The 54,449-nt window shown below is 50.3% G+C and carries 55 protein-coding genes (1 of these 55 cut by a window edge); 28 read left to right on the forward strand and 27 right to left on the reverse strand.

The features are described from left to right. The 11 genes from Q397_RS0105700 to mazG form a co-directional block, all read left to right on the forward strand. Positions 1–55 carry the end of a type 1 glutamine amidotransferase gene (locus tag Q397_RS0105700; protein ID WP_028878583.1) on the forward strand. 650 nt of this gene lie to the left of the window's left edge, so only the last 55 of its 705 coding nucleotides appear in the window; the start codon falls outside the window, past its left edge; it ends in the stop codon at positions 53–55. 4 nt (positions 56–59) lie between these two features. Next, positions 60–851: a YdcF family protein gene (locus Q397_RS0105705; RefSeq protein WP_028878584.1), complete on the forward strand. Its 792-nt coding sequence runs from the start codon at positions 60–62 to the stop codon at positions 849–851. Positions 852–865: 14 nt separating this feature from the next. Then, positions 866–2,059: a lytic murein transglycosylase gene (locus Q397_RS0105710; protein WP_028878585.1), complete on the forward strand. Its 1,194-nt coding sequence runs from the start codon at positions 866–868 to the stop codon at positions 2,057–2,059. An 81-nt stretch (positions 2,060–2,140) separates the two neighbouring features. Beyond that, entirely contained in the window at positions 2,141–3,127 is a 987-nt protein-coding gene (locus Q397_RS0105715; protein WP_028878586.1) for a septal ring lytic transglycosylase RlpA family protein, read from the forward strand. 1 nt (position 3,128) lies between these two features. After that, positions 3,129–4,277 carry a D-alanyl-D-alanine carboxypeptidase family protein gene (locus Q397_RS0105720; protein ID WP_051609750.1) on the forward strand — a complete coding sequence of 383 codons (1,149 nt, stop codon included), beginning with the start codon at positions 3,129–3,131 and terminating at the stop codon, positions 4,275–4,277. Next, positions 4,277–4,918: a dTMP kinase gene (gene tmk / locus Q397_RS0105725; RefSeq protein ID WP_028878588.1), complete on the forward strand. Its 642-nt coding sequence runs from the start codon at positions 4,277–4,279 to the stop codon at positions 4,916–4,918. The genes Q397_RS0105720 and tmk overlap by 1 nt, the downstream gene beginning before the upstream one ends. Further along, the gene (locus Q397_RS0105730; protein WP_028878589.1) at positions 4,911–6,023 is read left to right on the forward strand and encodes a DNA polymerase III subunit delta'; all 1,113 of its coding nucleotides are present in this window, start codon (positions 4,911–4,913) and stop codon (positions 6,021–6,023) included. Before tmk ends, Q397_RS0105730 begins: the two co-directional genes overlap by 8 nt. A gap of 39 nt (positions 6,024–6,062) precedes the next feature. Next, the gene (gene metG, locus Q397_RS21280; RefSeq protein WP_084148952.1) at positions 6,063–7,790 is read left to right on the forward strand and encodes a methionine--tRNA ligase; all 1,728 of its coding nucleotides are present in this window, start codon (positions 6,063–6,065) and stop codon (positions 7,788–7,790) included. Between the two features lie 11 nt (positions 7,791–7,801). Next, positions 7,802–8,581, forward strand: coding sequence for a TatD family hydrolase (locus tag Q397_RS0105740; RefSeq protein ID WP_028878590.1), 780 nt, complete (start codon positions 7,802–7,804; stop codon positions 8,579–8,581). A 2-nt stretch (positions 8,582–8,583) separates the two neighbouring features. Next, positions 8,584–9,357 (forward strand): MBL fold metallo-hydrolase, encoded by a 774-nt coding sequence (locus tag Q397_RS0105745; protein ID WP_028878591.1) that lies wholly within the window; start codon positions 8,584–8,586, stop codon positions 9,355–9,357. Between the two features lie 632 nt (positions 9,358–9,989). Beyond that, the gene (gene mazG, locus Q397_RS0105750; RefSeq protein WP_276202108.1) at positions 9,990–10,826 is read left to right on the forward strand and encodes a nucleoside triphosphate pyrophosphohydrolase; all 837 of its coding nucleotides are present in this window, start codon (positions 9,990–9,992) and stop codon (positions 10,824–10,826) included. A gap of 57 nt (positions 10,827–10,883) precedes the next feature. Here the strand turns inward: mazG and Q397_RS0105755 are convergent, their stop codons facing one another. The 6 genes from Q397_RS0105755 to tmpT form a co-directional block, all read right to left on the reverse strand. Beyond that, the gene (locus tag Q397_RS0105755; protein ID WP_420864619.1) at positions 10,884–11,810 is read right to left on the reverse strand and encodes an NAD(P)-dependent oxidoreductase; all 927 of its coding nucleotides are present in this window, start codon (positions 11,808–11,810) and stop codon (positions 10,884–10,886) included. 34 nt (positions 11,811–11,844) lie between these two features. Beyond that, positions 11,845–13,656, reverse strand: a complete 1,812-nt coding sequence (recQ, locus tag Q397_RS0105760) for a DNA helicase RecQ (protein WP_028878594.1) — start codon at positions 13,654–13,656, stop codon at positions 11,845–11,847. Next, on the reverse strand, positions 13,649–14,473 hold the full coding sequence (locus Q397_RS21285) for an inositol monophosphatase family protein (protein ID WP_051609751.1): 825 nt from the start codon (positions 14,471–14,473) through the stop codon (positions 13,649–13,651). Before Q397_RS21285 ends, recQ begins: the two co-directional genes overlap by 8 nt. 52 nt (positions 14,474–14,525) lie before the next feature. After that, positions 14,526–15,236 carry a hypothetical protein gene (locus Q397_RS0105770; RefSeq protein ID WP_028878595.1) on the reverse strand — a complete coding sequence of 237 codons (711 nt, stop codon included), beginning with the start codon at positions 15,234–15,236 and terminating at the stop codon, positions 14,526–14,528. A 64-nt stretch (positions 15,237–15,300) separates the two neighbouring features. After that, entirely contained in the window at positions 15,301–15,570 is a 270-nt protein-coding gene (locus tag Q397_RS0105775; RefSeq protein ID WP_028878596.1) for a hypothetical protein, read from the reverse strand. Positions 15,571–15,651: 81 nt separating this feature from the next. Then, the gene (tmpT, locus tag Q397_RS0105780; protein WP_028878597.1) at positions 15,652–16,299 is read right to left on the reverse strand and encodes a thiopurine S-methyltransferase; all 648 of its coding nucleotides are present in this window, start codon (positions 16,297–16,299) and stop codon (positions 15,652–15,654) included. Between the two features lie 80 nt (positions 16,300–16,379). Between tmpT and Q397_RS0105785 the strand changes: the two genes are divergently transcribed. Continuing rightward, on the forward strand, positions 16,380–16,817 hold the full coding sequence (locus tag Q397_RS0105785) for a helix-turn-helix domain-containing protein (RefSeq protein ID WP_028878598.1): 438 nt from the start codon (positions 16,380–16,382) through the stop codon (positions 16,815–16,817). On the opposite strand, the gene hflX is transcribed toward Q397_RS0105785, so the two are convergent. The 10 genes from hflX to ccsA form a co-directional block, all read right to left on the reverse strand. After that, the gene (hflX, locus tag Q397_RS21290; protein ID WP_417782335.1) at positions 16,806–18,233 is read right to left on the reverse strand and encodes a GTPase HflX; all 1,428 of its coding nucleotides are present in this window, start codon (positions 18,231–18,233) and stop codon (positions 16,806–16,808) included. The genes Q397_RS0105785 and hflX overlap by 12 nt on opposite strands. Continuing rightward, entirely contained in the window at positions 18,234–18,479 is a 246-nt protein-coding gene (gene hfq, locus Q397_RS0105795) for an RNA chaperone Hfq (protein ID WP_028878599.1), read from the reverse strand. 14 nt (positions 18,480–18,493) lie between these two features. Continuing rightward, entirely contained in the window at positions 18,494–19,225 is a 732-nt protein-coding gene (locus tag Q397_RS21295) for an HAD family hydrolase (protein WP_084148953.1), read from the reverse strand. A gap of 24 nt (positions 19,226–19,249) precedes the next feature. Beyond that, positions 19,250–20,626, reverse strand: a complete 1,377-nt coding sequence (trkA, locus tag Q397_RS0105805; protein ID WP_028878600.1) for a Trk system potassium transporter TrkA — start codon at positions 20,624–20,626, stop codon at positions 19,250–19,252. A 12-nt stretch (positions 20,627–20,638) separates the two neighbouring features. Next, the gene (gene ntrX, locus Q397_RS0105810; protein WP_028878601.1) at positions 20,639–22,018 is read right to left on the reverse strand and encodes a nitrogen assimilation response regulator NtrX; all 1,380 of its coding nucleotides are present in this window, start codon (positions 22,016–22,018) and stop codon (positions 20,639–20,641) included. After that, on the reverse strand, positions 22,008–24,317 hold the full coding sequence (locus Q397_RS21300) for a sensor histidine kinase NtrY-like (protein WP_156950640.1): 2,310 nt from the start codon (positions 24,315–24,317) through the stop codon (positions 22,008–22,010). Before Q397_RS21300 ends, ntrX begins: the two co-directional genes overlap by 11 nt. A gap of 95 nt (positions 24,318–24,412) precedes the next feature. After that, entirely contained in the window at positions 24,413–25,861 is a 1,449-nt protein-coding gene (ntrC, locus tag Q397_RS0105820; protein WP_028878602.1) for a nitrogen regulation protein NR(I), read from the reverse strand. Between the two features lie 14 nt (positions 25,862–25,875). Beyond that, positions 25,876–26,979, reverse strand: coding sequence for a two-component system sensor histidine kinase NtrB (locus tag Q397_RS0105825; RefSeq protein ID WP_051609753.1), 1,104 nt, complete (start codon positions 26,977–26,979; stop codon positions 25,876–25,878). A gap of 1 nt (position 26,980) precedes the next feature. Next, entirely contained in the window at positions 26,981–27,979 is a 999-nt protein-coding gene (gene dusB / locus Q397_RS0105830) for a tRNA dihydrouridine synthase DusB (protein WP_028878604.1), read from the reverse strand. A gap of 131 nt (positions 27,980–28,110) precedes the next feature. Then, complete coding sequence (gene ccsA / locus Q397_RS0105835) at positions 28,111–28,920, reverse strand: cytochrome c biogenesis protein CcsA (RefSeq protein WP_051609754.1); 810 nt, start codon at positions 28,918–28,920, stop codon at positions 28,111–28,113. Between the two features lie 78 nt (positions 28,921–28,998). On the opposite strand from ccsA, the gene Q397_RS0105840 reads away from it, so the two are divergent. After that, positions 28,999–30,144, forward strand: a complete 1,146-nt coding sequence (locus Q397_RS0105840) for a bifunctional 2-C-methyl-D-erythritol 4-phosphate cytidylyltransferase/2-C-methyl-D-erythritol 2,4-cyclodiphosphate synthase (RefSeq protein WP_028878606.1) — start codon at positions 28,999–29,001, stop codon at positions 30,142–30,144. A gap of 48 nt (positions 30,145–30,192) precedes the next feature. Here Q397_RS0105840 and cutA read toward each other — a convergent pair whose 3' ends face one another. Then, on the reverse strand, positions 30,193–30,516 hold the full coding sequence (gene cutA, locus Q397_RS0105845) for a divalent-cation tolerance protein CutA (protein ID WP_028878607.1): 324 nt from the start codon (positions 30,514–30,516) through the stop codon (positions 30,193–30,195). A 123-nt stretch (positions 30,517–30,639) separates the two neighbouring features. On the opposite strand from cutA, the gene Q397_RS0105850 reads away from it, so the two are divergent. After that, on the forward strand, positions 30,640–30,903 hold the full coding sequence (locus Q397_RS0105850) for a hypothetical protein (protein ID WP_051609755.1): 264 nt from the start codon (positions 30,640–30,642) through the stop codon (positions 30,901–30,903). Positions 30,904–31,108: 205 nt separating this feature from the next. Then, a complete protein-coding gene (locus Q397_RS0105855; protein ID WP_156950641.1) occupies positions 31,109–31,345 on the forward strand; it encodes a (2Fe-2S) ferredoxin domain-containing protein in 237 nt (78 codons plus the stop codon). A 3-nt stretch (positions 31,346–31,348) separates the two neighbouring features. On the opposite strand, the gene Q397_RS0105860 is transcribed toward Q397_RS0105855, so the two are convergent. The 9 genes from Q397_RS0105860 to Q397_RS0105900 all read right to left on the reverse strand — a co-directional run bounded on the left by Q397_RS0105860 (position 31,349) and on the right by Q397_RS0105900 (position 40,851). Then, positions 31,349–33,871 (reverse strand): EAL domain-containing protein, encoded by a 2,523-nt coding sequence (locus Q397_RS0105860; RefSeq protein WP_028878610.1) that lies wholly within the window; start codon positions 33,869–33,871, stop codon positions 31,349–31,351. Between the two features lie 91 nt (positions 33,872–33,962). Beyond that, positions 33,963–34,556, reverse strand: a complete 594-nt coding sequence (locus tag Q397_RS0105865; RefSeq protein ID WP_028878611.1) for a malonic semialdehyde reductase — start codon at positions 34,554–34,556, stop codon at positions 33,963–33,965. A 28-nt stretch (positions 34,557–34,584) separates the two neighbouring features. Continuing rightward, positions 34,585–35,364: an SDR family oxidoreductase gene (locus Q397_RS0105870; RefSeq protein ID WP_028878612.1), complete on the reverse strand. Its 780-nt coding sequence runs from the start codon at positions 35,362–35,364 to the stop codon at positions 34,585–34,587. Between the two features lie 7 nt (positions 35,365–35,371). Beyond that, positions 35,372–36,247, reverse strand: a complete 876-nt coding sequence (locus Q397_RS21305) for an alpha/beta hydrolase (RefSeq protein WP_084148954.1) — start codon at positions 36,245–36,247, stop codon at positions 35,372–35,374. Between the two features lie 3 nt (positions 36,248–36,250). Beyond that, positions 36,251–36,961, reverse strand: a complete 711-nt coding sequence (locus Q397_RS0105880) for an ABC transporter ATP-binding protein (protein WP_028878613.1) — start codon at positions 36,959–36,961, stop codon at positions 36,251–36,253. Continuing rightward, positions 36,961–37,704, reverse strand: a complete 744-nt coding sequence (locus Q397_RS0105885; protein WP_028878614.1) for an ABC transporter ATP-binding protein — start codon at positions 37,702–37,704, stop codon at positions 36,961–36,963. The genes Q397_RS0105880 and Q397_RS0105885 overlap by 1 nt, the downstream gene beginning before the upstream one ends. After that, entirely contained in the window at positions 37,697–38,677 is a 981-nt protein-coding gene (locus tag Q397_RS0105890) for a branched-chain amino acid ABC transporter permease (RefSeq protein WP_038012913.1), read from the reverse strand. The genes Q397_RS0105885 and Q397_RS0105890 overlap by 8 nt, the downstream gene beginning before the upstream one ends. A gap of 2 nt (positions 38,678–38,679) precedes the next feature. Further along, complete coding sequence (locus Q397_RS0105895; RefSeq protein ID WP_028878616.1) at positions 38,680–39,606, reverse strand: branched-chain amino acid ABC transporter permease; 927 nt, start codon at positions 39,604–39,606, stop codon at positions 38,680–38,682. Positions 39,607–39,678: 72 nt separating this feature from the next. After that, positions 39,679–40,851 carry an ABC transporter substrate-binding protein gene (locus Q397_RS0105900; protein WP_028878617.1) on the reverse strand — a complete coding sequence of 391 codons (1,173 nt, stop codon included), beginning with the start codon at positions 40,849–40,851 and terminating at the stop codon, positions 39,679–39,681. A gap of 297 nt (positions 40,852–41,148) precedes the next feature. Between Q397_RS0105900 and Q397_RS0105905 the strand changes: the two genes are divergently transcribed. The 3 genes from Q397_RS0105905 to Q397_RS23900 all read left to right on the forward strand — a co-directional run bounded on the left by Q397_RS0105905 (position 41,149) and on the right by Q397_RS23900 (position 45,220). Next, positions 41,149–41,664 carry a hypothetical protein gene (locus tag Q397_RS0105905; protein WP_156950642.1) on the forward strand — a complete coding sequence of 172 codons (516 nt, stop codon included), beginning with the start codon at positions 41,149–41,151 and terminating at the stop codon, positions 41,662–41,664. Position 41,665: 1 nt separating this feature from the next. Next, complete coding sequence (locus tag Q397_RS21310; RefSeq protein ID WP_038012914.1) at positions 41,666–42,352, forward strand: class I SAM-dependent methyltransferase; 687 nt, start codon at positions 41,666–41,668, stop codon at positions 42,350–42,352. A 138-nt stretch (positions 42,353–42,490) separates the two neighbouring features. Beyond that, a complete protein-coding gene (locus tag Q397_RS23900; RefSeq protein ID WP_051609757.1) occupies positions 42,491–45,220 on the forward strand; it encodes a bifunctional diguanylate cyclase/phosphodiesterase in 2,730 nt (909 codons plus the stop codon). On the opposite strand, the gene Q397_RS0105920 is transcribed toward Q397_RS23900, so the two are convergent. Then, positions 45,210–46,214, reverse strand: coding sequence for a helix-turn-helix domain-containing protein (locus Q397_RS0105920; protein ID WP_028878619.1), 1,005 nt, complete (start codon positions 46,212–46,214; stop codon positions 45,210–45,212). The two genes, Q397_RS23900 and Q397_RS0105920, sit on opposite strands and share 11 nt — an antisense overlap. Positions 46,215–46,365: 151 nt before the next feature. Between Q397_RS0105920 and Q397_RS21320 the strand changes: the two genes are divergently transcribed. The 10 genes from Q397_RS21320 to Q397_RS0105970 form a co-directional block, all read left to right on the forward strand. After that, positions 46,366–48,360 (forward strand): TonB-dependent receptor domain-containing protein, encoded by a 1,995-nt coding sequence (locus Q397_RS21320; protein ID WP_051609758.1) that lies wholly within the window; start codon positions 46,366–46,368, stop codon positions 48,358–48,360. A gap of 77 nt (positions 48,361–48,437) precedes the next feature. After that, complete coding sequence (locus Q397_RS0105930) at positions 48,438–49,580, forward strand: TroA family protein (protein WP_028878620.1); 1,143 nt, start codon at positions 48,438–48,440, stop codon at positions 49,578–49,580. Then, a complete protein-coding gene (locus tag Q397_RS0105935) occupies positions 49,580–50,629 on the forward strand; it encodes a FecCD family ABC transporter permease (protein ID WP_028878621.1) in 1,050 nt (349 codons plus the stop codon). The genes Q397_RS0105930 and Q397_RS0105935 overlap by 1 nt, the downstream gene beginning before the upstream one ends. Beyond that, positions 50,626–51,411: an ABC transporter ATP-binding protein gene (locus Q397_RS0105940; protein WP_028878622.1), complete on the forward strand. Its 786-nt coding sequence runs from the start codon at positions 50,626–50,628 to the stop codon at positions 51,409–51,411. Before Q397_RS0105935 ends, Q397_RS0105940 begins: the two co-directional genes overlap by 4 nt. A 13-nt stretch (positions 51,412–51,424) precedes the next feature. Continuing rightward, a complete protein-coding gene (locus tag Q397_RS0105945) occupies positions 51,425–51,736 on the forward strand; it encodes a DUF2218 domain-containing protein (protein ID WP_028878623.1) in 312 nt (103 codons plus the stop codon). 1 nt (position 51,737) lies between these two features. Next, positions 51,738–52,427 (forward strand): MotA/TolQ/ExbB proton channel family protein, encoded by a 690-nt coding sequence (locus Q397_RS21325; RefSeq protein ID WP_051609760.1) that lies wholly within the window; start codon positions 51,738–51,740, stop codon positions 52,425–52,427. Then, positions 52,399–52,812: an ExbD/TolR family protein gene (locus Q397_RS23905; protein ID WP_084148957.1), complete on the forward strand. Its 414-nt coding sequence runs from the start codon at positions 52,399–52,401 to the stop codon at positions 52,810–52,812. Before Q397_RS21325 ends, Q397_RS23905 begins: the two co-directional genes overlap by 29 nt. A gap of 2 nt (positions 52,813–52,814) precedes the next feature. Continuing rightward, entirely contained in the window at positions 52,815–53,234 is a 420-nt protein-coding gene (locus tag Q397_RS0105960; RefSeq protein ID WP_051609762.1) for an ExbD/TolR family protein, read from the forward strand. Continuing rightward, entirely contained in the window at positions 53,234–54,115 is an 882-nt protein-coding gene (locus Q397_RS0105965; RefSeq protein WP_051609763.1) for an energy transducer TonB, read from the forward strand. Before Q397_RS0105960 ends, Q397_RS0105965 begins: the two co-directional genes overlap by 1 nt. A gap of 95 nt (positions 54,116–54,210) precedes the next feature. Next, positions 54,211–54,449: transposase (locus Q397_RS0105970; RefSeq protein WP_028878626.1), on the forward strand; the 239-nt coding region annotated here is incomplete at its 3' end.

Consider the following 54,449-nt stretch of genomic DNA (forward strand, 5'->3'; position numbering starts at 1 on the left):
GCTGGCCCAAGGTCGTGAAATCATGTCGTTTATGGTGGATTTTATTAGAGGCTGAGGTTTTGTTTTTTTATCTGTCAAAGATATTGTGGTGGTTTGTCGCGCCGGGGAATATCCTTTTTGTTCTACTTTTAGCCGTAACCGCCGCTTTATTCTTGAAACAGCTAAAAGCGGCTAAAGTCCTATGTGCCAGTGCAGTTCTGTTTTATGTCGTGGTCGGCGCTTTGCCTACAGGGGTTTATCTTAAAAGCCTGTTGGAAAACAGGTTCCCTGTCCCGCAAGCAATGCCACAGAATATCTCTGGCATTATCGTGCTGGGCGGGGCTGTGGATGTCTATATGACTGCTCAGCGTGGTATGCTCACCGTGAACGGTAACGCTGAACGTATCTTGTCACTCTATGATTTAGGGAAGAAATATCAGAACGTGCCTTTAATCTTTACGGGCGGTTCAGGACTTTTGGGGCATGATAACCTGCGTGAAGCACAAATGATCAAACCTCTTTTGAAAGAGCTTGTCCCCAATCCTGATCGTTTGATTTTTGAAGATCAATCGCGCAATACCTATGAAAATGGCGTTTATACAAAAGCGATGTTGCCACGGGGCGGGACAGGGCCATGGCTTTTGGTGACATCGGCCCGTCATATGCCGCGATCTGTGGCTGTTTTTCGCAAGCAAGGGATTTCTGTTTTACCCTATCCTGTGGACTTTAGAACGGGGCCAGATCAGCATTTTAGCTTGTTTATAAATGTGGGTAGTGGAATGACCTTTTTCCAGCAAGCTCTTCACGAATGGTTAGGGCTTTTGGCTTACTATCTTACGGGTAAGACATCGGAGTTCTTTCCGTCACCCTAGTAAATGAGGCTTAAATGATTGATATGAAAAAACTTTTGAAGGTAACGACGCTGGCAGGCACTTTAGCTTTTAGTAGTAGTCTCCCCGGTTACGCTCAAGAAACATATCAGTCCTGGTTGGATGGATTTCGTCAATCCGCTGCAAAAGCCGGAATTTCTGAAAAAACCCTCGATGCGACCCTGACCGGGTTGGAGCCAAACAAACGTGTTTTGGAACTGGATCGCCGTCAGCCGGAATTTTCGCTGACGTTTTGGAAATATCTAAATAACAGCATCTCAGAAACCCGTATTCAGCGGGGGCGTGAACTGTTGAAAGAACATGCTGCACTCTTTAATGAAGTGCATCAAAAATACGGTGTTCAGCCGCGTTTTCTTGTGGCTTTTTGGGGGCTGGAAACTAATTTTGGGGACTATACAGGTGTCTTTCCTCTTATTCAGTCTTTGACGACATTGGCGCATGATGAACGCCGCCGCGAGTTCTTTACAAGACAGTTGATGACGGCGCTTGAAATCATGGATCGGGGCGACATTCCTTATGATGTCAAGGCATCTTGGGCTGGAGCTATGGGGTATTGTCAGTTTATGCCGACCACCTACAAAGCCTATGCGGTTGATGGGGATGGGGATGGCAAGCGTAATATGTGGGAAAGTTTGCCCGACGTTTTCCATTCTGCTGCCAACTTCCTGTCGCAATCCGGGTGGCAAGCGGGGGAAACTTGGGGGCGTGAAGTCAAGTTACCTAAAGGGTTTAATCTGGACCTGACCGGTCTGGGGACGAAAAAGAACCTGACTGAATGGGCAAAGCTTGGGGTTAAGAATATCGACGGTAAAGGCCTGCCGACGGCAGATATGCAAGCCTCGCTGATCTTGCCGGCAGGATACAAAGGTCCGGCATTTTTGGTTTATGAAAACTTCCGCACGATTCTGGATTGGAACCGATCAAACTTTTATGCCATCGCCGTCGGGCATCTGGCAGATCGTCTGGTCTGGAAAGGGCCGTTGCAAACACCACAGATCAAAGAAACGCCGCTGAGCCGCGCGCAAGTCTTAATGATTCAAGACCGTTTGAACAAAGAAGGGTTTGATGTGGGCAAGCCCGATGGCATTGCCGGATCACGTACCCGAAAAGCAATCAAGGCGTTTCAGAAGAAAGTCGGTGTTCCCGCTGATGGATATCCAAGCGTCGATCTTTTAAAATTATTGAAGTAAGGTGGGGTTGAAGCAATGAGCTTGGGGCAGTATGCTGGGCAAATCATTCAGCCACGTGGATGGAAAAAAGGTTCCTTGAAGATGAAGAAAATATTTAAACCTGCACATTGTGCTATGGGCCTGATGGCGGCGGTCTTTTTAAGCGGGTGTGCGGAAACGACCTTTTTATCCAGTTCCATTAAGCATGCGGGCAGCGACAAGCCCGTTGCCGGACATTATAAAGTGGGCAACCCTTATCAGATTCAGGGTGTGTGGTATTACCCTGCAGAAGACTTTGAATATGTGGAAACCGGCATTGCTTCGTGGTATGGCCCTCAATTCCACGGTAAACCGACGGCGAATGGTGAAGTCTTTGACATGAACCAGGTCAGCGCAGCACATCGTACGCTGCCGTTACCGTCTTGGGTACGGGTCACCAACCTTGAAAATGGTCGTTCGCTGGAAGTGCGCGTCAATGACCGTGGACCGTTTGCGCATGGGCGTATTTTGGATATGTCGCGCCGGGGGGCGCAGCTGCTTGGGTTTGAAAAGCAGGGGACGGCCCGTGTGAAGGTGGAGATCTTGAAAGATCAGAGCCTCGCGTTGAAAAATTCGATGGTGAACCAGATTGCGGCGAAAGATTCTCCGATTAAATCAGCGGGGATGGCAAAGCCGCAGGTGAGTGCGCAGAGTTTGTCCGTGCCTGATGGGGGGAAAGCGGCAGCGCAACCAGCCCCCGTTCAAAGGCAGGTGATGGCATCTCCAGAGCCGATGGTGCAGACACCGACGCGTGAGCCACAGGTTCAGGCGATGTCAAACACTGTGCGCACGTTTCCCGTGTCTGAAACACAAATGTTTGTTCAGGCAGGCGCATTTTCAAAGTTTGAAAATGCCAACCGTGTAAAAGCATCGCTGGCTGCGGTCGGTGGTGATGTAGAAGTTTCGCAAGTTTTGGTGAATGGGCAGGATTTTTTTCGTGTCCGGGTCGGGCCGGTGCAAGATGTCGCACGAGCTGACCAAATCTTAGAAAATGTCATTCAGGCTGGGTATCCAGCAGCAAAAATTATCGTAGAAAAAGGAAAAGGCTAAAATGGGTTTGCGTAAGACTTTACTGGCAACCGCTTTTGCAGCTTCAATTGTAACAACGCAGGCGTACGCAATCGATACAACCGCCCGCGAAGCCTATATGGTGGACATGAAAACAGGACATATCCTGTTGGAAAAGGACGCGGAAGTATCTATGCCACCCGCATCTATGAGCAAACTGATGACATTATATCTGGTGTTTGATCGACTGAAAGATGGTCGTTTGTCATTGGATGATGAATTTACCGTCTCTGAAAGAGCCTGGCGTGAAGGTGGGGCAGCATCCGGCAGTTCGACGATGTTTTTGGAACCGCGTCAGAAGGTCCGTGTTGAGGATTTGATCAAAGGGATCATTATCCAGTCCGGGAATGATGCGTGTATCGTTGTTGCTGAAGCACTTGCTGGTTCTGAAAAGAACTTCGCTATTGAAATGACGGAAAAAGCCCGTGAACTGGGGATGGAAAATTCTACCTTTGCCAACGCAACAGGCTGGCCCGATCCGGGTCAACGTATGACCGCGCATGATCTGGCGATTTTGGCTAAGTCCTTGATTTCTGAATTTCCGGAATATTACAAATTTTTCGCAGAGAAAAACTTTGAATATAATGGCATTCGACAAAGCAACCGTAACCCGTTGTTGTTCAAAACCATGGGTGCAGATGGCCTGAAAACAGGTCATACGTCTGAGGCGGGCTACGGTCTGACATCTTCGGCAATCCGTGATGGTCGCCGCTTGATTTTGGTGGTGAATGGTTTGAACAGTGTGCGTGCGCGCTCAGCTGAGTCAGAACGTCTGATCGAGTGGGGCTTCCGCGAGTTTAACAACTATTCGCTCTTTAAAAAGGGGCAGGAAGTTTCTTCGGCGGAACTATGGTTGTCCGATAGACAGAGTGTCGGTCTTGTGATCGATCAGGATGTTGAAATCACCCTGCCACGCAAAAGCCGCCGCGATATGAAAGTCACCGTTCAATATGATGGTCCGATCCCCGCACCGATTACCAAAGGTCAGGAATTGGCAAAAGTTGTGATCAGTGCACCGGATGTGGAAAGCATCACCATTCCGCTGTATGCAGCAGAAGAAGCAGGGCGCCTTGGCTTTGTCGGGCGTTTAGGGGCTGCCCTTAAATCCATTATCTGGGGCGTAACCGGATAATGGTCAAAGGGCGTTTTATTACCCTTGAAGGCGGGGAAGGGTCAGGCAAAAGCACCCAGACCCGCTTGTTAAAAGAACAGCTTGAAAAACAAGGTCTGGACGTAGTCCTGACGCGCGAACCCGGTGGCAGCCAAGGGGCGGAGGAAATTCGCAATCTTTTGGTCAATGGCGATGTGGCGCGTTGGGATGGCATGACGGAGGCTTTGTTGAATTTTGCCGCACGTCGTGATCATCTGGTCAAGACGGTCTGGCCTGCGCTTGAGGCAGGCAAATGGGTGATCTCAGATCGATTTGCCGACTCAACTATTGCCTATCAAGGTTATGGGCATGGTCTTGATCTAAAATCACTCTACCAATTGTGGGACGTGGCGGTTGATGGGTTTAAACCGGATTTGACGTTCGTGTTGAATTTGCCCGTGGCAACAGGCCTTGCTCGCGCTTTGGGGCGTGGGGCGGGGGAAGATCGCTACGAAAAAATGCAGATGCAATTTCACCAAAGCCTGCAAACGGGCTTCCTTGAAATTGCGAAAAACGACCCTGAACGGTGTTGTGTGATTGATGCCAATCGTGCCATCGAAGAAATTCAGCAGGACTTGATGACACATTTGCGTGCGCGTCTGGGGCTTGAATCTAATGTCTGACACCACGCGTTTAGAACCAAAAACAACGCCTGACCTGATTGGTCATGATGAGGCGGAAAAGACGCTGCTGGAAAGCTATAATTCTGGCCGGATGCATCATGCGTGGTTAATCACAGGACCGCGCGGGATTGGTAAAGCAACGCTTGCCTATCGCTTTGCCCGTTTTTTGTTGAAGCACGGTAAAGACCATCAGGAAGATGGTGGCGGCCTGTTTGGTGAAGCCTTACCCGCCGCAGAACCCGATAGCCTGTATGTCTCCCCCGAAGACCCTGTATTTCGTCGCCTTGCAGCGGGTGGTCATGCGGATTTAATGACCATTGAACGCGAGTTTGACGAAAAGAAAAACCGTTTTAAAGGTCAGATCGGTGTGGACCGCGTGCGCGGGGTAGGGGCATTCCTTGGGAAAACCTCTGCCGAAGGCGGGTGGCGTGTCGTTGTGATCGATGCGGCTGATGAAATGAACCGAAATTCCGCGAACGCTGTTTTAAAAGTGTTGGAAGAGCCGCCACAGCAGGCGGTGCTTTTGTTGTTGGCTCACAATCCGGGGCGATTGCTCCCGACGATCCGGTCCCGATGCCGGACCTTGACCCTGAATAGCCTGAGTGATGATATTATCGTGGATTTGATGGCAAAACATGCCCCCGATTCGTCACCGGATGAGGCCTTGGGGCTTGCAAAGCTGGCTGAAGGCAGCTTTGGGAGAGCGCTTTCTCTCTATGAAGAAGGCGGCTTGGACCTGCATAAAGAGCTGGTGTCATTGCTGGCCACCTTGCCGCAATTGGACGTGGAAGCCTTGCATAAGCTAGGGGATAAGATGGCTCGTGCGGGGGCTGACGACGCTTTTCGCACCCTTGGCGATTTGCTGAGGTGGTGGTTAGGACGCTTGATCTCACAAGGCGCACGCGCTAAGACCTCAGGGCTTGGCTTAAGCGAAGCGGAAGATGCTTTGATGCTGCGTATCCTGCACGGCAGTGATATGAACAAGCTGATGGACGTTTGGGGCAAAATCGGCTCCTTGTTCGATCAGGCACAAAGCGGCAACCTTGATCGCAAGCAAGCTTTACTTAATTCGTTTCTCGCCCTTGAAGGGGCGGTGAAGCGCTAGAACAAATAATTTTAATTCTTTTTCAGTGCGGAGAGACCCATGACGGGATCGACACCTTTTTACATCACAACGCCCATTTATTATGTGAACGATAAACCTCATATCGGTCATGCCTACACGTCTTTGGCCTGTGATGTGATGGCCCGCTTTAAGCGTTTGGACGGATATGACGTCAAGTTTTTGACGGGTACAGACGAACATGGTCAGAAGGTTGAAAATTCCGCCAACGCAAAAGGTGTGGACCCGCAAAGTTTCACCGATGGTGTGTCGCAGAACTTCCGAGACCTCGCGGCCTTCATGGGCTACACCAACGATGACTTTATCCGCACAACTGAAGAACGTCACATGGTTTCCTGTCAGGCGCTTTGGCAAAAACTGCTGGAGAATGGCGACATTTATTTGGGGGCTTACGAAGGTTGGTACGCGGTCCGTGACGAAGCTTTCTACACTGAAGATGAAACCGAGAAAAAGCCGGATGGCACCCGCGTTGCCAAAGCAAGCGGTGCGGAAGTGGCATGGATGGAAGAACCAAGCTACTTTTTCCGATTATCGGCATGGCAAGACAAGCTGTTGGCGTTTTACGAAGCCAACCCTGACTTTATCTTGCCGAAATCACGCCGCAATGAAGTACTGAGCTTTGTAAAAGGCGGTTTGCAAGACCTTTCCGTCTCCAGAACGACGTTCAAATGGGGCGTGCCTGTCCCGAATGACGATGCACATATTATGTATGTGTGGCTGGATGCCTTGACCAACTACATCACGGCCTGTGGTTATCCGGATACAAATAACGAACAGTATCAAAAATATTGGCCAGCAGATGTGCATATGGTGGGCAAAGATATTCTGCGCTTCCATGCTGTTTACTGGCCCGCTTTCTTGATGGCAGCCGACCTGCCGACGCCGAAACGGGTCTTTGCCCATGGTTGGTGGACAAACGAAGGCCAGAAGATTTCCAAATCTTTGGGCAATGTGATTGATCCGATTGATCTGGTGAACAAGTACGGTCTGGATCAGGTCCGTTACTTCCTGCTGCGCGAAGTGCCGTTTGGCAATGATGGGGATTTTGCCCATTCCGCGATGGTGACACGCATGAACAGCGAGCTGGCAAACGATCTGGGCAACCTGTCGCAGCGCGTCCTGTCTATGGTTGTTAAAAACTGTGACGGCGTTATCCCGACACCGGGTGATTATACCGCAGAAGACCGCGCGATGCTGGATCAGGCTTATGGTCTGCTGGGCAAGGTACGTGCACAAATCGATGTGCAGTCTTTTAGCGATGCGATTGAAACAATCTGGCAAGTGGTCCGTGCGTCCAACGCTTATGTGGACCAGCAGGCCCCGTGGAAACTCAAGAAAGAAGATCCGGCCCGTATGGCAACGGTCTTGTATGTCTTGGCAGAAACGATCCGTAATATCGCGCTGTTACTGCAACCTTTGATGCCGACAAGCATGGATAAGATGCTCGGCCTGTTGGAGATTGCTGAAGGGGATCGCAGCTTTGCTTTCTGTGGCGAAGCGGGTGCCTTGAAACCAGGCACAGCGCTTGAGCAGCCGGAAGGGGTTTTCCCGCGCTTTATCGATCATGAAGAACTGGATAAGTCCTATACGGGCGATGAAGGGTCTTTCATGATCAAGCGTGCTTTGCGTCAGAACCCGAAAACAAAAGAAACCGTTTTCGAAATCCTGCGCGACAATGGCACTGTTGAAGAGTTGCTGTCCACTGATCTGGACAAGGCGAAAGAGAAGGGGGCTTTGACGCAAGTCTAAGCCGTTTGACCATGCTAGTTGATAGTCATTGCCATCTGGACTTCCCGGAATTTGAGGAAGATTTTGATGAGGTTTTAGCGCGCGCACACGAGGCGGGCGTTAAAACTATGATGACCATTTGTACCTATGTCACAAAGTTTGATCAGGTACATGCCATCGCTCAAAAATATGACAATATCTACTGTACCATCGGTATTCACCCCCATAATGCGGATAGTGAACCGGTGGTCAGCGTGGCGGATTTAACCGGTCCGGCAGCGTCAGAAAAAGTCATTGGATTTGGGGAAACCGGGCTGGATTATTTCTATGAACACAGCCCGCGTCAAATCCAGCAAGATCAGTTCCGCACGCATATTCAGGCGGCGCGGGAACTGGACTTGCCAGTGATCATCCATACCCGTGAGGCCGAAGAAGATACCTTACGGATCATTGAAGAAGAAATGGCGTATGCCCCTTTTAAAGGGCTGATCCATTGTTTCTCAGCCTCCAAGGAATTTGCGGATAAAATGGTGGCGTTGGGGCTTTATATCTCTATTTCCGGCATTGTAACGTTTAAGAAAGCAGATGCCGTGCGCGAGGCTATCAGGGATGTGCCGCTGGATCGCCTGTTGGTGGAAACCGATGCGCCTTATCTAGCCCCGATCCCCAAGCGGGGTAAACGCAATGAGCCAGCCTATACAGCCTATACATCGGCAAAACTGGCGGAAGTCAAAGGTGTGAGTGAAGAGGTTATGGCGAAGCAATCAACCGAAAACTTCTTTACACTCTTTACTAAAGCGAAACGAGTTTGACGATGAAAGTTACGATCCTGGGCTGCGGCCCGTCAGGTGGCGTCCCCGGGATCGGGAACTATTGGGGCAAGTGCGACCCCGACAATCCAAAAAATCGACGAAGTAGACCATCTGTTTTTATAGAATCTGACTCCCTATCTCTACTAGTAGACACTAGCCCTGACGTGCGAGAGCAGCTTTTAAAAGCGAATGTCGAGCGGCTGGATGCGGTGCTTTATACTCATGGCCATGCGGATCATTTGCATGGGATTGATGACCTGCGCAGCATCAATAGAATGCAAAACGCGGCACTGCCGATCTATCTCAATCAAGAAACATTGGATCATATTCAGCAGCGTTTTGGATATGTGCTGGAGCCTTTGGCAGAAGGTGCCGATGTGTTTTACAAGCCGGTGCTGACTCCAAACCTGATTGCCTCAGGTCAGGCTTTTGAGGTTGCAGGTCAGGCCATCATGCCGATTGTGCAGGATCATGGCTATTGCGAGACAATCGGATACCGGATCGGGGATTTTGCTTATTCGACCGATGTGGTTGATATGCCTGAGGCGAGTTTTAAGCTGCTGGAGGGCGTCAAGACGTGGGTGATCGGTACATTGGTCGATTTTCCGCATCAGACGCATGCAGACGTGGAAAAGGCGCTGAAATGGATTGAACGCATTAAACCGGATAGGGCGTTTCTGACGCATCTGGGCACGGCGTTGGATTATGACGACCTTTGTCGGGTTTTACCGTCCCATGTCAGGCCATGTTCTGACGGTCTGGTGATCACGTGCTAACATCACTTTGATGATGTCGATTTGATAAGAATCAGTGAATTGAGTTTAGATGGCTCCCTTGAAAAAAGGGGGCCTTTTTTGTCTGTTTTTCGCCTCAGCGTGCACTCAATTTTTTGATCCAATTTGCTTAAGTGTTTTAAAAGTGGCCTGAGGAAAAAGAGTGCCTCACAGGTGGATGAAGGGTGCTTTCTGGCCACCCCGAAAAGCACTTTAAGTTCGCAGAAGTGGAAACCTTAAACCATCTCTGCGCCACAAAAACACAAGAAAACCTCCGCATAATAAATTACATTAACAGCCACTTTTCCTAATCAGGTACCCGTTATCCTATTGCAATATATTATGTATTAAAATAATACATAATATACATTATGCGACATTAGATATGTCGGTAAAAATGAGTTTCTGGCCTGTTTAAGTTTCTCCCCTCACTTTCATTTACTTTAACTTTGCGCGTTCACCTGTCAGTTGCGGGCTGTTTAAGAGCATGTTTTTGATCTTAGTTAAACTTCTCTGGCTCGAAATCACGCCGCTTCGTGGCGTTGAAAAACTGGATTGAGTCTTTCTTCTTCAAAAAATCTCAGGCATGGTGCAGTCACAAAATTTGACCCTCTTTTAGATGTGTGGAGCCTAAAGTGACCCAGTTTGATCGTGATGCTTTTGACAGTGAAATCTCTCGCCTGTTGGCGATTATGGAGAAATTGCGTGACCCAAAGGATGGTTGCCCTTGGGATATCGAGCAATCCTTTGAAACCATTGCCCCGCATACAATTGAGGAAGCTTATGAGGTCGCGGATGCGATTGAGCATAAAGATTGGCCTCACCTGCGCGAGGAATTGGGTGATCTATTGCTGCAAGTCGTCTTTCATGCGCAAATCGCAAAAGATGACAACTTGTTTGATTTCAATGATGTAGCGCACGGTATCGCAGAGAAAATGGTAAAGCGTCATCCGCATGTTTTTGGGGATGAAGTGATTGAGACTTCGGATGCGCAAACGATCGCGTGGGAGCAGCAAAAAGAAGAAGAACGTAAAGCCAAGGCCCTAGAAAAAGGGTCTGAACCCCCTTCTGCCTTGGATGGCGTTGCGGGTGGTTTGCCTGCCTTGACCCGTTCGTTGAAATTGCAAAAACGTGCCGTGCGGGTCGGGTTTGATTGGCCGGATGTGAACGGTGTTTTGGATAAAATTCGTGAAGAATTAGCCGAGGTCGAAGAGGAGGTTTTGAGGGACGATTTATCACAAGATCGCATTAAAGATGAGGTCGGCGATTTGCTGTTTACCGTGGTCAATTTGGCCCGCTGGGCAGACGTGGATCCGGACAGTGCGCTGCGTGCTTGCAACACAAAATTTGAACGTCGATTTAAGGCGATGGAAAGCGGTGTTAGAAGCACCGGAAAAGAGATGACTGAAGCGTCACTTGAAGAGATGGAAAGCTTCTGGCAGGCGGCAAAAAGAAGTGAGAAAAAAGATTAGCTTTAACTTTTAAGTATCTGTACTTTAATGAGTTTTCTCACTTCTTAAAGTTTATTTTTATCCGCGAACAAGCTTAATTAAAGCAGATGTATCCCAACGCCCGCCCCCGCGATTTTGAACTTCAGAATAGTACTGATCAATAAGCGCTGTGGCGGGTAATCTCGCCCCATTTTGACGGGCTTCATCAAGGCAAATTCCGAGGTCTTTTCGCATCAGGTCGACGGCGAAACCGAAGTCGAATTTATCGTCGATCATGGTGTAGCCGCGGTTCTCAAGTTGCCATGATCCGGCAGCGCCTTTTGAGATGACATCAACAACTTTTTTGGCGTCCAATCCAGCGGTCTCGGCAAAGGCTAAACCTTCTGCAATTCCCTGTACGGCGGACACTAATGTAATCTGGTTGACCATCTTGGTCAGTTGCCCTGCCCCGACCGGCCCCATCAGCGTGACAGCTTGGGCGTAAGCCTGCATAACAGGTTCTGTGATTTTGAAGTCTTCTTCACTGCCGCCGACCATTACGGTCAAGACGCCATTTTCAGCCCCGGCTTGCCCACCAGAGACGGGCGCGTCCATAAAGGAGATGCCTTTTGCTTCTGCGACCTTGGCCATTTCGCGCGCGACATTTGCAGACGCTGTGGTGTGATCTATGAAGATGGCACCGGCGTCCATAGCGCTAAAAGCGCCATTTTCGCCCGTGCAGATGCTTCTGAGGTCGTCATCGTTACCGACGCAAGCGAAAACAATTTGCGCGCCTGCTGCGGCTTCTGAAGGGGTTTTAGCGAATGATCCGCCATGTTCCCCTACCCACTTTTCAGCTTTGGCGGTGGTGCGGTTGTAGACGGTGACGTCATGACCGGCGTTGAGAAGATGGCGTGCCATCGGATATCCCATCACGCCGAGACCTAAAAATGCAACTTTCATAGACTGCTTCCTCTGTTCATGGTTGTTTTGCAGCAGTATATGGGGTCGTTTTTCTGGAGGCAAAGTTTAGTTTGTCACCATGACAAAGTATCTAAACTTAGCTGAATTCAGCAATCACGTTCATAAAGTCGATGCTGTAGCGTTCTAGTTTGCTTTGACCTACGCCGGAGAGATCGAGGAAGCTGTCGGCATCTTGCGGGCGTTTTTTTGCCATTTCGATCAGGGTTGCATCGGCGAAAATGACGTACGGCGGCACGCCCTGTTCTTCGGCAAGGGTGCGGCGTTTGGCGCGTAAGGCCTCAAACAGGGCTTTATCGTCTTCGCGTTCCAGCACGATGGTGGCGCGGTTTGCGCGTTGGGATTTGCGTGATCCGCCGCGCCCATCCGGGTCATGGCGCATCAGGACGGTTTGTTCCCCGCGTAAGACAGCACGCACATCGGGACCCAGCTTCAGGCCGCCAAATCCTTCCATATCCATGCGGACAAGGCCAAGGGCGACGAGTTGGCGGATGATGGATCGCCAGGTGTCGCGTTTGAGTTCTTTGCCGATGCCGTGGGTGCTGATTTCGTTATGGCGCAATCGAATGATCTTATCGTTCTCTTCACCCAGCAGAACATCAATAATATGCCCTGCCCCAAAGGTTTCGCCCGTCCTATAGATGCAAGACAGGACCTTTTGCGCCGCGACGGTCCCGTCAAATGTAGCAACCGGGTTGAGGCAGGTATCACAATTGCCGCACGGTTCCGGCATGGTTTCGCCAAAATATTCCAGCAAGACCTGTCGGCGGCAACGATGGGTTTCGCAATAGGCGAGCAGTGCGTCCAGTTTTTGACGTTCCACATGCTTTTGGCGTTCCGGCAATTCAGAACTTTCGGTGAACTGACGCAGTTTGGTCACATCTTGTAGACCATAGGCCATCCACGCTTGGGAGGGTAACCCGTCCCGTCCCGCACGTCCGGTTTCCTGATAATAGGCTTCCAGACTTTTGGGTGGGTCCATATGGGCGACAAAACGCACATCGGGTTTATCGATCCCCATACCAAAGGCGACCGTTGCGACCATGACCATGCCTTCTTCGCGCACGAATTTGTCCTGGTTCATTTTGCGGATGTGTTGATCCATACCGGCATGATAGGACAAGGCATCATAGCCTTTGTCGCGTAACCATTGGGCCATTTCCTCGACCTTTTTGCGGCTCATGCAATAAATGATGCCGCTGTCATGTTCGTCATATTCATCCAGGAATTTGAGAAGCTGGGTCTTGGCATTCTTTTTCGGTACGATATTGTAACGAATATTGGGGCGATCAAATCCAGTGATAAAGATTTCACCGGCCCCCAAGTTCAACCGTTCAATGATATCATTTCGGGTCGGGCCGTCAGCGGTTGCCGTTAGAGCAATGCGCGGTACGTTGGGAAAATTATCGTGCAGGCTGACAAGTTGGCGATATTCCGGCCGGAAATCATGCCCCCATTGCGACACGCAGTGCGCTTCATCAATGGCAAACAGAGAAATCTTGCAGTGATTAAGCAAGGTTAAGAAGCGATCGGTCAGCAACCGTTCGGGGGCGACATAAACCAGATCCAGTTCCCCTGCCCGCATAGCGCGTTCAATTTCATAGGCTGTCTGCGGGTCAATGGTGGAGTTGAGGGTTGCCGCTTTGACGCCGACCTGACAAAGGGCCGTCACCTGATCCTGCATCAAGGCGATCAGCGGAGAAACCACGATGGCGCATCCCTCACGACACAGGGCCGGAATTTGATAGCAAAGAGACTTCCCGCCCCCGGTTGGCATGAGGACAAGAGAGTCCCCGCCGTTGACGGTACGCTCAATTACTTGAGCTTGTACGCCACGGAAGTCGGTATAGCCAAAGGTTTTTTGCAGGATTTCAAGGGGTGTCCTAGACATGATAGCTGTCAGACCCCGGATTTAAAAACTGGCGCGCCTCTTCCCAAACATCGGCATTAGGTGTCAGCAGTAAGCAGTCTTCTTCATAAACAACTGGCGTGTATGGCGCTTGAGAGGCAATCATTTGATCGTAACCGCCCGCTTCACGATGGAGCAGGACGCCGGGGGCATGATCCCATGGATTGAGGCGGCGATATTGTGCGCAATGAAATTCCCCTGCTGCCAGCGACATATAATCATGGGCAACAGACCCATAGCGCGGCGCAAGGTTGGGGATGGGACCAAGATCATCGTCGCGGCGCTTTTCAATGAAGTCGCGGTGTCGGTTGCCAAGGGTGACGGTCATCTCTTCAATAGAGGTAATGTCCTGCACGTGTAGCTTCTGACCATCCAGTTCCGCGCCTGCACCTTTTTCAGCAACGGCGGTGCGCGCACGCGCGGGATCATGAATCCAGCTTGCGATCAATTCGCCACGTTTGGCAAGGGCGACCATACAGCCGAAAATACTTTCCCCGTTGGCGAAATTGCGGGTGCCGTCAATAGGATCGATGATCCAGACGGGATAATCGCTGTCCAAGGCAGCAAGGACTCTTTCGTCCTTGGCCACGCCTTCTTCCCCGACCACAAGGGAATTGGGGAGGTAGGCAGATAATCGGTCGATCAGTTTTGTTTCGGCTGCGATATCAGCGGTCGTGACCAGATCACCGGGCGACTTTTCCATTATGTCGCCACGTTCCAGTTTTTGAAAGCGCGGCATGATTTCCTCATTCGCGACTTCTGTTATTATTTGGGTGATATAGTCTACATCAATTCTCATGCGCCCCTTTTAGCAAGGCTTTGAAAGGGAGTCATGAGGAAAGTTTGTGAATCTAGTCTTTCGGTTTATACATCAGGTCAATCTTGTGACCTTTGTTGTCCGTTCCTTTAGCGATCCCTGTCCCCGGCTCAAAACTTCGATAGGTGCCTGTTGCCGTCATGCCTTTATCGCAGGAAACGGACCAGACGCCTTCTGGGGGTATTTTTGCCTTATAGGCACCGCGGGCATATTTGGCGTGTCCAGAACAGTTTATGCCATTGAAGGAGATGTCCAAGGTAGAGTTTTTGGGGTCTTCAGGATTGCTTTGAAATGTTCCGGTTACATTTTCGCTGACATTTTGCCACGTCCCATAAACTTCGAATGATTGGATCGTTGGGGCGGGAGGTCGCGTTGCTGGGCTTGCATGTTTTTTGGGTGGTGGCGCAATTTGGAGGAGTTTGTGGATTTCCTCCTTCGTCATGGACGCGACTTTGATGTCATCAATTGCATAAGGACGGCATTTGCCGCTAAAATTGACTTGGTCAAAAAGCTTATTACATTTTATGGACGCGGCATTGTAGGCCGCCATTCTCGTACCACGGTTGTAAGTATATCCGTAGACAAAGCCGTTGTCGGGTGTTTCAAAAACAAAAAAGGCTTTGTGGTTTTTCTCTTTTGAATATTTGGTGAAGCCAGTATGGGCTTTGCCTTTTAGATTGCTTGTTTGGCAAGCTGCGAGGGTTAAAGCGATGAGGCTCAATCCGGCTAGTTTTTTGATCTCCATTTTTGACTTCACCTCTTACGTATTTTTCTTTGATTGTGAAAAATATATATAGTTCACCTTTAGGTCAAGGTTGGTAAATGTCGCGATCGCGTTTGTAGGCGGTTTCCAACAGGTCCATGATGCGTTTGGCTTCGGGGTTGTAGTCGGCTTGCTGGCTCATGGCTTTGGTAATGAAGGTGGCGAACGTCACGGCTTCGGCCTTGCCTTTAAGGTCGAACTGTTTTGCCATATCTTCGAGGTCTTCGTGGATGAGGCGTTTTGCCATGACGTTCAGCTGTTTTTTCACGAGCGCATGTTTATTGCGCCAGCGGGCCTGTGCTTCCTTGGTTGCCATGATGTCTATCCTCCACATCCGAAATCTACTTGTAGAGAATATATATATGGCAGGTGTTAAGGAAAAGAGAAGAGCCGATTTCTACGCCCCTGTTTTAGGCCGCAGGTGCCAAACGATTTCTTCTGACGAGCATTGCCCCCGGATCCCGCCGAGAAGGCTGATCGATGTCACTTTTTCAATTTCATAGGTGTCTGCGTAATGATCTTGAAGTTCTTGTGATGGGATGGAGAATGGCGGGCCGTTGACCAGGCTTTGATCATAGAGAAACGTGATCAAGAGCTGAGGGGCATGATCTGTTAATTCAGCAAGGTGGCGTGCATATTTTTCGCGCATTGGGATGGGAAGTGCCACATAGGCGGCCCGATCATAGACCGCATCAATGGGACCGATCTGGTCGGCGCTGAGATCAAAAAAGTCACCGACATAGATATCGATATGGTTACCTGAGTAATGTTTGAAGTTCCCCTCTTCACGAATGGTGGGCGTGATCCTGAGGTCCTCAAATAAATGCGTGATCGCGAGTTCGCTGAGTTCTGCCCCTTTGACCTTGTAGCCATGGGATAAGAGCCATTGGATGTCGCGAGACTTTCCGCACAGGGGGATGAAGACACATTGACCAACAGGTAAGTCGAGTTCCCCGAAATATTGTGTCAGCAGGATGTTGCCATCAGGTTGATGCCAGCCGATTTGGTTTTCTTCCCATCTGTTGTGCCAGAATTCTGCTTCCATCAGTATGTCCTTTCAAACTTGTTCTTGGGAGGTAATGAGGATAGTCTACAAGTTCAAGTTAACTTTAGGTCAAGCGGAAAATGTCACACACTCAGGCACTCGATATCGCGCAAGTTTCCAAACTGACGGGCTTGCCAGCTTCGACGCTCCGGTATTATGAGGAAAAAGGTTTGATCCGATCAGTCGGGCGCGACGGATTAAAGCGGTTGTTTACACCGGATGTTTTGCAGCGTCTTGAGGTGATCTCGCTGGGACGCAAAGTTGGTTTTTCGCTGGACGTGATTGCCACAATGTTTACACCAAACGATGTAAAGATCGACAAAGCGCTTTTGTTGGAAAAGGCCGACGAGCTTGATAAAAATATCAAGCATTTGACGGCGATGCGTGATGGGTTGCGTCACGCTGCCGAGTGTCCGGAACCGACCCTGCTGGAATGCCCGACATTTCAGCGTATTTTGCATCTGTCGGGCAAAGCGCAGGCGAAAGAGAAGAAAAAGCATAAAAGCTCAGGTCGGTGACCACTTTTTAGGCTCAGTCTCTTCTGTTGAAGGGGCGACAGGTTCGAAGAACTCTGGGTGTTTTTGCTTGAAGCGCGAGGTGTTGGCATCATTCATGCGGACCGTTAGGGCGATATGGCCTTCAAGGTCTTGGCGTGAAATGACTTCCCCATGGCTATAAAGCCAGCTCAAGAGTTGGCCGTCACTATAAGGGATATCCAGCTCAAAGCTTGCGAAACGGGCGCTTAGAAGCTCGTTCACATCATTGAGAAGCTGTTCACACCCCTGCCCCGTGATGGCAGAAACCATCGCAATCCGGCCTTCTGATCGATCTGCGCGTGTCGAGATGGTTTCAATCTCTTCATCGCCCAGCAAGTCTGACTTGTTATAGACTTCGATCAGACAGTCTTCGAGTTTATCTTCAACGCCCAATGTTTTTAACACATCCAACACATCGGCCCGCTGGGCCTCCGTATCGGGGTGAGAGGCATCGCGCACATGTAAGATCACATCCGCTTCATGGACCTCTTCCAAGGTGGCATGAAAAGCTGCGACCAGTTCGTGCGGCAGTTCAGAGATGAACCCCACCGTATCTGACAGGATCACATCACGGCCAGATGGCAGTGTGATCGATCGCATGGTCGGGTCCAGCGTGGCAAATAACAGGTCTTCCGCAAAGACTTTGGCATTTGTCAGGCGGTTAAACAGGGTTGATTTGCCGGCGTTGGTATATCCGACGAGGGCCACGATGGGATAAGGTGTGTTGCGTCGTGATTTACGATGCAGTTCGCGCGTTCTTTTGACGTCTGTGAGGTCTTTTTTAAGACGCACGATGCGTTCGTCAATCAAACGGCGGTCAATCTCGATCTGGGATTCGCCGGGACCACCGATAAAGCCAAGGCCACCGCGTTGACGTTCCAAGTGGGTCCAAGACCGAACAAGGCGGGAGCGCTGATAGGTCAGCGCCGCCAGTTCAACCTGCAAAGAGCCTTCTGACGTTCTGGCGCGTTCCCCGAAGATTTCAAGGATCAGGCCGGTGCGGTCGATGACTTTACAGTTCCAGGCTTTTTCAAGATTGCGTTGTTGGATCGGTGTGAGCGACGCATCTACGATGGCAAGGCCGATATCGCCTTCATCCCATTCGTTTTTAGATTTGTCCACGCGACCGATCGTTGTCGCCAAGGCCTCAACGACACCCTGACCAAACAGAGTTGCCGGTTTGGGACGGGCAATATTGACCACTTCGCTATGGACAACATCCACATGAATGGCAAGGGCAAGCCCGACACATTCATCTAGCCGGGCTTGAGGAGAACGAAGGTTTCCGCGCTCGTTCTTGAGATGCGGGTGAACGACCAGACAAGCAGTGCGGTCGTTATCATTGCTCCACCCTTTATCCGAGGACACAGATTTGGATGGGAAGGTACTGTCTGTCACTTAGTCTTCGTCTTCCGAAGTCGGATCAAACAGTTGAACCGGTGAAGATGGCATGATCGTGGAGATCGCATGCTTGTACACCAGTTGAGTGTGGCCGTCTCTGCGCAGGAGCACGGAGAAGTTATCGAACCACGTAACGATCCCTTGTAATTTGACGCCGTTAACCAAGAAAATGGTTACGGAGTTTTTCTGTTTCCGAATGTGGTTGAGAAAAACGTCTTGTACGTTCTGGGACTTTTCAGCCATGGGTCTTAATTCCCTTAGTTATCTTTATAATTGGCATTTATGGTTTTAGTCTTTTTACAGAGCTGTCGCCGCCTGATCCATCTCCCCGACTTCACATTTTCGAATGCAGCTTGTAACTCTATGCAGTTATTGAAATACCAAGAAGGAGCGATGCCGTCAAACTCTCCTTGCATAGGGGGCTCATTTCTCACCAGTACACCTGTGCATCCAGCGTTCTTTGCGCACTCCAAATCCACGTCTGTATCCCCAACAAACCAAACGTCTGAACCCCTAGAGATTCCGCTGCCTTTAAGGGCTAATTCAACTGGTGCGGGATCGGGTTTGTCGTGGCTTGCGTCCCCTGCACCGAGTATCTTGTTGAAATATTTGTCCCATCCCAGATGTTCGGCTTCTTCGCGCAGGTACTTACCGCGCTTATTAGAGACCACGGCAAGGTAAAAACCCTTGGAATGCAAGGCTTTCAGCATGTTTTCTGCCCCTTTTAGGGGGCTAAGGCGCGAAATGTGAGATTCTTCGAATCGGGCATAAAAAATTTTACCCGCTTCTTCCCATCGATCCCCGAACAGTTCGGGGAAGCTATCACGCATGGATTTACGCACTCTTTCCTTTGTTTCTTCAAAGGTCCAGGGGGTATGGCCCATTTGTTCCAATGTGTAATTATTGGCATCATGGATCGCTGGCCATGTATCCACCAAGGTGTTGTCCCAATCAAAGATAAGGGCTTTGGGCGGTGTAAACTCGGACATGAATTTTGGTCTTTCTTATCGGTTCTAGAAAAATTCCAGACGTACAGAGAACATTTTTTCAACTTTGCGTACCGCATCGGACGCCGCAAACAAAACAACACGGTCTTTCGGTTGGACAATGGTGCCGCCGCGCGGGCTGATCACTTCCCCATTGCGCACGATCGCGCCGAGCAGAACGCCTGCCGGCATTTTGACTTCTTTCAGCGGTGCGCCGACCAGCGGGGAGGTTTCCAGTGCTTCGGCCTCAATCAATTCCCCAAAACCTTCGCGCAGGGAGTGAACAGAATGGATACGACCACGACGAACCTGTTGTAAGATTTGGGAGACCGTAATTGTGCGTGGGTTGACCACCACATCGATATCAAGGTTGTTGAGCAAAGGTTCATAGAGCGATTTGTTGATCAACGTCACCGCCCGTTGGGACCCCATACGTTTGGCAAGCAGGGAGCCAAGGATATTGGTTTCATCATCATCCGTGACCGCAACGATGGTTTCTGCAGAATTAACGTTGGCTTCCATCAACAGTTCTTGGTCGCGCACATCGCCGCACAAGACCGTGGTTTTTGTCAGCTGAGAAGCGATTTGACGGGCGCGTTCTTCACTTTTTTCAATAATCTTGGCGTTGACCCATGGGTATTCCCTCTCCAACTGTTGAGCAAGGAACAGGCCAATGTTACCGCCGCCAAAGATCAGCAGGCGGCGGGCTTCGGTTTCATCGTGACCAAAGGCGGTCAGGGCGCGGGACATATGTTGTTCGTCAACCACAAAGTAGGCTTCATCACCCGCTAGGAACTGGTCATCCCCGTTCGGGATCAAGGACTTGCCATCACGGATCATGCCGACGACAACGATGTTTAGATCAGGGAACAATTGTGTCAACTGACGTAACGGGGTGTTGATCAGCGGGCAATCATCTTCACAGCGCACACCGACAAGGCGCACTTTACCGCCACACAACGGGATCATATCTGTTGCCCCGGGGACCGTCAGGCGGCGCATCACGGCCCGTGCAACTTCGATCTCTGGAGAAATGATCACGTCGATGGGCAAATTGTCGCGGGTATATAGATCCTGCCATTCGGGGGCGAGATAGCTTTGGGAGCGAATACGCGCGATTTTGGTTGGGACATTAAACAGGGAATGGGCCACTTGCGCCGCGACCATGTTAATTTCGTCCGTGTAGGTCACCGCGATCAGCATGTCGGCATTTTCGGCACCGGCTTCTTTTAGGACGTCAGGGTGGCTGGCATGGCCTGTCACGCCGCGACAGTCCAGCGTGTCTGTCAACTTACCGATCAGGGCTGGTGATTGGTCAACAACGGTCACATCGTTATCTTCTAGGGCCAGATAATGGGCAATATTGGACCCGACCTGACCTGCGCCGCATATAATGACTTTCATAACACAATTGCCTTATTTTTTTTCGTCTGTCGTCAAACTTAGCGATTTCAACTTGCGATGCAAGGCTGAGCGCTCCATGCCGACAAAGGATGCTGTTTTCGAAATATTGCCGCCAAAGCGGTTGATTTGTGTATTCAGGTACTCACGTTCAAAAATCTCCCGCGCATCGCGCAGGGGCAGGCCCATAATTTCACTGCTTTGATCCCATTTCAAGTTTTCTGCACCATTGCTGGTCAACTCGTTGGGAAGCATGTCGGCTTTGATCTCTTGATCGGCGCTGCCGGGGGCCATAATTAGGACCCGTTCAACAACGTTTCTGAGTTCGCGTACATTGCCCGGCCATTCATAGGCTTGCATGGCAGCGATGGCATCTTCCGAGAAAACCCGCGCCGCATGGCCCAGACTCTCTGCCGTTTTCTTCATAAAGTACTCAGCGAGTTCCTGAATGTCTTCACGGTGTAGTTTCAAGGCCGGCAGTTCGATCGGTACGACGCTGAGACGATAGAAAAGGTCTTCGCGAAAGCGCCCTTCCGACATTTCCTGGTTTAAGTCTTTTGAGGATGTCGCAACCACGCGCACATCCACATCGACGGGCGTGTTGCCACCGATGCGCATAAAGCGTTGTTCTTGGAGGACGCGCACGATTTTACCTTGGGTGTCGGCGGGCATGTCTGCGACTTCGTCCAACAATAAGGTGCCATTGTGCGCTTGTTCAAAAAAACCGACTTTGCCGGGGCCATCTTTGGCCTGAACGCCAAACAGTTCACTTTCAACTTTATCGGCTTCCATGGTCGCGCAATTGAGGACAACAAAGGGCCCTTTGGCACGTTTGGACTGTAAATGCAGATGACGCGCACATACTTCTTTGCCCGACCCGGCTGGCCCTTGAATGAGCACGCGGGAGTTGGAGGGGGCAACCTTTTCAACGGCTTGGCGCAGTTGGTTCATGCGGTTGGAGGATCCGATAAGTTGATTTTCCACGGCCCCACGGGTGCGAAGCTCGGCATTTTCCCGTTTCAAGTCCGCGATTTCAAGCGCGCGGGTCACAGCCATCAGCAGGCGGTCGGTTTTAAAGGGCTTTTCAATAAAGTCATAGGCCCCGTCATGCAGCGCTTTTACGGCGGTCTCAATCGTGCCGTGACCACTCATCATCACGACAGGCAGATCCGGGTGTTCCTTTTTAATGGCCTTTAAAATCCCCAACCCGTCCAGCTTGCTGCCCTGCAGCCAGATGTCGAGCAGCACGAGACTTGGGCGGCGATTGCGCACGGTTTCCAGAGCTTGTATGTCGCCTGCTGCTTCGCGTGTTTCATAGCCTTCATCTTCAAGAATACCGGCAGTTAACATGCGGATGTCAGCTTCATCATCTACAATTAAAATATCATGCGCCATCTGTGACTAACCTCAATGCTGTATCCATTGCACTTTCTTCCGAATTTTTAGGGTGTGTGGACTTTTGCTGCCCATGTTCTTCGAGTTCGGGGAAGCGAAGTTCAACAAGTGCCCCACCCCCGTCTTTATCTTTCAGGGCTAGTTTGCCCTGATGTTCTTCTATGATCTTTTTGGAGATGGCGAGGCCAAGGCCCGTCCCCTTTGTCCGTGTGGTTACATAAGGGTCTGTAAGGCGTTCACGCTCTTCTTGCGGGAAGCCTTTACCGTCATCTTCAATCCGAATGACAATCTCGTTATTTTCTTCCTGCACCGATAAGGCGATGTGACCGATTGGGGCTTCCATTCCTTCCGGTAGCGGATCTTCGGGGTCGAGATCATATTTGCCGTAAATCCCTTCCGCCGCGTTTTTGATCAGGTTCGTCAACAGGCGGTTAAACTGCTGGCGATCACAGAGCAGTGTTATCTGTTCTTCCGGCATATCGAATTTGTAGTCGATTGACGATGTTCTGTTTTTTTCTAAGAACAGGACTTCACCACAAAGTTCCCACAGGTTTTCAGGTTTTAAAACCGGTCTTGGCATGCGCGCGAAGGACGAAAATTCATCAACCATCTGCCGCATATCATCAACCTGTCGGATGATTGTGTCTGTGCACATAGCAAAGGTTTCGGGGTCATTTTCGATGGTTTTTAAATACTTGCGTTTCAGGCGTTCTGCGGACAACTGGATGGGGGTCAGCGGGTTTTTAATCTCATGGGCAATGCGACGGGCAACGTTGGCCCACGCGGCACTGCGTTGGGCGCTTTGTAGCTCTGTAATGTCATCAAAAGTCAGGACATAGCCGATGATTTCCTCATCCACCCATTCTGCAGCGATGCTGGCGTTGATGATGCGCACCTGCCCATCGCGTAAGAGTTTGACTTCTGACTGCGTGGGGCGTTTGGGGGTCTGCTGTGCCTGATGAAAAAGATCTTCCAGTTCCGGCACCACATCATGGATGTGTTTGTCCTTGAGTTCACTGATCTCGGTTTTTAAAAACAAGCTGGAGAAACGGTTGGGAAGATGGATCAGCCCATTGGCATCTAACCCGATCACACCTGCACTGACGCCATCGAGAACGGTTTCGGTAAAGCGATGACGTTCTGCCAGTTCGCGGTGGGCGGTGATTAGTTCATTGCGGTGGCTTTGAAGCTGTTCCGCCATTCGGTTAAAGGCACGGCCCATCATGCCGATTTCGTCCGCGCCATGTTCTTTGTTTACCCGTGCGCCCAAATCACCTTCACGGATGCGCTCTGTTGCGCCAATCAGGTCGGTCAAAGGGCTAACCATCTGGTTGGCAAACATCATGCCCAGCCAAGCTGCCGCCAGCAGAAGCATCAGGGCGATGATCAGAAAGATCATGACAAAGCTGATGTGAATGCCTTCGCGGCTTTGTTCAAGTTCGTAATATTGTTGGTAGGCGCGCTCCACACGATCAATGGAGCCGGTGATTTCCGGTGGGATAAAGCGACCGATAAACAGGTAGGTATCAATGTAGCTGTCCAACTTAACAACGGCGCGCGCACGATCATTCTGGGGTTCAAAGGTGACGACGACCTCGTTTGCGTTGGCTTTGTCAAAAACTTCTTGGGAAACCGTATCAAAGGCAAGGCTTAAGGTCAGCGCGGTACGTGCGATGGCACGACCCTGCCCGTCCAGCAAAGCTGCTTCAGCGAGGTTATTTTCCACGGCGAGGGTGTTCAGTTCACGTTCCAACTGCAAGCGCGAACGTGACAGGAAGGCAGCTTTGCGATTGAGGGTATTTGCCATGCCCAAGGCATCAATCTGGATGGTGCGGACATGTTCATCACGATAGGCTTTTGCAACGGTTTGGGAGGAACTCAAAGCGGTGGAAACCCGTTCGTTAAACCAAGATTGCATCCCCAGATTCAAGTAGAACCCGGCAAAAACAGCCACCAAAATAGCAGGCGTAACCGCAAGCAAACTGAAGAAAAGAACCAGTTTTGCCTGTAGCTTTGATCCCGCAACGCCTTTTGTATGCTGACTGCGCAATTTAATAATGCGCCGAATAATCAAGCTGCCGAGCAACAAGAGCAAAATCGCATCGATGTACAGCAGGTTGAGGATCAGGGAGGGGTTTGACCATTCGGGACCGGACTTAGTCATGGCGACAAAGGTCGCGACCCCCGATACAATTGTCGTAATGACAAGCAAAGAGGCCAATCGGCGCCCGACACGGTAACGCCGAAACCAAGTCATGGATTTGGATAAACGGTCAGCATTGGATTTTGTTGCGGACAAGGTCACTCCCCTTTTGCCGAAAGATGGCAGTTTGAAGGGGGAGTTTAGACGATATTGTTGCAAAGATGCAACACCTTGTACGAGCTGAAGCGAGATTATTTTCCTGTAGTTTTGGTGATGGGGATATTTAGCTCACGTATCTTCTTGCGCAAGGTGTTTCGGTTCAAGCCCAAGACTTGCGCCGACTTAATCTGATTTCCGTTTGTTGCCTCCAATGTCATTGAAATTAAAGGTCTTTCCAGTTCTTTGAGAACGCGATCATACAGGCCCGCTGGGGGGAAGCCGTCATCATGGGCGTCGAAATAAGATCGTAGGTGGCGCTCAACAGCGCTCGACAGGTTGTCTGCGTCGGTATCCGATGGGTGTTGAGCATTTTGGGCGTTGAGTTCTGCGAGTTCCTGTTGGATGACTTCGAGTGTGATTGTTTCTTGAGAGTAGAGGGCAGCCAGACGGCGAATGACGTTTTCCAGCTCCCGCACGTTGCCGGGCCATGTATGTTGTTTCAGGCGTTCCAATGCTGATGTTTCAATGGTCTTCCAAGGCAGTCCTTCTTCAGCAACGAGGCTGAGGAAGTGATTTGCAAGTTCCGGGATATCTTCTGTGCGTTCACGCAAAGGGGGAAGACGGATGGGCACCACATTTAAGCGATAGTATAAATCTTCACGGAAGAGCCCCTGACGGATCAAGCTGCGCAAATCCCGGTGAGTTGCGGCGACAATACGTACGTTGGCTTTAATGGCTGTTGTGCCGCCAACCGTGGTGTACTCTCCTTCCTGCAAAACACGCAGGAGACGGGTTTGGGCTTCGGCGGGCATATCGCCGATTTCGTCAAGAAACAGTGTTCCGCCTTCGGCTTGTTCAAAGCGGCCGGATTTGCGGTTGGTTGCGCCGGTAAAAGAGCCTTTCTCATGACCGAACAGTTCACTTTCGATCAGCTCTTTTGGGATGGCGGCCATGTTGAGGGCAACAAAGCTTCCGTTGCGGCGTTTACCATAGTCGTGCAGTGCGCGTGCAACCAGTTCCTTACCTGTCCCTGACTCCCCTGTAATCATCACCGATAAGTCCGTTCCCATCAATCGGGCGAGTGTGCGGTAGATATCTTGCATGGCGGCGGAACGTCCGATCAGGGGGAGTTCTTCTTCCATATTATTGTCGGGGACGCTGGCAGGTTTACAGGGTTGCGGTGTCTCTAAGGCGCGTTTAACGACAGCCAAAAGTTCGTTTAAATCAAAAGGTTTAGGCAAGTATTCGAAAGCGCCACGTTCAGTTGCGCGCACAGCTGTCATCAAGGTGTTTTGCGCACTCATAACGATGCAGCGCAGCTGTGGGCGGATTTTTTTGATACGCGGGATCAGGTCAAGACCGTTTTCGTCCGGCATTACGACGTCGGTGATGACCAGATCGCCCTGCCCTTCGCTCACCCAACGCCATAGGGTGGCCGCATTACCTGTGACTTGAACGTTATAGCCGGCCCGTCCCAAAGCTTGGTTTAGGACGGTGCGGATGGCGGCGTCGTCGTCTGCAACAAGGATGGTAGCGCTCATTTATCTGGTTCCTTTTAGACCGTCAGGGGGCCGTGGTGTTTTTCTGAATACATGGGGAGCATTAGGCGGAAAATGGTTTTATTGGGTTCGCTTTCGCATTCAATCAATCCACCGTGATCACCGATCATTTTGGCGACGAGGGCAAGGCCAAGGCCGCTGCCTTTGGCTTTGGTGGTGACAAACGGTTCAAACAATTGGTTACGCAGGTCATCCGGTATGCCCGGGCCATTATCCTGAATGGATACAAGCAACGGCAGGTGAACGCGGGTATTGGACCCGGGGACCGCCAGACGTACGCCATGTTGATAGGCAGTGGTCAGGGTGATTTCTGCCGTATCATGGATGGCGGCTTCGCAGGCGTTTTTAACAAGGTTCAAGACAATTTGAATGAGGTTGTCCTTGTTGCCGAAAACCGGTGGCAAAGAAGGGTCATATTGTTCGGTAAAGCGCACGTGTTTGCCAAATCCGTTTTGGGCGAGTTGACGCACATGTTCAAGGACTTGGTGAATGTTGACCGCCTCGCGCTTGATGGGCCGCCCGTCAGAGAAAGATTCCATCCGGTCAACCAAGGCACAAATGCGATCGGTCTCGTCGGTTATGAGTTTCGTCAGGGGCTTGTCTTCGTCGCTGGCTGTAGTTTCCAGCAATTGTGCCGCCCCGCGGATGCCGGAGAGCGGGTTTTTGATCTCATGGGCCAGCATGGCAGACATGGCGGTAATGGTGCGCGCTGCGGAGCGATGCTTGAGTTGGCGGGCAATCTGGTCAGCAAGGGAGCGTTTGGTCATGGTCAGGATGATCAGGGAGGTGTCCTCGATCAGGGGGGACGCATGAGCGTTGACCAGATGTTTACCAATGCGCGGGGACTCGATGGTGATGCTGTTTTCTGACACGTTGGATCGGTCGGTTCGGGCTTGTGCAATCAGGGCATGAACCGGACTGTCGGCGGGGATATATTCTTCCAGGGGCCGTCCTTCGAGGTATTTGGCGCTGGCTTGAAGGAGTTGCTCGCCGCTGGTGTTGACGAATTTGATGGTACTGTCCGGTGCGATCACAAAGACGCAGGCCGTGACAGAATTCAGGATGACTTCCCCATCGAAGGAGACCGGTTTTTTGGGCATTTTAGGCGGCCTTTTTATCGATATTGTCGTTGTAGAAATCCGCGACCCGTTTTTTCACATCGTCCGGGGATTTGATTTTCATGATCTCGTTTCTGAATTCCGTGGCGCCGGTCATGCCTTTGCAGTACCAGCTTAGGTGTTTGCGGGCATGTCGTACGCCCACAAGTTCACCATAATGGGCAATCATCGCGTCATAATGTTCCAAGACAATATCGCGTTGTTCTTCAAGGCTTGGCGGGGGCAGGCGTTCGCCTGTTTCCAGATAATGCATGATTTCTTTTAAAAACCAGGGGCGACCATAGGCACCGCGCCCCACCATGACGCCATCTGCGCCACTTTGGCTAAACATGGTGTCGACATCTTCGACGTTGAGGATGTCGCCATTGCCGATCACCGGAATGTTTACAGCTTCTTTAATGGGGGCGATCGCACGCCAATCTGCATTGCCCCCGTACATCTGATCGCGTGTGCGCCCATGAATGGTGATGGAGGACAGGCCGATATCTTCCGCCATTTTTGCCAAGGTCACGGCATTTTTACTTTGATCATCCCAGCCGAGGCGCATTTTGACGGTGACGGGGATGTTTACAGCGTCTTTGACTGCTTGCATGATCTCGCCAGCCAGTTTTTCGTTGCGCATCAGGGCGGAGCCTGCAAAGGATTTGACGACTTTTTTGACGGGGCATCCCATGTTGATGTCGATGATATCCGCGCCGCGTGCTTCGTTCATGCGGGCGGCTTCGGCCATCACATCGGGTTCTGTGCCTGCAAGCTGAACAGCCATCGGGCTTTCATCTTCGCAGGAGGTTGCCATTTTTTGTGTTTTGGTGGAGGCGCGCAGCATTTCTTTACTGGCGATCATCTCCGAAACCACAAGGCCAGCCCCGAATTTTTTGACCAGTTTTCGAAACGGCATATCCGTTACGCCAGACATAGGGGCAAGGATGACAGGGCTTTCTAAAGTGATGGGACCGATTTTCATTGACTGTTTTTTCATCATGTAAAATACCTGCCTAAGTTATAGGCACTTTATGTTCGGGTGAAAAGAAAAAAACGCCTCTTCCAAGAAAAAGGCGTCAATAAATAGGCAAATTTCAAAATGGCGAAAAAACGCGCAATTTTTATAAAGTTTTAGGCCATCATCACGTCAGTTACGAACCGAACGCCAAGGAAACCAAGGCTTAACAGCAGGTAGGCCAAAAGGACGAGGCGGGTTGCCTGTTTGCCACGCACACCGCTTTTAAAGGTCAGCCATAGCAAAATAGCGATGGCAGCAAAGGCCGCGAGGGAGAAGAGTGTTTTATGATCCGCTGGCAGGAGATTGCCCGTTTCCATCATGGATACGCCCATGCCAGACAAAACGCCAAGACCTAGAATCACTTCACAGGCAATCAAGAGGCGCACGAGAAGGTTTTCACTATCAACAACGGATGGCAGCATGCGGGTGAGTTTGGTTGGGCGTTTTTTCTTGAGCGCCCGTTCCACCAGAAAGGAGCTTAGGGCAGCAACAGCCGCAATGGTCGCAAGCGCGTAGGTAAAGACGGAGATCGCGATATGGAACATGATCCAGTTATTTATCGCTTCTTCATTGTGTTGGATGACGTGACCGGGAAAGGCTTGCCATAACATGGCCCACAGCCCCATGAGCGCCAAATATGGCATCAACAAAGGGGTGATACGCCATGCAAGGGAGCTGATGGCGCAGGTAATCACAAAGCTGATGACACTGGCAGATATGGTTACCCAGATGGCAAGAGATAAGGACGTGCGCCATTCTCCAGACAGTTGAGCGAGTGTCCAACTGAGGGAGCCTGCGACAGCAACGGCCAGCAGCGACCAGAAGGTGCCCGCCTGCCCTTTGGGTTCTTTGATAAAATAGACTGCAGGTAATGCCAGTGACAGTACCGCACTTACGCTAAAAGCCATGGATTGAATCATCATGTTGTGTATCTAGCCCCATGTCGCTTGAGGATGCAATAGCTATTGTTTCCAAGCGTCAAGCTGAGGTATGAAAGGATCATGAAATCGATTTATGCCATTATTGTTGCTGCTGGTCGCGGGTCGCGCTTTGGCGGGGATTTGCCCAAGCAATATACGCCCTTGGGGAAAGCCGTCGTGCTGACTCACACGGTCCGTGCTTTTTTAAGTCATCCCAAAATTGCGGGTGTACGTGTCCTTATTCATCCGGATGATCGGGTTTTATACGAATCGGCTGTTGAGGGATTAGAGCTTCTCGCGCCGGCATTTGGTGGTAAAAGCCGACAGGAGTCTGTCTTTAACGGCCTTCAAAGTGTAGCGGGCTTTAATCCTGATCTGGTGTTGATCCATGATGCAGCACGTCCCTTTGTCTCGGTTGATGTTATTGATCGGGTGATTGAGGCAACTACATCCGGCGTGGGGGTCATCCCCGCCCTGCCCGTAACGGACACCTTAAAGCGTGAGGTGGAGGGCTATTGCGCAGATACGGTGGACCGCACATCTTTATGGCGGGCACAGACGCCGCAAGGATTTGTGTTTCAGGATATCTATCCGGCACACCAGCAGCTTTCGGGCAAGGAATTGACCGATGATGCCGCTTTGATGGAAGCCGTTGGGAAATCGGTCCGTTTTGTGATGGGCCATGAAGATAACTTCAAGATCACGACACAGGATGATCTTGTGCAGGCACAAAGGATTATGGCTGAAATGACAGAGTTTCGCACCGGATCAGGTTTTGATGTTCATCGGTTTTGTGAAGGGGATCATGTCACCCTGTGCGGCGTGGATGTGCCCCATAGTGAAGGGCTTGCCGGACATTCTGATGCAGATGTAGCTTTACATGCCCTCACGGATGCAGTGCTGGGCGCGATTGCGGCGGGTGATATCGGGACACACTTTCCCCCAACCGATCCGCAATGGAAAGGCGCGTCCTCAGACCGTTTTCTGACCCATGCCTGCAAATTGGTGCGAGAAAAAGGTGGTCAGGTCATTAATCTGGATGTGACCATCATCTGCGAACGCCCCAAAGTTGGCCCGTATCGCGACGATATGCGCAAACGTGTGGCGGATATTTGTGGGCTTGATCTGGATCGGGTCAGTGTTAAAGGGACGACGACCGAGAAATTAGGCTTCACAGGTCGATCTGAAGGGATCGCAGCCCAAGCTGTCGCCACTGTTAAATTATAAAATTCGGGCTGGTTTTTTGTAACGGGGGCGAAATGTCTGTGCGGAATTTTAGCCCGGATTTTGGCATTCTTCCCCGATCCATTTTAGAAAATCAGAGTTGCCGTTTTCAATCGGTGTGGTGATGATGGCGGGACAGTCGTAGCTGTGAATTTCTTTCACCCGTTTGACGACTCCGTCCACATTTTCCCGCGTTGTTTTGGCGAGAAAGGCAATTTCGCTATCTTCCTGCACGGCATCGTTCCACCAATATAAGGATTGGATTTGCGGCAGGATATTGACGCAGGCAACCCGTCTTTCTTCGACTAGGACTTTCGCGATTTTGCGGGCTTCTTCAAGGTTGGCACAAGTGGCGTAGATCAAGTGTGTTTGCATTTTATAGTCCTCAACGCGAGAGATTAGGCCTGCTGTTGCATGGTCGATATGTATAAGGTTTGGTCTTTTTCGGTTTTCATATTACCCTTTGCAAATCCCTGACGTTATCAAAATGAGATTGCTATGACAGTGGAAAATGAAAAGGCCCGCCCGTCCCATGATGGACAAAAACCGACTGAGACGCAACGCAAATGGCTGGCTCGTGGGTTAACGCAACCGGGTGGTAAACTTCCCTTGTTTGACGAGTACGGTCAGCAAGTGAATCCGCAAACGGTGAAAAGTTGTATCCGTCACGGTTGGGCGGAACCGTGGTTTTCAAATCCGTTGAAACCGGATTGGCTGGTGTGTAAATTGACCGCGCTTGGGCGACAGCTTGTGGAGCCTTGAAGTCACAAAATTATGTTGAATTTATATTTCTACAAATTTTTTGTGATGTAAAATGCTACGACACCATTAATTCGAAAACGATTCAATTTTATCTAATTTTCTTTTGATTAACTGCAAAAGAAGTTTTTCTCAACCGATCAAGGCCAATATGACTGAAGAGAATGTCGCTAAAACTGTATATGTCTGCACAAATAAGCGTTTTAGTGTGAGTAGCCCATCCTGCGGTATGCGTGGGAGCGAGAAAACCCTGACCCTATTGCAAGATGCAATGAAGGCACGCGGTTTTTCTTATCCTATTGAAAAGTCGATCTGTTTTGGACAATGCACATTTGGCCCTGCGATCCGTATTGCACCGGGGGGCGAGTTTTTTATGGGCGCCAAGCCTGCCAAGCTTGATGAGATTGTAGACTGGCTGGTCACCCAGATGACGGAGGAGGACTAGGCCTTAGTCCCCCGTGTCATCTACCATGGGAAGATATTTGGGCAGGAAGTGGCGTTCAAACGCTTCTGCCGGTTCTGGTCTGGCCAGAAGGTAGCCTTGAAGCAAGGTGCATCCTCGCTCGTTCAGGAAATCTGCTTGCGGTTTGGTTTCGACCCCTTCTGCGATGGATTGCAGGCCAAGGGTTTCGCTCATATTGATGATGGTGGAGACAAGCTGGCGATTGCCTTGCTCGCTAAACATTTCCTGAATGAAGCTCTGGTCGATCTTGAGATAATCAATCGGTAGCTTTTTCAGGTAGCCCAGATTTGAATAACCGGTTCCAAAATCGTCAATGGCAATGCGCACGCCCAATTCTTTCAGCTTGTTGAGGTTTGCACGTACTGTCTCTGGTTCGTGGATGAAGGAACCCTCGGTAATTTCGATCTCCAGAAGTTTGCCGTCGGTGCCGTGTTTTTTGAGGATATCCGCCACAATTTCCGGGAAGGCCTTATCCACGATTTGTTCGGGCGCAATGTTGACGGCGATGGAGATCGGTTGATACCCCTTCTCTTTCCACCGTGTCAGTTGCTGACAGGCCTGCTCTAAAACCCAAATGCTGATTTTGGTCATCATGCCAATTTCTTGCGCAATCGGTAAGAAAGCCGCCGGGCCGATGGGACCGACTTCTTCGTTATGCCAGCGTAAAAGCGCCTCTGCGGCAATTAACGCGCCATCCCCTGCGGAAGCCTGGGGTTGATAGAAAAGTTCTAGTTCGTTGTTATCAATCGCACCTCTCAGCGCGGCTTCAATTTTTAGCTGACGCATGCCTTGTTCGGTAAAGGCGGGGTTAAACAGATTGAAGGTGCTGCGCCCGGTATCTTTGGAACGATACATGGCGGCATCGGCATTTTTAATCAGAGTTTCATATTCATCCCCATCATCAGGGAAGATGCTGATCCCCAAACTGGAGGTCACAAACAGTTTGTGTTCATCGACGATAAAGGGTTCGGCAAAGGAGGCAACGATACGGTCAGCAACCTTGGTGACTTCTTCCACAGATTGGATGTCAGGGAACAGTAATACGAATTCATCGCCGCCAAGACGCGCAACCGTATCTTCATCACGGGTACAGTTGATCAAACGACCGGCGGCTTCCACCAGAATTTCATCGCCTGTATTGTGGCCCAGCGTATCGTTGATCTTTTTAAAATGATCAAGGTCGACAAACATGACGGCCAGTCGTTCGTTGTGTCGTTTGGAACGGGCAATACCCATTTTCAAACGATCACTGAACAGGCGGCGGTTAGGCAGCTTGGTCAGTTCATCAAAATAGGCCAGACGACGGATCTCATTCTCCTGACTTTTACGTTCGGAGATATCGCAGAAAATACCGGCATATTGGTAGATACTGCCATGGTCGTTTTTGATGGCAGTGATGGTCAGCCATTCGGGATAAACTTCGCCGTTTTTGCGTCGGTTCCAGATTTCCCCCTGCCAGTATCCATCCTTGGACAGTTGCTGCCACATATCTGAATAGTATTTTTCTTCATGGCGACCTGACTTTAACAAGGCTGGCGTTTGCCCAATGGCTTCATCGGCACTGTAGCCAGTAACTGTTGTAAAAGTCGGGTTTACATATTCGATTTTACCTTCGGAGTTGGCAATAATGATCCCGTCAAGGGAGGCTTCGATGATGCGGTGGGCCAGATGGAGGCTGTTTTGAGACTGTTTTAGCGCTTGCGAGCGTTCTTCCAAGATCGTGTTGATCCGGCGGACATATTCAAATTGAAGGCTGGAGAGGATACTTGAAAAACTGATGAGGCCAATAATATCGCCCTTGTCGTTATTGACACCCAAGTGACGAAAGCCGGTTTTGATCAGACGATGGCGCGCTTCCAGAAGGTTTGTGTTTTCGTGGATGGTCGCGAGTGGGCGGGAGGCTGCTTCCCCAATGGTTTCAGGGAAGGATTTTTGCGACACAAAGCGCGTGATATCTTTCTCTGTGACAATGCCATAGGTGTTGTCATCAAACAGCACGCAGACGGCACTTTGTGGCACGCTGCGAATGTGCTTGACGGCTTCGTGGGTGAACATATGTTCCGGCACGACAGGGGCCGGGTTTTCAATAGCTTGTCCCACGGATTTGAGGGTCAGATAATATTCTTCCCCATGCTTTAAAATGACATCGGTTTGGGTGATGATGCCGATCGGGGCGTCATGATCATCGACGACCAATAAGTGACGCACCCGTTCTTCCTTAAAGCGCACAGCCGCCGCCCCGATTGAGACGTCATCGCGGATGCTTTTGACCGGCGAGTTCATATGATCGCGCACGGGATGGTCGAAGGTGGCGAGATTGCTGACATCAAGGCGTAGGGTATCGCGCTCCGTCCAGATGCCGATAGGGACGCCATCGTCGACCACAAGGATCGAGCTACAGCCCGTTTCCTGCATGGCTTTGGCGCTGTTGGCAATAGTGTCTTCTGGCGAACAGGTCAGTAAATTGCGATTTACGATACTGCTTATAGGATTATTTACGGGGCTCATTAATCGGCAACCTTTTATTTCAATCCATCACCCTATCACGTATGAATCCTTAAGGAAAAGACACTATTTTGTGTGCATACCTTCGTATGATCTACAAAACCGTGCAAACTTCATCAAAGGCCGGACGTGCGTTTCGGTCATATAAACCAGCGCTATCACCGTATCCTATGTTGCACAGGAAATTGGACTTGAAGTTTGAATCTTTAAAAAAGACATCATCAACCTTGGCGTTATCAAAGCCCGACATCGGCCCGCAATCCAGCCCGAGCGCACGACAGGCCAGAATAAAATAAGCACCTTGTAAAGTCGTGTTTCGATGGGCGGTTTCGCTTGAAAGGTCGGGTGACGATTCGAAAAGATCAGCGGCACCGGGGAAGCTTGGAAACAGTTTTGGCATATTGACGTAGAACTTCGGGTCTTGTGCAATGATGGCTGTCACCGGGGCTTTCATGGTTTTTTCGATATTGCCTTCGGACAGGCAGGCTTTTAGTTTTTCCTTAGCTTCAGCGGATTTGACAAAGGTGATGCGCACCGGGTTGCAGTTCATGCTTGTGGGGGCCCAGCGTGCAAGATCCCACACCTGTGTTAAAAGACTATCGGGGACATCTTTATCAAGCCATGCATTGTGGGTGCGTGCTTCTAGAAACAGTTGGTCAAGGGCGTCTTTGGAAAGTGAAGTCGACATTGGAAAGCTCCTGTTCTTGTGATCTTTATTAAATGACACCGGGGAAGGCACCGCCATCCAAGAGGATATTTTGACCAGTCATAAAGCCAGCCTGTGCGGAACACATAAACGCGCAGGTCGCGCCAAATTCATCCGGGTTGCCAAATCGCCCTGCCGGGTTTGCCGCCATGCGTTGTTGGCGGGCAAGATCAACATCGATGCCTTTTGCTTTGGCTTCTCCATTGACGACCTGTGTGATGCGGTCTGTATCAAACGGGCCGGGCAAAAGGTTGTTGATGGTCACGTTATGGGCAACGGTTTTACGCGCTAACCCAGCCACGAAGCCTGTTAGGCCTGCACGGGCGCCATTGGATAGCCCCAACACATCAATCGGCGCTTTGACGGCACCGGAGGTGATGTTGACGATCCGCCCGAATTTGCGATCAATCATGCCATCGACACAGGCCTTGATCAGTTCAATCGGTGTCAACATATTGGCATCCAGCGCCTTGATCCAATCTTCACGTTCCCAATCACGGAAATCACCGGGCGGTGGGCCGCCAGCATTGTTGATCAGGATATCCGGCTCTGGCATGGCTTTAAGGACTGCGGCGCGTCCTTCTGGGGTTGTGATGTCACAGGCGATAGCGGTGACTTCTACGCCCGTAAGGGCGCGAATTTCATCAGCAGTGGCTGAGAGTGTTTCTTCTGTGCGCGCGCAAATGGTCAGGTTGACGCCTTCACGTGCCAGATTGATCGCACAAGCTTTCCCCAACCCTTTGGAGGCGGCGCAGACAATTGCCGATTTCCCTTTAAGTCCCAGATCCATCTTAAGTCTATCCCTTTACTTTTTTGATATGTGACAAGGCCCACTGAAAGACAACAGAATGTGGGTCAGCCAGTGTGTCCACCGCATCAAAATGGGTGGCATTTTCAAGTTTTACAAGTTCGGCTTCCAGCCCTTGGGCTGTAAAATGCTCAACCGCTTTTGCCGATTGCATTTCAAAACCTTCCCCTTCCAATCCGCCATAGGCGCAGAGCACAGGGCAGTGGATATGGCAGGGTTTGCCCATTGGACTGTGGGTCTGTGCCGTGGTGAGGTTGAGGCCCACATTTGTGTTTATGGTGGTTTGAACCAGAGGCGTTAAATCAAACAGACCACTTAAGGAAATCGCGCTTTTGATCACAGTGGGATGAACGGGATGTTCCCCCCTACTCTGCCAGTCGGTTGTCAAAAGTTCACCAACCAAATGCCCCCCAGCGGAATGACCGCTGATATGAATGTTGTGGGGATCAAGACCAAAGCTATCGCCACTCTCCCACGCCCACGTCACGACATTGCGCATCTGTTCAACGATATGGTCCAACGTCACATCGGGGCAGAGATCGTAATTGACGATCAGGACCGCAATGCCATTTTGCACGAACTGTTCGGCAATATAGCTGAAGTCCGCCTTATCCATCGCTTGCCAGTATCCACCATGAATGAAGATGTGTAGGGGCAGCAATGTGCCGTCTTCAACCTCAGTTGGTTTAAACAGGTCCATAGTGCCTTTGGGGGTGTCATCATATCTGATGTCAAACTGTGCGCTGGCATGATCGCGAAAAGCGGCGGAGCGTTGGCTCCATCCTTGAAAAAGATCAAGGAAGTTGGGCACACGATTACGTACATTATAAAGGGTTTCTTGAACCGGATCGATGTCCATCGTCATTCCTTATACCCCTAGATATCTATGTTGCATGTCTTCATTTGCCAGTAAGTCTTCGGATGTTCCCGTCCAGACAATCTGGCCTTTCTCCATAACATAGTGGCGATCTGCAATACGCGCCATGGCCTCCGGGTGTTTATCAATCACCAGAATGGCTTGTCCCGCTTCCTTCAGGTTATGTTCCAGCACATGCCAAATCTCATCCCGGATAATGGGGGCCAGCCCTTCGGTGGCTTCATCCAAAATCATAAAGGACGGGTTGGTCATCAAGGCACGTCCAATCGCCAGCATTTGCTGTTCCCCACCTGATAAGGTGCGGGCATACTGGCTGGCCCGTTCCCCAAGGCGGGGAAACAGGTCGACCACACGTTCAACGGTCCACGGATCTTTGGTGCCTGTATGATTGCTAGCGGTTGCGACCAGATTTTCATAGACGGTCAGGTTTGGGAAGGTTTGTCGTCCTTCCGGCACATAACCGATCCCGGCTTGGGCGATTTTGTACGGCGCCTGTTTCGAGATCTCTTTACCGTTTAGAGTGATCGATCCACGGCTTGCCGGGGTCAGGCCCATCATGGCGCGGGTGGTCGTGGTTTTACCCATACCGTTGCGCCCCATCAGGGTGACAACTTCGCCCGCGTCAATATGTAGATCGACGCCAAACAAAACTTGTGACGGACCATAACAGGCTTCAACGCCTTTTAGTGCAAGTAAGGCCATTACCCTTCCCCCAGATAGGCGGTGCGAACATCTGCGTTGGTGCGGATTTCGTCCGGTGTGCCTGTGACAATACAATGCCCGCGCACAAGCACAGAGATTTTATCGGCAAGCGCAAAGACCACGTCCATATCGTGTTCTACCATTAAGATTGTGATGTTTCCTTTTAAGGGGCGCAGGACTTCCATCATATCGTGACTTTCGGTTTTTCCCATGCCTGCCATGGGTTCATCCAACAGCAGCATCTTTGGCTTTGTCGCCAGTGTCATGGCAAGTTCGATCTGGCGCTGTTGACCATGGGCAAGGTCGGTGACAGGTCTATGGGCCAAATGATCCAGCCCGACTTGTCTTAAGATGTCCATAGCCGGATCAATCAGGCTTTTGTCTTCCCTTGCCTTGCCCCAAAAACGAAAGCTGTGCCCGTCAGTTGCCTGAATGGCAATGGCGACGTTATCCAGCGCCGTAAAGTCAGGGAACAGGCTGGTGATCTGATAGGATCGTTGCAGGCCAAATTGTGCGCGCTTAAAGATGGGCCAGTGCGTCACGTCCTGCCCATCAAATTCGATGGTGCCACGATCGGGCATCAATTCACCACTAAGCTGATTAATTGCGGTGGTCTTGCCTGCCCCGTTGGGACCGATGAGGCCGTGAATGGTGCCTTCCTCGATCTCAAGGCTCAGGTTATCGGTGGCGTGTAGTGCCCCGAAGGATTTGTTCAGGTTTGTGACTTTCAGGATGTTAGCCATCTTTTGCCTCCTTCCCGGCGAGGAAACCGTAAATACCGCGGCGCGCAAACAGCACGACCAGCAATAGGATTGGTCCTAATACGATCATCCAGTGTTCGGTAAAGCCTGACAGGATTTCTTCCAACAGCAACAGGGCAGCGGAGCCAAGGACAGGGCCGATCAAGGTTCCCATCCCGCCCAGCAGGACCATGACGATCAACTCGCCAGATTTGGTCCAATGCATGGTGCCTGGTCCGACAAATTCTGTCAGGTTGGCAAGTAAGCCACCCGCCAGCCCCGCGCCAGCCCCGGCAATGGTAAAGGCAATCAGTTTGTAGCGGATGGTGTTATAACCCAGTGCTTTCAGGCGTTGTTCATTTTGCTTACAGCCGCGCAAGACACCGCCAAAGCGGCTATCTACCAGACGGCGGGCAATGAACCAGAACGCACACAGCAGGCCCAGACAGACAAAGTAAAAGGTCATGCTGTCAGATAGGTCCAGACCGGGAATTTCACTACGGCTCCAGACATTAAGACCATCTTCCCCGCCATAGGTGGGCAAGGCGATGAAGAAGTAGAACATCATTTGCGCAAAAGCGAGTGTGATCATAATAAAATAGACCCCAACCGTGCGCAGGCTCAACAGCCCGATGACCAGCCCCAACAGACCGGATGCAAGGATAGAGGCAGCCAGATGTACAAAGCCGGAGGTCGAGCCTGTCCATTCCCCGGGGAGGAACGGCACGACCGATCCTTCAAAACTATGGTGAGTCAGGATCCCCATGCTGTAGGCACCAATCCCCAAGAACATGGCGTGCCCAAGGCTGACCATGCCGCCGTATCCAAGGATGATATCAAGGCTCATGGCGGCAATGCCGTAAATGACGATACGGGTGGTCAGATCAATCCAGAACGGCTGTCCCGCCCACTGGGCAATAAACGGCAGTGTAAACAGAATAAGGAGCGTAATAAGTTGGACGATACGGACGCGCATGATTAGTTGTCTCCATAGGCCTGAAACAGGCCGTTTGGTTTAAACAGCAGCACAACCGCCATCAAAATATAAATTCCCATGCCGGAGATCGCAGCCCCGATACTGTCTGCGCTTGCGGGCTCTAAAACTTCGCGCAATCCCATGGGGAGGAAGGCGCGCACGTAGGTATCAACCAAGCCAACGAGCAAAGCGCCAACTAGGGCACCACGAATGGACCCTACTCCGCCGACGATGATGACAACAAAGGTCAGGATCAGGATATTTTCACCCATACCGACTTGGATGGCGAGCATAGGGCCAGCCAGTGCCCCTGCCAGACCGGCAAGCATGGCCCCAAGGCCAAAGACAATGGTGTAGAGCCAGTCAATATTGACGCCCAAAGCCCCCACCATCTCACGGTGAGTGGCCCCCGCACGGATCAGCATACCGACCCGTGTGTTCAAGATTAAATGACGCAAACCCAAGGCGACGACAAGCCCGGTTGCAATGATGAACAAGCGATAGGTTGGATAAGGTGTATCGGGCAGCACCTCGATGGTGCCGTTTAAAAAGTCCGGCGGGTTGAGGAACAGAGCTTGCGGTCCCCACAGGATTTTAACCAGTTCGTTAAAAAACAGGATAATACCGAAAGTCGCGAGCACCTGATCAAGGTGTTCGCGATTATAAAGGCGGCGCATGGCAAGGACTTCGATCACCATGCCGGTTGCAGCGCTGGCCCCAAGGGCGCAAGCCAGGCCGATTAAAAAGGAACCGCTGGCTTGGGTGACTGTCGCACAGACATAAGCCCCCACCATATAGAGCGACCCATGAGCAAGGTTCAACAGATGCATAATGCCAAAAACAAGGGTAAGCCCCGCTGCCATCAAAAACAGCATGACACCTTGTTGCAGGCCGTTAAGCGTTTGTTCAAGAAAGAGAAGTGTCGTCATTGTGTCTATATTCTAAAAAAAGATCACCCCGCAACACAGTGGGTCGCGGGGTGATCCATTCATCCTATTGGATTACATTTTGCATTGTGACGCAAAGGCATCTGCATGGTCGGTAAAGACTTTGCCGATTGTTTTGTTGGTGACGCCTGTGTCAGACTTCACAACTTCGCGCACATAGATATCTTGGATCGGGTGGTTGTTGGACCCGAACTTGAAGGCCCCGCGCACGGAGTCAAATTTGGCAGCTTTAATCGCAGCGCGGAAGGCATCCTGGTTAGACAGATCACCTTTGACTTCTGCAATTGCGCTGTCGATCAGCATTGCCGCATCATAACCTTGGGACGCATAAAGCGACGGGTTGCGCTTATATTCTGCACGGAAGGCTTCAACGAAGGCTTTGTTTGCCGCGTTATCAAGATCCCAGCTGTATTGGGAGGAGTTGTAAACCCCAAGGGCCGCTTCCCCAACCGCTTTCAGGATGCCTTCATCAAACGAAAAGGCCGGACCATACAACGGTGTGGTTTTGCTCAAGCCCGCTTGGTTATATTGCTTTACAAAGTTGATGCCCATACCGCCGGGCAAGAAGAAGTAAACCGCATCCGGTTTGGCTGCGCGCAAGTTTGCAATTTCGGCGGCATAATCGACTTGGCCCAGTTTTGTGTAAACTTCGCCGATGACTTCCCCTTTAAAGAAACGTTTAAAGCCAACCAGTGCGTCCTTCCCTGCCGGATAGTTTGGCGCAAGGATGTAGGCTTTTTTAACGCCTTTATCGGTTGCGTATTTGCCCATTGCTTCGTGCAGGTTGTCGTTTTGCCACGCCACGTTGAAGTAGTTTGGGCTACAGGCTTTCCCGGCCAAGGCTGATGGGCCAGCGTTGGTGCTGATATAGATTTTGCCCGCTTTTGTCACGCTTGGGACCACAGCCATGGCAAGGTTGGACCAGACGATCCCCGTCACGATATCCACATTGTCCTGTTTGATCATACGGGTGGCGATTTGTTTAGCGTTGCCGACTTTACGCGCATCATCAATGGTGATGACTTCGGTCTTAACACCACCGAGCATGCCATTTTTCATTTTAACCGCAAGGTCAAAGCCGTCACGAATATCAATCCCCAATGACGCACCGCCACCGGATAAGGTTGTGATCATACCGATTTTAACAGGCTCCTGAGCTGCGTTTGCCACACCCAGTGACAAGCCCGCAGCGGCGCAAATACCCAACACGGAAGGAATGAATTTCATGAAGCGACCCTCTTGCTCTATCCAAAAAAGAAATTTTGGATGAGCTTAATCGTATTTCGTTCGAAAACAAGAAAAACATGGCAAATTATATAGATATATGTTGGCGCTAAACCATATAGACAGCCGTGAGGGATGTCATTTAAGGTCATGGCGTTGCTGAAAAGTTGCATCTACCTTTCTGTTTGAACTTTTTTTTCAAAATGATGCAGGGTAATCTGTTGCTTGGCCGTGATAAGGTATAAGTTTACAGACCTTTAAAAGCAGCAAAACAAAAATACACAAAAGCGGGGATGTAGAATGAGGAAGTGGATGTGCGTGGCGACAGTCTTGTGGGGGATCACCTCGCCGGCTCTGGCTGATGATCGACAGCTTATTGAGGTGCCGGATCAGATAAAGACAATCTTCCTTGAAGAAATGCGCGGGCATTTGGACAATTTGAACGAAATCACGTTGGCAATTTCCGCAGGTGATTTTGATAACGCCGCCTTTGTTGCAGAAACCAAGATGGGGTTTGGGCATTCCCTTGATGTGGTCTTGCGCTCCTATGGTTTGCCGGAGCCGGAAATCGAAAAGCTTGTGACACAGCTTTCTGCGGATAATCCCGGTCTGGATCATATGGGACTGGATCAATTTTTGCCAACAGACGCACAGGCTTTGGCGACAGAGTTTCATAAGGCGGCGCTAAATTTTGCGAAAGTTGCCCGCAGTGTCGAGTTGCCGACCACGGCAGAAGAATATCAAAAAGTTTTTACAGCACTCAGCGAGACGATCGATGTCTGTAGTGCGTGCCATTCCACTTTTAAGGTAGAGTAAAATGCAGGTTAGAAAAAATTCTGAAGTCTTGAAAAGCTATTTGTCCCTTGCTGGAAAAAAGGTTTTGGATGTGGGCAGCGGCGAAGGTCATTTGACCCGCATGATGACCCGCGAAGGTGCCAATGTTATTGGTCTTGAATGTACCCCAAGACAGCTTGAAAGGGCTAAGGCCTACGAGACGGCGGGCGATGAAACGTACGTTGATGCCTTTGGTCAGGATTTACCTTTTGCAGATGAAGAGTTTGATATCGTGGTCATGTTTAACAGCCTGCATCACATTCCGGTTGACGATCAGTTTAAGGCGTTATGTGAAGCCGCGCGGGTCTTGAAGCCGGGCGGTCAGCTCTACATTTCCGAACCAATTGCAGAAGGGATGAACTTTGAACTGTTGAAGCCGGTCGATGATGAAACTTATGTGCGAGCAAGGGCATTGGAAGTCATTAAACGCCATGACGAAGTGGGATTGGTTTGGGTTGAAGAATATGTCTACAATCACCCTGTCCAGCGCAAAAGCTATGAAGAGATGCGCGACAAGATGATTGGTCCGAATCCTGAACGAGAAGCTATTTTCGACGTTAAAGATGACGAGATAAGAGAGGCGTTTGGTCGTCTGGGAACCTTGAAAGAGGATGGCTATACTTACTTTGATCAGCCAACACGGATGAATTTGTTGCAAAAAGCAGGATGAGTGCTTGATCGGACGTGCGATTAATAGGACACTGAACTTTATCTGATAAAGCATAAAGTTGTATGTTCTTTGTAGGGGCGAGATTTCCAGACCTCACTTTTGTAAAATAAAACAATCGCTTACCGAAATGTTTAAAATATGCGCCTGACGACAACACATAAGATCATTGCCTCTATTTTACTGCCCATTATCGTGTTTGCGGGTGGGCTGTTCCTGCGCTATGAGACCTTTTGGGAAGAGTTGCATCAGAGTGAGCAAAATCGTCTGAATCTGGTTTATACCACGATTGAAAATGCGTTGGAGGCGGTAGCAAAAGATGTTGAGTTTGTCAGTCAAAACCCCAGCTTGATCATTTATGCCCGTACGCAGGATGAAGAACGCCGTAAAGAGTTTGAGAAATTTCTGCTGGGTTTGTCCGGTGCAAAGAAGAACTATCAGCAGCTCCGATATATTGATGAAAATGGCATTGAAAGGGTTCGGGTCGATAATAACCGCAGCCCTTTCACTGTCCCTCAGGCCAGCTTACAGGATAAAAGCGATCGCTACTATGTGCGGGAAACCCAAGGTTTGCGCCAAAACGAGATTTTCGTCTCAAAGCTGGATTTGAATATTGAAAATGGTGAGGTGGAAACGCCCTATAAGCCAATGATCCGCTTCGTGTCACCTGTCTATGTTGATGGTCAGCAAAAAGGTGTCTTTGTCGTAAATTATTATGCGCAGGAATTTTTGGCGCGTATGGGGACTATTTTAGGCAATGGGATTCAAGGGTATATCCTGAATGCGTCCGGCTATTGGCTGTTGGGGCCGAAGTATGATCTGGAATGGAGTTTTATGTTCGGCAAAGAACATAAGTTCCAGGAATTATTTGATGAAGAATGGGCGTTACTGAAAGAAGGTGAAACCTATTTTTCCACCAATCATGGTCTTTTCCATGCCCGGCATTATTTCCCCTCCTCACTGCGTCTGAAAGAAACACCGAATAGCTTTTCCGGCATATATATCGTATCGCGTGCCATACCAACGGTTTGGGCTGGGTTGGAATTTAAAGAACATGCGCTGGAACTGATCGCTTTTGCCTTGGTGATTGTTGTGATCGGTGTGGCGGCTCGCAAGGTTATTTTGCTGCAAAATGCGGCGGTTGATCGCGAACAATACATTCAGCGCGAACTTGAAGAAGAGTTGGAAGCTGCAGAGTTAAAAAATACGGCCATCGTGGATATTTCCCGTCAAGGGATTTTAACCTGTTCGGGGGATGGCACGATTTTGGATGCGAACCCGGCCGCGTGCAAAATGATGCGCTATGGCTATACCGGATTGATTGGGCTGAACTTTTATCAGTACGTCAAGGCGGGTGAATTTGGGGATAGCGTAAGTCACAGACGTTTGGATGTGAAAAACCCCCTGCCCCTTGATGTCTTGGTTAAGCGGGCGGACAATTCTTATTTTCCGGCAGAGGTGACGGTGACGGAAACACCAGATAGCCGGCTGGAAAGTAATTTTATCGTCTTTATGCACGATATCAGCAGCCAGAAAGCCTATGAAGAAGGCTTACGCAAGATGGCTCACTATGACACTCTGACCGACTTGCCGAACAGACATATGTTGAAAGAATGTCTGGATGAATTGCGCTATGAGGCAAAGGCGAAAATGAAAAACTTCGCCCTTATTCTGTTGGGGCTGGACGAGTTCCATATGGTCAATGACACGTTGGGCCACCAGATCGGGGATGAAGTGTTGAAGTCAGTGGCCCGAAGGTTGCAGATGATTTTCCCGAAAGCGCGTATTGTCGCGCGTTTGGCAGGCGATGAGTTTGTGATTGCGCTGGATATCCTCAAGGAAAAAGACGCGCTTGTGGCGTGTGAAAAAGTGATTGAAGACTTTAGCCATTCGCTTGTTGTCAATGAGCATGAAATACATATCTCCATGAGCTTGGGAGTGGCCTATGTCTTTTCCGGTCAGGAGGTGTCGCAAGATATCCTGTTGCATGCGGATAGTGCCATGCATGTGGCAAAAGGCTGCCCACAGAATTCTTTTGCGGTCTATTCTGATAAAATGGGGGCGGAAAATGAACGTCTTCATGACCTGCAAAACCGTTTGCCCTACGCGCTGGGGAAAGGAGAGTTTACTGTTTTTTATCAGCCGCTTGTGGATGCAAAAACTCAAAAGACCGTCGGGGCGGAAGCCTTGCTGCGCTGGACAAATGGGGAATTAGGTTTTGTCAGTCCCGCCGAGTTTATTCCGGTTGCAGAAAAAAATGGTAATATCGTTGAGATTGGCGACTGGGTACTTGATGAAGCTTGCCAGTTTGCCTTGGAAATGCAGGAAACGATCCCTGACTTTTTTGTCGCGATCAACGTGTCCCCTATCCAATTTATGGCCCAAGACATGGCGCAAGTGGTTGCCAGGAAGCTAGAAACTTATCATCTATCTCCAAAGGCATTGGAAATCGAATTGACCGAGGGGATTTTGGTGCAGGACCCTGAAGGGGCGCGTAAGGCCTTAAAAGATATGTCAGACCTTGGCGTCAGCGTATCGATTGATGATTTTGGGACAGGATATTCCAGCTTGAGTTATCTGAGCCAGTATCCGTTTAAGACCTTAAAGATCGATCGCAGCTTTATTATGGGGATACCGCACGATAAACCCTCAAGAGGTTTGTCAGCGGCGATCCTGTCGATGGCGAAGGAACTGAACCTGCAAGTCATTGCAGAAGGGACAGAAACCAAAGAACAGGTCGATTGGCTCGCGGCGTCCGGGGCGCATATTCTGCAAGGGTATTATTTTGATAAACCTATGCCGAAAGAACAATTTAAAGTGCGCTACTTTGATGAGGGGCTCGAAGAGGCGGCGAACAAATCTAGTTCCTGATCTGTGACGGGGAGACGCCGTAGACCCTTTTAAAAGCCGTGGCAAAGTTTGACGGGCTGGTGTAGCCCGCTTTAAACGCGGCTTGTGCAATGGTTAGCCCGTCATGGATCATGGCTTCTTTTGCCGTTTCCAAACGACGTTCGCGCAGATAATCCATGACCGTCATATGGTAGGACTGTTTAAAAGTGCGTTGCATGGTGTTGATTGCCATGCCGACACCACGCGCGATGGTTTTTAGGTCCAGTGGACTGGCAATGTTATTCTCGATATAGCTGCGGATCAATTGGGCCTTATCGACAGTTTGTGCCATTTCCGGCTTGAGTGTTGATGTTTGAAGAGTGAGAAAAGCCTCCCCCAACAGGTCAAGAGCTTTGCTTTCATTCTTCATTTTTTCAAGGAAGGGAGAGGCCGTAGAGGGTTGCAACAGTTGTTCTGCCAACGAAAGTGCCCGTTTGCTTGGTTGCCATTTCTGGATATTGACCGGATGTTCCGTTAAGGAGCGAAGGAAGCAACAAAGCTCATCCTCCGGGTTTGCTTGTACTTCTTGCAACAACCAATCACGATCAATACGGATATTTACTTTTCTGACATGGCTGGCCTTGCGGATGCTGCGCGTCCACAGCATAGGTTCATTCATTGCCCAGATATATCCTGTCGGTCCATTTGTTCCATCCAGACAATAAGGTTGCCCCCCGATCGTCCCTTCGGCTTTGCCTTGTAAAATCAGGGAACAGGTGATCGCAGGATTTATGATGGCCTTGGCTTCGTGGTTTTTGACTTCGATGATGTCGGTGGCGTGAATACGCAAATTCGCATGACAGTCCTGATTATTCATCCGTCCTTTCAGGATTGGATCATCGTGAAGCGGGCCATCAGGAAAGTTGGTGAGTGATAGGGCATGTCCGGCCATATCCGTTAAGGTGCGCGCCGAAATGGCTTCCCGGTAGACCACCGCCTTTTTGTTACGGGATTGGCTGTCTGATTGGTGGGACATGGTGGGCCTTTTATAATTTGTGAGAATGATTTGCATTTTCTGCAAACATATCTGGTGTTTTCGCAAACACATCCTGACTCGCGTCCTAGAATTGAGCTTGATATTAACAATCATTCTTAACTTGTCAAAGATTTTTAGTTCGAGGACACCAATGTCTCACGGTTTATTCTGCCCCAGTTTTTCCGGGCAAAACTTTAAAACGGGCTTAATGGTCGGCGCTGCTTTTGTGGTAATGGCGACGGCTGCTCAAGCTCAGGATGCACAGCAACAGACGGATCAAACCATTGTGTTTGCACCGATTTCAATTGATGCGAAAGCAGATGTGATTACCGGGGGTGTACAGATCGAGCAGGAAGATTTGGATCGCGCCAATCCGGAAACCATGCGCGATGTTTTCCGTCAGGAACCGGCGGTTACCGTCAGTTCCCCTATCGGTATCTCTCAGCAAATCCATGTCAACGGCGTGGAAGATACAAACCTTGCCGTTGATATTGATGGTGCCCGTCAGGCAAATAAAACCTATCACCATATCGGCACCACGATTATGGACCCGGGCATGTTGAAAGCCGTCAAGGTGGAAACGGGTGTTGCCCCAGCGGATGCTGGCCCTAACGCGCTTGCCGGGACGATCTCTTTGGAAATGAAAGACGGTCGTGACTTTGTGGCACCGGGGGACAACTTCGGTGGCTTTGGTAAAATCAGCTTTAATTCCAACACCGATGGTTTTACGGAAGAAGCGGCGGTTGCGGGACGCATGGGCGGTTTGGACATTATGGCCTACGGGATGACTTCTGATGGTCATGCCTATGAAGATGGCGATGGCAATACGGTTGAAGGGTCTGACCCGGCTGCAGATAACCTGTTGTTCAAGGTTGGATACACCGCAGACAATGGCTATCGCGTTAAGTTTGCAGCTCAGCATTTTGATGACCTTGCCGTGCGCCCTCCCCGTCCTGATTTTGATTTCTCAGGCGGCAATCCTGCACCGACGGAATATCGTCGTCAAAACTATACCCTGTCCTTTGGGGATGAGACACCGACAGAAATGTGGGACCCAAAGCTTAGGCTTGCCTACACCAATACCCGTCTGGACATGACCACGACCATGAACCGTTTTAACGCGGTTGCACATGTCGAAGCGGATATCCAAACGTTAAACGGCAAAGCGTCCAACACCTTTACGACAGATGTCGGGAAGATCACGACGGGTCTGGATTTCTACAACGATGTCGGTAAAGGCGGTCGTAGCGGCTATAAGGGGACGGAAAAAGCGTCCAACGTTGGCGCGTTTGTTCAAGCGCGTACCTCTTGGACGGATGATTTGCGTACATCCGTTGGGACACGTTATGACTTCAGTCGTCTTGAAGGTCATGACAATTCTAAAAACACTGCAAACGGTGCGAGCGTCAATGCGAACATCGAATATGATATCACAAACCAGTTTATGGGCTATGCGGGCGCAGGCTCTACATTTGGTGGCTTCCAGTTGGGTGAGATTGGTCTGGCAAGAAGTGCCAATACCTATGACGGGATGGAAGCGTCACGGTCGACAAACTATAAAGTCGGTCTTGTCTATGAATATGACAAAATCACCATCGATGGGAACACGTACTGGACACAGATTAACGATGCGTTGTTGCTGAACAAATCGAACCGGGCTGACAACGCGACCATTCATTCGCGTGGGTTTAACATCTCCGGTTCTTATAAGTATGGCAACGGCTTTGTTCGCGCCGGTTTTGCCGCCAACAACACACGGATTAACAGCCAGTATCTGGACGGACGCTCTGCCGACTATCTGGGGCAGGATATGGGGAAATCCTTCAATCTTGAAGTTGCCCACACCATCGACCCTTATGGTTTGACTTTGGGGACAACGAACCAGTTGATGTTGCCGGATGAAAGTCAGAAAGGGATCACGGTTTCCGGTTTGGATGGCTATTTTGTCTCCAACATTTATGCGGAATGGTATCCGGAAATGTTGGAAGGTTTGAACCTGCGACTGGATGTGAAAAACCTGTTTGACCATATGTATTCTGATCGCTCCAACGTTGGGATTAACTCAGAGTCAGCCGCAACCGGGACGATTGCCTCGTTTTATGAACCTGGACGATCCTTCATCCTGTCAGCCAGATATGATTTTTAAAGGGAGGCGCATAGGGCATACCTAAGTGTCTGACGAAATGGGTGGTTTTTTTGGGCCGCCCATTTCGTGCGTTTAATATGATGATAAGATTATTTGTTTTAACAGTCGCACTGTTTACGGCTTTTGCTTTTGATGCAGACGCCAAAGAAGAAATTACATTGACCGATTTGTCTGGCCGTGAAGTCACGCTTCAGGTGCCGGTCGATCACTTGATTTTGGGTGAGGGGCGTTACCTCCCTACCCTTGGCATTTTTGATCGCGATGATCCGGCCAAACGGGTTGTGGGCATGATGGGGGAATTTGAAAAATATGATCCCGCCAGCTATCAGCAGTATGTGGAAGCCTATCCTCATATCGCGGATATTTCGCGGATTGGCAGTGCGGGGGAAGCTTCCTTCAGTATGGAGAAGGCATTTTCAGTTAAGCCGCAACTTGCCCTGTTTGGTCTTGGCAGCGGGCATGGCCCGAACGATAAAAGCAAGACCGTGATTGCACAAATGGAAGCGGCAGGCATCCCTGTCGTGATTTTGGATTTCCGTATTGATCCGCTGAAAAATACGCCTAAGAGCCTTGAAATTTTGGGGAAAGTCTTGGGTGAGGAAAAGCAGGCAGAAGAGTTTGTATCTTTTTATCGCACCCATCTGGATGAAGTGCATCGCCGCTTGGAAAATGTGCAAGACCGTCCGTCTGTCTTTATGGAAAGTCATGTGGGGATGATGCCGCAGTGCTGCCGTGCCTTTGGTCAGCAGATGATGGGGCGCTTTATTGAATGGGCGGGCGGTGTCAACGCCTTTGGCGATATGATCCCGGGCACCGTCGGTCAGGTTAATGTGGAACATTTGATCGTCAATCAGCCGGATGTCTATATTGGCTCCGCCATCGGATCGTCAGCAACCATAGAAAAATTCCCAAGCTATATTGCATTGGGGGCAAGTACGAGCGAAGCCCAAGCCCAGATGACCCTTGGCAATGCGTTAAACAGAACGGGACTGGTCCAGTTAAAGGCGGTCAAGGACGGTCATGCACATGCCATCTGGCATCATTTTTACAACACGCCCATGAACTTGGTTGCGGTGGAAGTGATCGCAAAATGGTTGCACCCTTCCCTGTTTAAAGACATTGATCCGACAGAGACCCTCAAAACCTATTTCGATCGATTTCAGGCTGTGCCGTTGAATGGCATTTACTGGACGACGATCCAGCAAAAAGGGGCAAGCTGATGTCAGCAAAGACAACGCTTGCAGCAGATTACCGACGCCTTATGCTCCATCGGATGATTTGGCTGGGGCTGATGTTCTGTGTCTTGGTCTTTATCGTGATGCTGAATGTGTCGATTGGGCCTGCAAAACTCAGTTTTGGGCAAATCGTCACAGGTGTTTTTAACTCGTCTTCTTTAACGGATAATGAAAACCTGATCTTATGGCAATTGCGCCTTCCCTACGCTTTGATGGCAGTTTGTGTCGGGGCTTGCCTTGGCTTGGCTGGGGCGGAAATGCAGACGGTGTTGAACAACCCGTTGGCAAGTCCGACCACTTTGGGGGTTATGCACGCAGCGACGTTTGGCGCATCTTTGGCGATTGTCTTTAAGTTTATTCCTTTTGGCTTGCCGGAAAATTACGTTGTGCCCTTTTGTGCCTTTACGGGGGCAATTGGGGCGGTGCTGTTTATCCAGTATTTCTCCAAACGCTTTGGGGCCACAGTTGATACGGTCATTTTGGTCGGGATCGCCATGTTCTTTGCCCTTGAAGCAATGATCTCCCTTATTCAGTTTGTGGCGGATAGTGACAGCTTGCAGCAGATGGTCTTTTGGACCATGGGCAGCCTTGCCCGTGCAACGTGGGAAAAGGTCGGCATTGTCTTTTTAGTTTTTGCCATTTGCTTGCCCTTCTCCATCCGGCAGGTCTGGAAGATGACAGCCCTGCGTGGTGGGGAGGAATATGCCAAAAGCTTTGGTGTGTCCGTTGAGCGATTGCGCCTGATTGTCCTGTTTCGCGTCAGTGTCATGACAGCCGTTGCGGTTGCTTTTACCGGTGTCATTGGCTTTGTCGGTCTGGTCGGCCCACATATCTCACGTCTTGCCTTTGGGGAAGATCATCGCTTTTACTTGCCGGGCGCGGCGCTCGCCGGGGCCTTTATTTTGGCAGGCGCATCGATCCTCAGTAAAACCATTGTGCCCGGTATTTTGATCCCGGATGGGATTGTAACGGCCCTGATCGGTATTCCTCTGTTCCTCGGTCTGTTGATCAACCAAAAACGGAGGGGGAAATGAGCGTGCTACATATTCAGGACATGACCCTGTCTTACGGGGCGAAAACCGTGTTGTCCGATATTGATCTCCCAGAAATTCAAGGCGGCACAATGGTGGGTGTCCTTGGGCCGAACGGGGTTGGTAAATCCACCTTTATGCGAGCCTTGGCAGGTGTCGGGGATTACAGCGGGCGCGTCTTTCTGGATGGTGAAAATGTCGAGGAAATGACCTACCTGCAACGCTCCGGCCTGATCGGATACTTGCCGCAAACTTTGCCACAAGGCACCAGTCTGGTGGCTTATGAAGCGGTTTTAAGTGCCTGTCGCGCTGTGCGTCCCGATTTATCGGCATCCGTTGTGGAAGACATGGTCGAGGAAGTTTTTGATGTCCTTGGGATCCGTCATTTAGCGTTTCATGCCTTAAGCAAGCTATCAGGCGGACAGCGTCAAATGGTTGGTCTGGCTCAAGTGATCGTGCGTAAACCCAGTTTACTTCTGTTGGATGAACCGACAAGCGCGCTTGATCTGCGTTGGCAGCTTGGCGTGTTTGATGTGGTGAAGTCACTGGTGAAGCAGCGCAATGGCATTTGTCTGATGCCGATCCACGATATCAATTTGGCTTTACGCCACTGTGATCAGATTTTGTTGTTTTCCCGTGGCGGAATCCTTGCCTATGGCCCACCAGAAGCGGCCATGACCGAAGAAAATCTGCGGATTGCTTACCGTGTCGAAGGACGGGTGGAAACCTGTTCCCAAGGCAAACCCTACGTAATTGCTGAAACAGCGCTGCCCTTTAGCGAATAGAAAGGAAGAAAAAATGCCTTCAACACATATCACTATTGCAACTGCGAATGCGAATAAGTATCTTAAGCAACTCTGTAAGCACTTTGGACACAAGGTGGATGTCGAGTTTGATGATGAAAACGGTTTTGCAGCGTTGCCGCCGGGGCCTTGCACCATGCGGGCAACTGCACAGGAACTGTACATTCATTGTCAGGCGCACGACCCGGAAAAGCTGCCGATGAGCCAGTCGATTATTGAGACCCATTTGGTCAAATTCGCCTGGCGTGAAGAAATTGACTTTGATTGGCAAGACTGTCCGGATGTTAAAAACGAAGAAGGAGCCTAAGATGCTAGAGCCAACACCTAGTGCATTTGATCAGTTGCTGAATATGATGGAGGCGGGTGGACCCGTCGTTTATTTATTGGTAGCGCTGTCTGTCGTGGTGCTAACTGTTACTTTTGTAAAAACTATTCAGTTTTTCTCTGCCGGTGTTTTTCGCAACAGAATTGCAAGACAGGCTGTCGAGAAATTCAGAATGGGCCGCTCTCAAGAAGCCCTGAGCATTTCCAGCAATTGCAACAGCATTCGTTGTCAGGTGGTGGCAAAATCTATTCGTGGGCAATTAAACACCCATACCTCCAAACAAACGGCACGCGAAGAAGTCCTGCGCGAAGCCACAGATCAGTTGGAACATCTGGGCGGGCATTTGCGTATTCTGGAACTGATCGCGTCGCTTGCCCCCTTGTTAGGGTTGTTTGGGACGGTTCTGGGGATGATTGATGCCTTCCAGCAACTTGAAAATTCAGGCAATCAGGTGGATCCAAGCATTCTGTCAGGTGGTATTTGGCTGGCGTTGTTGACAACGGCAGTTGGTTTGGCGGTGGCGATGCCGACCGTTGCGATCAATAGCTTTTTTGAACGCCGCCTTGAGCGACTGACGCACGATCTGGATAACCTGATCGCACAGGTGTTCGTCGATGATTTTGACCAGATACCCGTGCAGGTGCATGATGCAAACGCTCAGCAATATTCGTAAGACAAAGCGCAGACGGATCCCGATTAGCCTCACCCCCTTGATCGATGTGGTGTTTATTCTGCTTGTCTTTTTTATGCTGGCATCCAGTTTTCAAAAAACACGCACCATTGAAATGGTGGCTCCGTCGCAGAGTAAATCCAAATCCACGTCAAGTGATGAACGCCCCATGACCGTTTTGATTACAGGGGCCGATCAGTATGAGGTCGAGGGGCGAGATTATACATTAGAGGCGTTGAACACCGTCTTGGATGAAAACCGTCATCGCCTGATTTTACTGAAAGTTGGACCCGCTGCGCAAATGCAGGACGTTGTCTATGCTATGGATTTAACGGCCACCCTTTCTTTGCCGAAAATATCTCTCCTCCCGTTTGAGGAGGGAAAGTAGACGTGATCAAAAGTTTAAAACAACGCAATAGCCGCCCGCAAAAAAACAGTGAAGAACATATTTTGCCCTTGATCAACGTGGTCTTTCTTCTGTTGATCTTTTTCATGATTGCCGGTCGCTTAACCACGTCTGATCCGTTTAAAATCGATCCGTCGTCTTCCCTTAGCAGCACGCAGGAAGAGAGCGAAATTGCGGTCATTCATATGGGCACGCAGGGTGAACTCGCTTTCCAAAATGAACCGATGGATCAGGGCACGCTTAAAGATAAAGTGCGCGGCTACTTGACGGATCATCCCGATCATATTTTGCGTTTGAAAGTCGATGGGACATACGCAGCCGGTGCTGTGTTGAAACTGATGACGGACTTGCGCGAAGTTGGGGTCGAAAAACTGTCCCTCGTGACCCAGTTGGAGGCCCCGTGATGCAGTCTCGTCTTAGTCATTGGGTGGTTGCCGGTGCAGCCGCGCTTGTTGTGCATGGTGCGCTGGGGTATGCGCTCTTTTATTCACCACGTCCCACGCAAGGCGCGCGGGCTGAAGGTGTGGGGGGGCTGGAAATCTCCATTTCTATGGTTGCGGCTGCTGTTGGCAGTGAAGCACAGGAAGAAGTCGTTGCTGAAGAACCTGTGACGGAACCGGAACCGATTGAGGAACCGTCCGTAGAAGAACAACCGGAACCCGAGCCTGAGCCTGTTCAGGAACCGGAGCAAGAACCAGAACCCGTTCAAGAACCAGAGCCGGACGCCCTCCCCCTGCCCGAGCCGGAAGTAAAACCGGAACCGGTAAAGCCGAAACAGAAGGTGCCGGAAATTACGCCGCCTAAGAAGCCGGAAGTTCAGAAAAAACCACAACCGAAACCAAAGCCGGTGGTTCAAAAGCAGCCGCAGCCACCCAAACAGGTTGTCGAGAAAAAGAAAATTGAAGGCAATAAAAGCCAAGGGGCAACGCAATCGGTTTTAAACGCAAACCGTTCGGACACCACCAATCAACAAGGTGGCGGACAGTATGTCGGGGAAGTGACACCGGACTATGTGACGACCCTGCGGCGTAGGCTGGAACAGCATAAAACCTATCCCCGTCGAGCCAAAAGGCGGCGACAGGAAGGCGTAGTGGTCATAGAGTTTACTGTGACCCGAGAGGGACAGGTGACGGAATTTAAAGTGCGTCAAGGCTCAGGTCACGATTTGCTGGATGAAGAGACAATCGCCATGTTGAAACGGGCGCAACCTCTGCCCGCTTTTCCGAAAGATATGGAGGGAGAGTTTTTAAAGATTGCCCTTCCCATACATTTTTCAATCCGTTGATTTTGAAAAGAAAAAAGGCCTTACGCGTTATACGTAAGGCCCCAGATTGCTGACAAAGGTCTCGCCTTGGCGAGGCCTTTGTGATTCAATGAGGAATGCTTAAAAAACGCGGTCCTCAACAAACGGAACTTGAGATGGTCAGTCTGGATAGTCTGGTTCCGTCCAACCATCTTTTGCGCAAAATTGATGCGCATATTGATTTCAGTTTCATTCACGACAAAGTGGCGCCTTTATATTGCGCCGATAATGGTCGACCTCCGCTTGATCCGACTATGTTGTTTAAGGCTTTACTGGTCGGTTATCTCTTTGGCATTCGCTCCGAGCGTCAGTTGGT

The sequence above is a fragment of the Terasakiella pusilla DSM 6293 genome (genome assembly GCF_000688235.1).
Lineage (GTDB): Bacteria > Pseudomonadota > Alphaproteobacteria > Rhodospirillales > Terasakiellaceae > Terasakiella > Terasakiella pusilla.

What these genes read in the sequence shown, in the direction of transcription:
- ntrX (WP_028878601.1), bottom strand. Translation starts at nt 22,018, where the DNA reads ATGGCGCATGATATTTTAATTGTAGATGATGAAGCTGACATCCGCATG.
- Q397_RS21320 (WP_051609758.1), top strand. Translation starts at nt 46,366, where the DNA reads ATGTCTCACGGTTTATTCTGCCCCAGTTTTTCCGGGCAAAACTTTAAA.
- Q397_RS0105720 (WP_051609750.1), top strand. Translation starts at nt 3,129, where the DNA reads ATGGGTTTGCGTAAGACTTTACTGGCAACCGCTTTTGCAGCTTCAATT.
- Q397_RS0105920 (WP_028878619.1), bottom strand. Translation starts at nt 46,214, where the DNA reads ATGTCCCACCAATCAGACAGCCAATCCCGTAACAAAAAGGCGGTGGTC.
- Q397_RS0105895 (WP_028878616.1), bottom strand. Translation starts at nt 39,606, where the DNA reads ATGACGACACTTCTCTTTCTTGAACAAACGCTTAACGGCCTGCAACAA.
- Q397_RS0105945 (WP_028878623.1), top strand. Translation starts at nt 51,425, where the DNA reads ATGCCTTCAACACATATCACTATTGCAACTGCGAATGCGAATAAGTAT.
- ntrC (WP_028878602.1), bottom strand. Translation starts at nt 25,861, where the DNA reads ATGAGCGCTACCATCCTTGTTGCAGACGACGACGCCGCCATCCGCACC.
- Q397_RS0105940 (WP_028878622.1), top strand. Translation starts at nt 50,626, where the DNA reads ATGAGCGTGCTACATATTCAGGACATGACCCTGTCTTACGGGGCGAAA.
- recQ (WP_028878594.1), bottom strand. Translation starts at nt 13,656, where the DNA reads ATGTCTAGGACACCCCTTGAAATCCTGCAAAAAACCTTTGGCTATACC.
- Q397_RS0105840 (WP_028878606.1), top strand. Translation starts at nt 28,999, where the DNA reads ATGAAATCGATTTATGCCATTATTGTTGCTGCTGGTCGCGGGTCGCGC.
- Q397_RS0105740 (WP_028878590.1), top strand. Translation starts at nt 7,802, where the DNA reads ATGCTAGTTGATAGTCATTGCCATCTGGACTTCCCGGAATTTGAGGAA.
- Q397_RS0105775 (WP_028878596.1), bottom strand. Translation starts at nt 15,570, where the DNA reads ATGGCAACCAAGGAAGCACAGGCCCGCTGGCGCAATAAACATGCGCTC.
- trkA (WP_028878600.1), bottom strand. Translation starts at nt 20,626, where the DNA reads ATGAAAGTCATTATATGCGGCGCAGGTCAGGTCGGGTCCAATATTGCC.
- metG (WP_084148952.1), top strand. Translation starts at nt 6,063, where the DNA reads ATGACGGGATCGACACCTTTTTACATCACAACGCCCATTTATTATGTG.
- Q397_RS0105935 (WP_028878621.1), top strand. Translation starts at nt 49,580, where the DNA reads ATGTCAGCAAAGACAACGCTTGCAGCAGATTACCGACGCCTTATGCTC.
- tmpT (WP_028878597.1), bottom strand. Translation starts at nt 16,299, where the DNA reads ATGGAAGCAGAATTCTGGCACAACAGATGGGAAGAAAACCAAATCGGC.
- ccsA (WP_051609754.1), bottom strand. Translation starts at nt 28,920, where the DNA reads ATGATGATTCAATCCATGGCTTTTAGCGTAAGTGCGGTACTGTCACTG.
- Q397_RS0105880 (WP_028878613.1), bottom strand. Translation starts at nt 36,961, where the DNA reads ATGGCCTTACTTGCACTAAAAGGCGTTGAAGCCTGTTATGGTCCGTCA.
- Q397_RS0105710 (WP_028878585.1), top strand. Translation starts at nt 866, where the DNA reads ATGATTGATATGAAAAAACTTTTGAAGGTAACGACGCTGGCAGGCACT.
- tmk (WP_028878588.1), top strand. Translation starts at nt 4,277, where the DNA reads ATGGTCAAAGGGCGTTTTATTACCCTTGAAGGCGGGGAAGGGTCAGGC.
- Q397_RS0105965 (WP_051609763.1), top strand. Translation starts at nt 53,234, where the DNA reads ATGCAGTCTCGTCTTAGTCATTGGGTGGTTGCCGGTGCAGCCGCGCTT.
- Q397_RS21305 (WP_084148954.1), bottom strand. Translation starts at nt 36,247, where the DNA reads ATGACGATGGACATCGATCCGGTTCAAGAAACCCTTTATAATGTACGT.
- Q397_RS0105745 (WP_028878591.1), top strand. Translation starts at nt 8,584, where the DNA reads ATGAAAGTTACGATCCTGGGCTGCGGCCCGTCAGGTGGCGTCCCCGGG.
- Q397_RS0105770 (WP_028878595.1), bottom strand. Translation starts at nt 15,236, where the DNA reads ATGGAGATCAAAAAACTAGCCGGATTGAGCCTCATCGCTTTAACCCTC.
- Q397_RS0105715 (WP_028878586.1), top strand. Translation starts at nt 2,141, where the DNA reads ATGAAGAAAATATTTAAACCTGCACATTGTGCTATGGGCCTGATGGCG.
- Q397_RS21285 (WP_051609751.1), bottom strand. Translation starts at nt 14,473, where the DNA reads ATGAGAATTGATGTAGACTATATCACCCAAATAATAACAGAAGTCGCG.
- Q397_RS0105825 (WP_051609753.1), bottom strand. Translation starts at nt 26,979, where the DNA reads ATGCCCAAAAAACCGGTCTCCTTCGATGGGGAAGTCATCCTGAATTCT.
- Q397_RS0105850 (WP_051609755.1), top strand. Translation starts at nt 30,640, where the DNA reads ATGACAGTGGAAAATGAAAAGGCCCGCCCGTCCCATGATGGACAAAAA.
- Q397_RS0105890 (WP_038012913.1), bottom strand. Translation starts at nt 38,677, where the DNA reads ATGCGCGTCCGTATCGTCCAACTTATTACGCTCCTTATTCTGTTTACA.
- Q397_RS0105730 (WP_028878589.1), top strand. Translation starts at nt 4,911, where the DNA reads ATGTCTGACACCACGCGTTTAGAACCAAAAACAACGCCTGACCTGATT.
- Q397_RS21310 (WP_038012914.1), top strand. Translation starts at nt 41,666, where the DNA reads ATGCAGGTTAGAAAAAATTCTGAAGTCTTGAAAAGCTATTTGTCCCTT.
- Q397_RS0105885 (WP_028878614.1), bottom strand. Translation starts at nt 37,704, where the DNA reads ATGGCTAACATCCTGAAAGTCACAAACCTGAACAAATCCTTCGGGGCA.
- cutA (WP_028878607.1), bottom strand. Translation starts at nt 30,516, where the DNA reads ATGCAAACACACTTGATCTACGCCACTTGTGCCAACCTTGAAGAAGCC.
- Q397_RS0105860 (WP_028878610.1), bottom strand. Translation starts at nt 33,871, where the DNA reads ATGAGCCCCGTAAATAATCCTATAAGCAGTATCGTAAATCGCAATTTA.
- Q397_RS0105785 (WP_028878598.1), top strand. Translation starts at nt 16,380, where the DNA reads ATGTCACACACTCAGGCACTCGATATCGCGCAAGTTTCCAAACTGACG.
- Q397_RS21295 (WP_084148953.1), bottom strand. Translation starts at nt 19,225, where the DNA reads ATGTCCGAGTTTACACCGCCCAAAGCCCTTATCTTTGATTGGGACAAC.
- Q397_RS0105930 (WP_028878620.1), top strand. Translation starts at nt 48,438, where the DNA reads ATGATGATAAGATTATTTGTTTTAACAGTCGCACTGTTTACGGCTTTT.
- Q397_RS23900 (WP_051609757.1), top strand. Translation starts at nt 42,491, where the DNA reads ATGCGCCTGACGACAACACATAAGATCATTGCCTCTATTTTACTGCCC.
- Q397_RS0105870 (WP_028878612.1), bottom strand. Translation starts at nt 35,364, where the DNA reads ATGGATCTGGGACTTAAAGGGAAATCGGCAATTGTCTGCGCCGCCTCC.
- Q397_RS0105865 (WP_028878611.1), bottom strand. Translation starts at nt 34,556, where the DNA reads ATGTCGACTTCACTTTCCAAAGACGCCCTTGACCAACTGTTTCTAGAA.
- Q397_RS0105900 (WP_028878617.1), bottom strand. Translation starts at nt 40,851, where the DNA reads ATGAAATTCATTCCTTCCGTGTTGGGTATTTGCGCCGCTGCGGGCTTG.
- dusB (WP_028878604.1), bottom strand. Translation starts at nt 27,979, where the DNA reads ATGATGAAAAAACAGTCAATGAAAATCGGTCCCATCACTTTAGAAAGC.
- Q397_RS23905 (WP_084148957.1), top strand. Translation starts at nt 52,399, where the DNA reads ATGATGCAAACGCTCAGCAATATTCGTAAGACAAAGCGCAGACGGATC.
- Q397_RS0105905 (WP_156950642.1), top strand. Translation starts at nt 41,149, where the DNA reads ATGAGGAAGTGGATGTGCGTGGCGACAGTCTTGTGGGGGATCACCTCG.
- hfq (WP_028878599.1), bottom strand. Translation starts at nt 18,479, where the DNA reads ATGGCTGAAAAGTCCCAGAACGTACAAGACGTTTTTCTCAACCACATT.
- Q397_RS21325 (WP_051609760.1), top strand. Translation starts at nt 51,738, where the DNA reads ATGCTAGAGCCAACACCTAGTGCATTTGATCAGTTGCTGAATATGATG.